The sequence below is a fragment of the Flavobacterium sp. 245 genome, assembly GCF_004362055.1.
GTDB lineage: Bacteria > Bacteroidota > Bacteroidia > Flavobacteriales > Flavobacteriaceae > Flavobacterium.
Genome location: NZ_SNXB01000011.1, coordinates 57,672 through 115,342, shown reverse-complemented (window position 1 = coordinate 115,342; position 57,671 = coordinate 57,672). Strand labels below are relative to the sequence as shown.

Annotated in this window: 40 protein-coding genes and 3 tRNA genes (2 of these 43 cut by a window edge); 23 read left to right on the top strand and 20 right to left on the bottom strand. The window is 33.5% G+C overall.

Features of this window, described 5'->3' with window-relative positions; all coding sequences use genetic code 11:
* The 4 genes from EV145_RS18640 to EV145_RS18625 all read right to left on the bottom strand — a co-directional run.
* On the bottom strand, nucleotides 1-32 hold the 5' end (the start) of the coding sequence (locus EV145_RS18640; RefSeq protein WP_133526705.1) for a TlpA family protein disulfide reductase. 1,321 nt of this gene lie to the left of the window's left edge; 32 of the gene's 1,353 nt are visible here — the first part of the coding sequence; it begins with the start codon at nucleotides 30-32; its stop codon lies beyond the left edge, outside the window.
* 155 nt (nucleotides 33-187) lie between these two features.
* On the bottom strand, nucleotides 188-757 hold the full coding sequence (locus EV145_RS18635) for a hypothetical protein (RefSeq protein ID WP_133526704.1): 570 nt from the start codon (nucleotides 755-757) through the stop codon (nucleotides 188-190).
* Nucleotides 744-1,238, bottom strand: coding sequence for an RNA polymerase sigma factor (locus EV145_RS18630; protein ID WP_133526703.1), 495 nt, complete (start codon nucleotides 1,236-1,238; stop codon nucleotides 744-746). Before EV145_RS18630 ends, EV145_RS18635 begins: the two co-directional genes overlap by 14 nt.
* Nucleotide 1,239: 1 nt before the next feature.
* Nucleotides 1,240-2,076: an alpha/beta fold hydrolase gene (locus tag EV145_RS18625; RefSeq protein ID WP_133526702.1), complete on the bottom strand. Its 837-nt coding sequence runs from the start codon at nucleotides 2,074-2,076 to the stop codon at nucleotides 1,240-1,242.
* Nucleotides 2,077-2,541: 465 nt separating this feature from the next.
* Here EV145_RS18625 and EV145_RS18620 point away from each other — a divergent pair, with 465 nt between their 5' ends.
* The gene (locus EV145_RS18620; protein WP_133526701.1) at nucleotides 2,542-2,901 is read left to right on the top strand and encodes a hypothetical protein; all 360 of its coding nucleotides are present in this window, start codon (nucleotides 2,542-2,544) and stop codon (nucleotides 2,899-2,901) included.
* A 125-nt stretch (nucleotides 2,902-3,026) separates the two neighbouring features.
* On the opposite strand, the gene EV145_RS18615 is transcribed toward EV145_RS18620, so the two are convergent.
* The 3 genes from EV145_RS18615 to EV145_RS18605 all read right to left on the bottom strand — a co-directional run bounded on the left by EV145_RS18615 (nucleotide 3,027) and on the right by EV145_RS18605 (nucleotide 5,280).
* Nucleotides 3,027-3,099: transfer RNA gene (locus tag EV145_RS18615), tRNA-Met, on the bottom strand.
* 126 nt (nucleotides 3,100-3,225) lie between these two features.
* Nucleotides 3,226-3,750, bottom strand: coding sequence for a DUF4269 domain-containing protein (locus EV145_RS18610; protein ID WP_133526700.1), 525 nt, complete (start codon nucleotides 3,748-3,750; stop codon nucleotides 3,226-3,228).
* A gap of 3 nt (nucleotides 3,751-3,753) precedes the next feature.
* Nucleotides 3,754-5,280, bottom strand: a complete 1,527-nt coding sequence (locus EV145_RS18605) for an ArnT family glycosyltransferase (RefSeq protein ID WP_133526699.1) — start codon at nucleotides 5,278-5,280, stop codon at nucleotides 3,754-3,756.
* Between the two features lie 413 nt (nucleotides 5,281-5,693).
* Here EV145_RS18605 and EV145_RS18600 point away from each other — a divergent pair, with 413 nt between their 5' ends.
* Nucleotides 5,694-6,110 (top strand): hypothetical protein, encoded by a 417-nt coding sequence (locus EV145_RS18600; RefSeq protein ID WP_133526698.1) that lies wholly within the window; start codon nucleotides 5,694-5,696, stop codon nucleotides 6,108-6,110.
* 82 nt (nucleotides 6,111-6,192) lie between these two features.
* Here the strand turns inward: EV145_RS18600 and EV145_RS18595 are convergent, their stop codons facing one another.
* The gene (locus EV145_RS18595) at nucleotides 6,193-6,744 is read right to left on the bottom strand and encodes a DUF4494 domain-containing protein (protein ID WP_133526697.1); all 552 of its coding nucleotides are present in this window, start codon (nucleotides 6,742-6,744) and stop codon (nucleotides 6,193-6,195) included.
* 343 nt (nucleotides 6,745-7,087) lie between these two features.
* Between EV145_RS18595 and EV145_RS18590 the strand changes: the two genes are divergently transcribed.
* On the top strand, nucleotides 7,088-8,350 hold the full coding sequence (locus EV145_RS18590) for a MutS-related protein (protein ID WP_133526696.1): 1,263 nt from the start codon (nucleotides 7,088-7,090) through the stop codon (nucleotides 8,348-8,350).
* A 228-nt stretch (nucleotides 8,351-8,578) separates the two neighbouring features.
* Here the strand turns inward: EV145_RS18590 and EV145_RS18585 are convergent, their stop codons facing one another.
* From EV145_RS18585 to EV145_RS18555, 7 genes are all read right to left on the bottom strand, one after another.
* A complete protein-coding gene (locus EV145_RS18585) occupies nucleotides 8,579-9,850 on the bottom strand; it encodes an acyltransferase family protein (RefSeq protein WP_133526695.1) in 1,272 nt (423 codons plus the stop codon).
* Nucleotides 9,851-9,898: 48 nt separating this feature from the next.
* A complete protein-coding gene (locus EV145_RS18580) occupies nucleotides 9,899-12,892 on the bottom strand; it encodes a glycoside hydrolase family 3 N-terminal domain-containing protein (protein ID WP_133526694.1) in 2,994 nt (997 codons plus the stop codon).
* A 77-nt stretch (nucleotides 12,893-12,969) separates the two neighbouring features.
* Entirely contained in the window at nucleotides 12,970-14,475 is a 1,506-nt protein-coding gene (locus tag EV145_RS18575) for a sodium:solute symporter (RefSeq protein ID WP_133526693.1), read from the bottom strand.
* Between the two features lie 180 nt (nucleotides 14,476-14,655).
* Nucleotides 14,656-15,477: an N-acetylmuramic acid 6-phosphate etherase gene (gene murQ / locus EV145_RS18570; protein WP_133526692.1), complete on the bottom strand. Its 822-nt coding sequence runs from the start codon at nucleotides 15,475-15,477 to the stop codon at nucleotides 14,656-14,658.
* Between the two features lie 124 nt (nucleotides 15,478-15,601).
* Nucleotides 15,602-16,801: an exo-beta-N-acetylmuramidase NamZ domain-containing protein gene (locus EV145_RS18565; RefSeq protein ID WP_133526691.1), complete on the bottom strand. Its 1,200-nt coding sequence runs from the start codon at nucleotides 16,799-16,801 to the stop codon at nucleotides 15,602-15,604.
* 253 nt (nucleotides 16,802-17,054) lie between these two features.
* Nucleotides 17,055-18,791: a RagB/SusD family nutrient uptake outer membrane protein gene (locus tag EV145_RS18560; RefSeq protein WP_133526690.1), complete on the bottom strand. Its 1,737-nt coding sequence runs from the start codon at nucleotides 18,789-18,791 to the stop codon at nucleotides 17,055-17,057.
* A gap of 32 nt (nucleotides 18,792-18,823) precedes the next feature.
* Nucleotides 18,824-22,090, bottom strand: coding sequence for a SusC/RagA family TonB-linked outer membrane protein (locus tag EV145_RS18555; protein WP_133526689.1), 3,267 nt, complete (start codon nucleotides 22,088-22,090; stop codon nucleotides 18,824-18,826).
* Nucleotides 22,091-22,336: 246 nt separating this feature from the next.
* On the opposite strand from EV145_RS18555, the gene EV145_RS18550 reads away from it, so the two are divergent.
* From EV145_RS18550 to nagA, 8 genes are all read left to right on the top strand, one after another.
* Nucleotides 22,337-23,086: a DeoR/GlpR family DNA-binding transcription regulator gene (locus tag EV145_RS18550; RefSeq protein WP_133526688.1), complete on the top strand. Its 750-nt coding sequence runs from the start codon at nucleotides 22,337-22,339 to the stop codon at nucleotides 23,084-23,086.
* A 140-nt stretch (nucleotides 23,087-23,226) separates the two neighbouring features.
* Complete coding sequence (nagB, locus tag EV145_RS18545; RefSeq protein WP_133526687.1) at nucleotides 23,227-25,155, top strand: glucosamine-6-phosphate deaminase; 1,929 nt, start codon at nucleotides 23,227-23,229, stop codon at nucleotides 25,153-25,155.
* Nucleotides 25,156-25,237: 82 nt separating this feature from the next.
* A complete protein-coding gene (locus tag EV145_RS18540) occupies nucleotides 25,238-28,153 on the top strand; it encodes an FAD-binding and (Fe-S)-binding domain-containing protein (RefSeq protein WP_133526686.1) in 2,916 nt (971 codons plus the stop codon).
* A 300-nt stretch (nucleotides 28,154-28,453) separates the two neighbouring features.
* On the top strand, nucleotides 28,454-30,289 hold the full coding sequence (locus EV145_RS18535) for a PQQ-binding-like beta-propeller repeat protein (protein ID WP_133526685.1): 1,836 nt from the start codon (nucleotides 28,454-28,456) through the stop codon (nucleotides 30,287-30,289).
* Between the two features lie 152 nt (nucleotides 30,290-30,441).
* Nucleotides 30,442-31,923 (top strand): glycoside hydrolase family 10 protein, encoded by a 1,482-nt coding sequence (locus EV145_RS18530; protein WP_133526684.1) that lies wholly within the window; start codon nucleotides 30,442-30,444, stop codon nucleotides 31,921-31,923.
* A 12-nt stretch (nucleotides 31,924-31,935) separates the two neighbouring features.
* Nucleotides 31,936-34,440, top strand: coding sequence for a beta-N-acetylhexosaminidase (locus tag EV145_RS18525; protein WP_133526683.1), 2,505 nt, complete (start codon nucleotides 31,936-31,938; stop codon nucleotides 34,438-34,440).
* 4 nt (nucleotides 34,441-34,444) lie between these two features.
* Nucleotides 34,445-35,749 (top strand): serine hydrolase domain-containing protein, encoded by a 1,305-nt coding sequence (locus EV145_RS18520; RefSeq protein ID WP_133526682.1) that lies wholly within the window; start codon nucleotides 34,445-34,447, stop codon nucleotides 35,747-35,749.
* A 137-nt stretch (nucleotides 35,750-35,886) separates the two neighbouring features.
* Complete coding sequence (nagA, locus tag EV145_RS18515) at nucleotides 35,887-37,005, top strand: N-acetylglucosamine-6-phosphate deacetylase (protein WP_133526681.1); 1,119 nt, start codon at nucleotides 35,887-35,889, stop codon at nucleotides 37,003-37,005.
* Between the two features lie 77 nt (nucleotides 37,006-37,082).
* Here the strand turns inward: nagA and EV145_RS18510 are convergent, their stop codons facing one another.
* Together EV145_RS18510 and EV145_RS18505 are read right to left on the bottom strand one after the other, a co-directional pair.
* Nucleotides 37,083-38,177 carry an exopolyphosphatase gene (locus EV145_RS18510; protein ID WP_133526680.1) on the bottom strand — a complete coding sequence of 365 codons (1,095 nt, stop codon included), beginning with the start codon at nucleotides 38,175-38,177 and terminating at the stop codon, nucleotides 37,083-37,085.
* A gap of 407 nt (nucleotides 38,178-38,584) precedes the next feature.
* Nucleotides 38,585-38,656, bottom strand: a tRNA-Glu gene (locus EV145_RS18505).
* A gap of 459 nt (nucleotides 38,657-39,115) precedes the next feature.
* Between EV145_RS18505 and EV145_RS18500 the strand changes: the two genes are divergently transcribed.
* The 9 genes from EV145_RS18500 to EV145_RS18460 all read left to right on the top strand — a co-directional run bounded on the left by EV145_RS18500 (nucleotide 39,116) and on the right by EV145_RS18460 (nucleotide 49,091).
* Nucleotides 39,116-39,607, top strand: coding sequence for a hypothetical protein (locus EV145_RS18500; protein ID WP_133526679.1), 492 nt, complete (start codon nucleotides 39,116-39,118; stop codon nucleotides 39,605-39,607).
* 78 nt (nucleotides 39,608-39,685) lie between these two features.
* A complete protein-coding gene (locus tag EV145_RS18495; protein ID WP_133526678.1) occupies nucleotides 39,686-40,144 on the top strand; it encodes an SRPBCC domain-containing protein in 459 nt (152 codons plus the stop codon).
* Between the two features lie 345 nt (nucleotides 40,145-40,489).
* Nucleotides 40,490-41,215, top strand: a complete 726-nt coding sequence (locus tag EV145_RS18490; protein WP_133526677.1) for a hypothetical protein — start codon at nucleotides 40,490-40,492, stop codon at nucleotides 41,213-41,215.
* Nucleotides 41,216-41,455: 240 nt separating this feature from the next.
* Nucleotides 41,456-42,274, top strand: a complete 819-nt coding sequence (locus EV145_RS18485) for a DUF5694 domain-containing protein (RefSeq protein ID WP_133526676.1) — start codon at nucleotides 41,456-41,458, stop codon at nucleotides 42,272-42,274.
* Between the two features lie 41 nt (nucleotides 42,275-42,315).
* Nucleotides 42,316-42,993, top strand: a complete 678-nt coding sequence (locus tag EV145_RS18480) for a hypothetical protein (protein ID WP_133526675.1) — start codon at nucleotides 42,316-42,318, stop codon at nucleotides 42,991-42,993.
* Nucleotides 42,994-43,210: 217 nt separating this feature from the next.
* Entirely contained in the window at nucleotides 43,211-45,223 is a 2,013-nt protein-coding gene (locus tag EV145_RS18475; protein WP_133526674.1) for a M13 family metallopeptidase, read from the top strand.
* 128 nt (nucleotides 45,224-45,351) lie between these two features.
* Complete coding sequence (locus tag EV145_RS18470; RefSeq protein ID WP_133526673.1) at nucleotides 45,352-45,960, top strand: hypothetical protein; 609 nt, start codon at nucleotides 45,352-45,354, stop codon at nucleotides 45,958-45,960.
* Between the two features lie 182 nt (nucleotides 45,961-46,142).
* A complete protein-coding gene (locus EV145_RS18465; RefSeq protein WP_133526672.1) occupies nucleotides 46,143-47,264 on the top strand; it encodes a serine hydrolase domain-containing protein in 1,122 nt (373 codons plus the stop codon).
* Between the two features lie 711 nt (nucleotides 47,265-47,975).
* Entirely contained in the window at nucleotides 47,976-49,091 is a 1,116-nt protein-coding gene (locus EV145_RS18460; protein WP_133526671.1) for a hypothetical protein, read from the top strand.
* A 160-nt stretch (nucleotides 49,092-49,251) separates the two neighbouring features.
* On the opposite strand, the gene EV145_RS18455 is transcribed toward EV145_RS18460, so the two are convergent.
* A tRNA-Met gene (locus tag EV145_RS18455) sits at nucleotides 49,252-49,324 on the bottom strand.
* 116 nt (nucleotides 49,325-49,440) lie between these two features.
* Here EV145_RS18455 and era point away from each other — a divergent pair.
* The 3 genes from era (at nucleotide 49,441) to EV145_RS18440 (ending at nucleotide 54,919) form a co-directional block, all read left to right on the top strand.
* A complete protein-coding gene (era, locus tag EV145_RS18450) occupies nucleotides 49,441-50,322 on the top strand; it encodes a GTPase Era (protein ID WP_133526670.1) in 882 nt (293 codons plus the stop codon).
* A 406-nt stretch (nucleotides 50,323-50,728) separates the two neighbouring features.
* Entirely contained in the window at nucleotides 50,729-52,039 is a 1,311-nt protein-coding gene (gene der / locus EV145_RS18445) for a ribosome biogenesis GTPase Der (protein WP_133526669.1), read from the top strand.
* A gap of 123 nt (nucleotides 52,040-52,162) precedes the next feature.
* On the top strand, nucleotides 52,163-54,919 hold the full coding sequence (locus tag EV145_RS18440; RefSeq protein WP_133526668.1) for an outer membrane beta-barrel protein: 2,757 nt from the start codon (nucleotides 52,163-52,165) through the stop codon (nucleotides 54,917-54,919).
* Nucleotides 54,920-55,143: 224 nt separating this feature from the next.
* Here the strand turns inward: EV145_RS18440 and EV145_RS18435 are convergent, their stop codons facing one another.
* Nucleotides 55,144-55,881 carry a DUF2490 domain-containing protein gene (locus tag EV145_RS18435; RefSeq protein ID WP_133526667.1) on the bottom strand — a complete coding sequence of 246 codons (738 nt, stop codon included), beginning with the start codon at nucleotides 55,879-55,881 and terminating at the stop codon, nucleotides 55,144-55,146.
* A gap of 166 nt (nucleotides 55,882-56,047) precedes the next feature.
* Nucleotides 56,048-57,671: the 3' portion of a TonB-dependent receptor gene (locus tag EV145_RS18430; RefSeq protein WP_133526666.1), read on the bottom strand. It continues 923 nt past the right edge of the window; only the last 1,624 of its 2,547 coding nucleotides appear in the window; its start codon lies beyond the right edge, outside the window — the gene reads right to left on this strand; the stop codon is at nucleotides 56,048-56,050.

Genomic DNA, 57,671 nt, shown 5'->3' with positions numbered 1-57,671 from the left:
ACAATTAGTAATAAAAAAAAGGCTTTTTTCATTTTTTGGTGGTTAAAGAGTTAGATTTTAAACTAAGTTATCTTGTTAAAAATAAGGATTATTTTATTAGAAACAACAAAGCTCCAGATTTCTCTGAAGCTTTTCTCTTAGTAATAGGAAGCATAGAAATATCTATTCGATTCATTAAATATTTCTTTTAAGAAATGTTTTTTAAGAAATTTAAAAGCCTTATTTCTTTTTTGATTATTCTTATCATAAAAAATCCAAAGATTAATAAAAAAGCATACCCGCTTATGAGGATGTAAAGATAAAAACCACTCGAGAAATTGTCTTTAAAAACAGGTAGAAGCAAGGTGAAACCAACGATATAAGTTAGATAAATAATAGGTGTGAAAATGTAATGTATTTTTTTTCGCCATTCATAAAACTGATGAGCCAGTTTGCTATATTCAATTAAGTTAACATCGGTCTTTAAGCTCTCTAGTTTTTTCGTACTGATCCATTCTATGGCTATACGTACTAGAAGCATTGTAATCATGATGCATAATCCAAAACTAAACAGTGTTTGTCTATAAGCGCCTACCCAAATATAATAGGAGATTAGTATTAATGAGGTCAGGCTTAAAATTACTTTGGTCCAAAAATGGCTGCGCTTAATTTTCTTAGTATTTGCCTCTGCTTTTTTAATGATTTCAGTGGCTGTTGGTTTTGTATCAGACTCTGTCTGCTGCTCCCAAATATTTTGTAATTCTTCAAATGTTTTCATTTTGTACACATTGAGTTAAACTTTTTTTGATTCGGTGGATTCTAACACGAAGAGTTTCTTCGGTTATCCCGATTACTTCTGCTATTTCCTGATATTCTACGCCGTCTAATGTCATCAGGATTATCATTTTATTTGTTTCTTCAAGCTTTTGTATGCATTGATACATTTGTCGAAGCTGTTCGTCTTTTTCGCTCGAATAACTTTCTGAAGCAGTCTGAGGCAGAATATCGGTCCTGATTTCTTTTCTTGAAGATGATTTTCTTAAATAAAGAAGGCAGGTGTTTACTGCAATCCGGTAAACCCATGTGCTGATACTCGAGTCGTTTCGGAAAGTGTCTAGTTTCTCCCAGACTTTGATGAAGATTTCCTGTGTCGCATCCGAGGCCAATGCAGTATCTCCACAAAAATAACCTTTGCACAAACGAAACACTTTGTTGTAATGCTTGTAGTAAATCTCGTTGAATTGTTCTTTTCCAGCCACGTTATCTTAATTCTGATTTTACATTTTCTATAAACCACTCCGGCTGATCGTACATTACAAAATGCGCTGCTTTTGATGCATACAGAATTTTAGCGGATGGCAGATTTTCGTACTGGACTTTATAAGTCTTTTGTACAGTAGTAAGATCTGGATTTGTTGCAGCTAAAATTACTACTGGAATTTTGATTTTGGAAATTTCTTTTCTCAGGTCTAAATTAAGCATATCAATATAACCATAAACATAAGTTTTTCTATCGGCACTATTCATCCAATCATTGATTGTTTTTTGTTTTTCTTTGTTCAGGCACATGTAAGAGGTTAATTGTGAATTCATTGCATTAAAAGCATTTTGATCCATAGCCAACATCATTTTACTCTGCGGATTATCATAAGGAATAGCTTCGCCTTTGTAATTAGGAATCATTAAAGCGGCACTTGCGGGTAAAGCATCAACGAGAATTAACTGTTTGAATAAATCAGTTTCTTCGGATGCTAGCCACAAACTTAAAGTTCCTCCGAGACTATGGCCGATCAACACCGCATTTTTTATTTTTTTGCTTTTTACATAAAAAATGACCTGATCTTTTACGGTGGATAGCCAAGGTCCTTCAACTGGGGGAACATTGCCAAATCCTGCAAAAGTAAAAATGTGGCATTCGTAATTTTTAGAAAGTTCGGCTACTGTTTCATTCCATACTTCTCCTGTACAGCCAAAACCAGGGAATAACAAGACAGGAGCTCCTTTTCCTTTAACCTCTACCTTGAAAGCAGTTTGAGAAAAAACAGATTTTGAGACAAGGAGAATAAATGCGATAATTAAAATAGATTTCGTTTTCATGACATTTAATTTTTTAAAGTTTACCTTTTGATGCAGTACTAGTTTAATTGTTACCTCAAAAAAGCATTTTTTTTTAAATATTTTTATGGGTCTCAAAATTTAGGTTTGAAAATCTGCAATTTATCATAGTAAAAAGTCCCCTGCTCTCCGAAGTGTTACCATGAAAACCTGTGCAATCCCGAAAGCCTTCGCGACTGACTTTGCACAATTTTTTTATATCTAAGAAGTTGTAAACCTGATAAAAGTCTTAGATTTTGAGAAGTTTTCGTTTTTCAGATTATATTTGTTTGAAAGGGCGGATAGTCAGTAGCGAAGGTTTTCGGGATTGCGTAGCATGAATGAGGGACACTTCGGAGAGTGTGAGGAAATTACACTAGGAACTGTTAAATCATGCTTTACTATTATCCGCTGGCACGAGCTAATAAAAATAAGTAAATCAGAATATAACCAACACATAAAGTACGAATGAAAAATATTAAACACATTAATCTTGATAAGTATAGTAATGCAGATTACGAATTTATAGAAAGTAATATTTACAGAAATAAAGAGGAAGATATTTATGTTTTTGCATTGAATTTTGATCTAGAAGAAAACGAAAGCTCTCAATATCCACTTGAAGACATACTTGATAAGTTTTATTTACATGTTTCTGATTTTATAGATGAAGATGCATTTAATACAGAAAAAAATGTGAATTTAGAATTGGGAGGAGATTTAGAGGATGTTCAGAAAGCAGTGAAATCAATTATTGGGAAACGAGTATTTAATTCTGAATATATTGGTGAAGACGGAAACACATATTTGAATCTGGTGATAGAATAAAAAACTCCGATCGATCCGATATGTAGACAACGATAGCGTAGATTTGTAATCTGTGCCCGTAAAGAAAATCATAAAGGTAAGTAAACAAAAAAAGCTCCAGATTTCTCTGAAGCTTTTTGTCTTAGTAGCGGGAACAGGACTCGAACCTGTGACCTTCGGGTTATGAGCCCGACGAGCTGCCTACTGCTCTATCCCGCGATGTTTCGGGTGCAAAGATAAGCACTAAATACAGTTTTACAAAGGAATTAGTGAAATATTTTTATTTAAATAAATTAAAATATAACTAATTGATATATAGTGAATTGTGTTTTTTAGGTTTTAAAATTAGATCTTGTAATCAAGTAATTCGGAATAGGGATCATTTTTTAAACCTAATAATTTAGCAAAAGCGGGTTCCGTTTTGTGGCCGTTTTTCTTGAGTTTTATGATTTCCTGGCGAAAGATTTCATCTCTTGACTGCAGAATTTGATGCTCGATAATCATGTGTCTGTAGCCATTTTGATTTTTGGTTGGAATATTTTGCCCAAAAACTTCTATTTCAAAATTATCTAATTTGAAACTGCTGATTATCGATTCTTGCTGATTTATGATTGCTTCCCTGATTTCAAAAGCAGGTTTGTTTTTAAATAGAGAAGTGATTTTTTCAATAAAATGACTTTTATTCTGCCAATAGCAAATAATATCAAGATCACTGTTTTCAATGTCGATATTTATTGGAATTGTGCCAACGAGAATTGGATTAAATTCCGCAAGAACTTCTAAAACCTTGTTTTTAATTAAAGTTTCATAAGCCAGAATTTGCTTTTCATTTCCTGATTTTAAGTAGTCAATTGTACTGAAATCAATCATTTTTTACTTGTCGTAATTTTTTTCTTCTTTAATTTCCTGAGCTAATCTTTGATTGATATTTATTTTAGCATTGGTAAAAACAAAAATTGTGGTTTTGTATTCGCGGGCATATTTGTTTGTTATTTGGCCGCCAATTACAGCTTTTTGAAAAAACGGACTTGTTTCTGCAAATTCAGTGCTGTTTTCTTCAAATTCTTTTACTCTTATGAGGTTTTTGTAATAGATATTCAAATTAAACCAGTTAACATAATCGGCATTAAAAGAAACAGCTTTGATGCCTTTTTTGGTATAATAATTAATAGCTCCCGCCTGACCATAATTGTCGCAAAGCACCAATGTATTTTCGGATTTTGGAAATAAGGCATAAACCGAATCTGTTTTTCGTGCAAGTTCTTTCCATCCGAGCATATCGGCAAAATCCTGAGGCAGTTCATGATCTTTTCCGTCTTCCCAGCGCAGCATTCCAAGTTTTTTGTATTGCTCCGGTTTTGCAATTATTTCCTCCGGTGTTTTATTCGGAAACGCGACGTTGTAAATTGGAATAAAAAGCAAAAGCGGAATCAAAATTAATACCGGCTGTAAAAAACGTTTCCATCCTGCTTTTAATATTTCTCCTAAAAAAACCGCACCAAATGCAATGTAAATTGGATAAAGACCAATCGCATAATAAGCTTTGGCTTTGAAATAAATAAAAACCAAAAGAGTAAAGACAATCGAAAAAAAGAAGAATCTATAATTTGCAAAAGGCTTATAAAAAAGCAATGCATAAAGTGACGAAAGAATAACAATAAAGCCGCCAATAAAAAACAGTAATTGTTCTTTTAAAAATCCAGCTCTGTCAACATTTACCAACTGTGTTTCGGCCAATTCTTTCATGTGATGTACAATCGGGAAATGATTATTATACTGCCATAAAAGATTGGGAAGAATTAAAATCAATCCCAAAATCAAAGCAAAATAAAGATTCTTATCTGCAACGATTTTTCTTTGTTTTGAAACCAAAAGCGCAGGCAAAAGTCCAATTAAAAGAAAAAGAATATTGTATTTATTGAGAAAACCAAAAGCAAATATTATTGCGCCTGCATAAAGCCATTTTGCTTTTTCGGTTTTGATGTATTGAATCACTGCAAAATAAAAAGTGGTCCAGCATAAAACGTCTAAAGAATTGGGCTGAAAAAGCATGTTTAATCGTAAAAGGGCGGATAATAAAATGCAAGTTGCAGCTAGAATCAATGCAAATAAATTTCCTTTTAATACCTCGATTGTTTTCCAAACAACTAAAAGTGTCAAAGCGCCAAAAAGGGCAGGGAAAAACTTAACCCAAAAAATAGAATTTCCGAGCAAATAAATGATATACGAAAACCAGGAAGTTACAGGCGGAACGGATAAATAGCCCCAAGCCAAATGATGCGCCTGATCCAGATGCAGATATTCATCGCGTTGCAAATCATATTCCGGACTTAACAATAGATACTGAAGTGCGAATTTTAAAATGATAAACCCAATTAAAATAAATGTTTTTTTAGTCATGTAGATTTTGGTTTCTTAGGTTTGTTTGGCGTTTGTCTTGTAAGTGGTTTTAAATCAACATTTAATTCTGTACTAAGATAGGATTTATTTTGATTTTTGAATATTGAGATATAACCCGTTGTGTGCAATTATTCAAACACATAGAAACATAAATTTAGCATGCTTAAAAAAGGCGTTTCACTTGTTTTAAACAAACATAGTTGGCTATGTGTTAGAAACTAGTTTCTTTTTTAGCTCTTTTCGACAAATGGAATCTATGTTTCTATGTGTTGAATAAAAAAATAAATTAGACTCAATGGAGTTGTTTTGTTTTGTAAAGCGCAGTTGTTTAGATATTTATGAATTTTAAATGGGAGTTGAATTGACATTTTTACTACCTTTAATATCAAGCAATAACTTTATAAGAAAATACCATGAAAAAAATATGGATTGTGGCAGTCCTTTTAGGGACAATTTCATTTGCAAATGCGCAAAGTGTAGGAGATATTACAAAAGCGGCCAGTAAGGCGTCGACAACAGCAGTTCCTGCTTTTGATGTTGCCAGTATCTCGAATCAGGTTATGGGAGTCTTATCTCCAAAATTGAAATTAACTGATGCTCAAAAACCGGTGGTAAATTCATTGGTAAATGAAACGCTAAATAAAAAGAAGAATATTTTGCCTACAATGGCTACTGATAAGGCGGGTTATACTTCTAAAATGACTGCCAATAGAGAGTCTTTTATAGCCAAAATGAAAAAGAATATAAGTCCAACACAATTTGATGCACTTACATCATTATTGCCAAAATCAGCTTCGGCAGTAACGCCACTGGCAAAAATGCTTTATTAAGATAGTATAAAATAAAAAAAAGCAAAATAGAATTCTATTTTGCTTTTTTTTATTTTCAATTTTATTAGAAAATGTCTTGAATTTAAAGGTTTTCCTCTAAATAAGCAGGATCAAATTCCATTGCATCCTGAACTTCGGCAGTTGCAGGTTTTGAAGCTTTAAGCGCGTTGAATCGTTCCAGCATTTCTGTTTCGCCTTCTTCACCGCTAAAATAAGGAAAAACATCCATAATAGCTGTTTCTGTAATAGCCGGAATAGAATATTCGCCCATTGTATTTTTCATTACGTGAAGTGTGTTGTCAAAAGCTTCGCGAACATCATTTGCCTGAATTAGCATATACATGCTTGTTTTTCTTTCCTTTCCGCTTTCTTCGTCATAAGCAATTAAAGTGATTTTAGATTTAAACCATCTGTCCGCATTTTCAAACGGATGAATTTCGGCATAATTTGCCACTTTGATAGCCGTGATCTTAAATTCTTCACTAGTGTAAGCGGCCATTTCTTCAGTCATTCTTTTTTCAGCTTCTGTATAAGACAAAGCATCAACCAAATAGGGTTCGGTTAAAACTTTTTGTCCGCCCGTTTCATCAGTTTTTCTATATTTTACTTTGCATTCGTACCAAATTGCGCTCATTTTTTTGTAATTTTTAAGGATGCCAAAGATAGATTTTACTGATAAAATACGATTCAAATTTGAAAATAGATATTCACAATTTGAAATAAGTGCTTCTTTTTAATTTTTTGTTTAATGTTTAAGATTAAATGGTTTTTGAGGCTATTTGTAACAACAATTTTTATAATTGTGTATTTGGCCGTTTTTTAATGAAGATGAAGTGTTTTATTTGTTAAAATAATATTATTTTTTAAATTTTACAACTCTGTATTTCATGATTCTGTATATAATTTTCTTACTTTAGCTTAAACAAGTATTAAATGCCGGCCTAAAAACAATTACGTATAACTCGAAAATAGTAAGTATGAACAATATTCAAGATTTAAACATAAAAGATGAAGTATTGCCTATTTTTGATTTTTCTTTAAATAGCTTTACGAAGAAAAAAATCCTTACTATTTTAGAAACGCCTTTAAAAGCTAAAAATCAAATTATTGAAAGACAAAATATTCTGAAAGGATTTGTCTTAAATAAAGAGGTTTTAAAAAACTATTCCTATACAGTTTTATATGTAAATGAAGTTCACTATTTCTTGAATAATTTTAAAGAAGAGAATTTAAACTGGAAGCGCTTTCTGTTTTTTGGACCAACTGCCGATGAAATCTTGACGCATAATAAAATACATCAGCTGATCTTATTTTTTCGTCGATTAGAGTCGACTTGTTTTTCAAGACTTAATTTAATACACTTTCCAGAACCGTATAGAAAAGATTTGAACAGAATATTGTCTTTTCTTTCTGTTTTTGAACTGAGGAAATATGAGTATATAATTAGAGAAAAACAATTAAAAAGCAAGCACCTAAAAAAAATAGTAGCTAAAATTTCGGCTTTACAGGTAGAAGGAAAAATTGGAACCTTTTGGGATGATTTATTTTTGTTTGAATCTTATCTATCGATTAGCAAAACCATTATTGATCGCGAATTTATTTTTCCTGTTATAACGGATAAAAGTCTTGTGATAGATGATTTTTACCATCCTTTAATTGATAGTCCAATCAAAAATAGTTTTACGGCAATTAATAATGTAATTGTATTAAATGGCCCAAATATGTCTGGAAAATCAACCTTTCTTAAATCAGTCAGTTTGTGTATTTATTTAGGAAATCTCGGATTAGGAATTCCAGCAGGCAACGCGGAAATTCCATTTTGTACTGATTTCTCAATCGGAATTAATAAGCGTGATGATATTTTAAACGGCTATAGTCATTTTATGACCGAAGTTGTGAACCTCAAAGATGTGGTTTTAAAAGCGGCAGACGGGAAAAGATGTTTTGTTGTTTTTGATGAACTTTTTAGCGGTACAAATGTTGAAGATGCTTTAGAAATTTGTACCCGAACTATAAATGGGGTTGGGGCATATTCTAATTCTTATTTTTTAATTTCGACCCATATTCAAGAATTAAAGGATTTAACAAACGAATCGGTTTCAACTTATTATTTGGACTGCGAACTGATCGACAATATTCCAACATTTACTTATAAATTAAAAAAAGGCTGGTCAGATATTAAAGTCGGCCGAATTTTATTTGAAAAAGAAGGACTGAATAAACTTTTGCAGTTTAATTAGTTTTGGATAATTAGAACTAAAAAACGCACTTCAGATTGTTCTGAAGTGCGTTTTTTTTTATTTCGTTTCCACCGCGCATATCCGTAGAGGCGCACAGCAGTGCGTCTACGCAACGTATTTAAAAAAAATAGCCACAAATTTCACAAATTTCCACTGATTAATTTTATAACTAACAAAAAAAACATTCGTGAAAATTCGTGTAATTCGTGGCAAAAAAAGATATTAAAACTAAACTTTAAAAATCAATTTCTTCTTATAAAAAATCCAAAGTATAATGGACCAGAAAGCTGCATAAGCCAAGGCAAAAGCCAATGAAGAATTCAGCGGATTTTCAAAACAAGGTGCAATTCCATGTTTATAAATTGCAGTTTGAAGGCTAATTTCTTCTCCGCCAATTTCTGGATTTTGAACCTTAATAGCAGTAAGAACTCTCGGAATTACACCTGAAAAGAAAAAAACAATCATTGGATTTACTCCCCAGATTAAAAACAATTTGCTCCATTTTTTATACCCTTGAATGTCGATTATATAATACAATAAACTTAAACATAAAGTACCGATTCCGGCAGTGTATAAAACATAAGAGCTTGTCCAAAGCGATTTATTTATTGGGAAAATGATATTCCAAAGCAAACCTCCAATTACTAAAACTACTCCAGTGATTGCCGTCTTTTTTAGAATTTGGGTTTTGCTTGCTTGCGCGTTTAGTAATTGACCAATATACATTCCAAGAATTCCTGTTCCAATGGCAGGCAATGTGCTTAAAATTCCTTCTGGATCCCAAGTTTTAGAAGCAACCCATAAATGTCCGTTTAAAAGTGTATCGTCTAACCAAGCGGCCAGATTAGTGCCTTTTTCAAAATTTGCAGGACCAAATCCAGGAACTGGAACAAAAGCCATCAAAAGCCAATAGCCAATTAAAAGTGTCGCTAAAACTACAAGCTGTGTTTTTAAATTTGTTTTTAGATATAGAATAGCACTAAAGAAATAAACAATTGCAATTCGCTGTAAAACACCTGGAATTCGGGTATCTTCAAAATGTTCTAAACCGCTAAAGGCTAAAGAAAGCAGTATTATAAAAATTCCTACCGCAAGAATGGTTTTGACTTTCATCGAAAAGTTTCCTAAAAGGGCATAAGCTACCGCAAATGCAATAACTAATCTCACTCCTAATAACGGAATTCCTTCTAAACCAAATAAATGGATTCTGCTGAAAACGCTCAAAAACAATCCTAAACAGAAAATTCGTAACGAACGAACCAAGATTTTATTAAAAACAGCTCCGTCAAAATGTTTTACCGGCATTGCAAAAGGTATTGCAGTTCCCATTATAAAAACAAAAAAAGGAAATACTAAATCAGTTGGCGTACAGCCATGCCATTCGGCGTGTTCTAATGGCGGATATATAGAAGACCAGCTTCCCGGATTGTTTACTATCGTCATCAATAAAATAGTAAATCCCCTAAATACATCCAGCGAGGTTAAACGTTCTTTTGTCATTGGTTTTTTTAGATGTTAGATTTTTAGATTTTAGATTTTTAGATTGAATTATTTTATGATTGCGTCCTGAATGATTTGCTGAATTTCTTCTCTGATTTTTCCTTTGGCTAATTTATTTTCGTCATTTACCACTTCTGGATAAGTTCTGTTGGATAGAAATACGTAAACAATTTCGGTTTGAGGATCAACCCAAGCCATGTTTCCGGTAAAACCGGTGTGGCCAAAACTAGCTTCAGAAACACATCCGCAGGTTGGGCCGCCTTTTCCAATTCTTTTATCAAAACCTAAACCTCTTTGAACTCCTTTATCTTTGTAATAACAAGTGTTGAAGGTATCAAAAGTTTGTGGTGAAAAATATTGAATGCCTCCGTAATTTCCTTTTTGCAAAAACAGCTGCATCATTTTGGCAACATCCATTGCATTTGAGAAAATTCCGGCGTGGCCAGCAACTCCGCCTTCCATCGCCGCCGCCATATCGTGAACATATCCCTGAATAGTTTGATGCCTGAAATAATTGTCGATTTCAGTAGGAGCAATGTTGCTTTTTTCGAATTTATTTAGCGGATTATAAAGCGTATAATTCATTCCAAGAGTGTTGTAGAAATTCTCTTTGCTCAAATCTTCCAGTTTTTCATGCGTTTTTCTTTCTAAATATTCTTTTAAAATGATGAAAGTAAAATCGCTGTATTTGTATTCGATTTTTGGAGAAATTGGACTTTTAGCAATGATTTTCATAATCGTATCATGATAGTCGTTTCTTAGATAAAGACTGTCTGCTACTTTTGTTGTAAAACCGTTTTCAGCTATTTTTCGATAATATTTTTCAGAAGGTTTATTGTTGCTGTCTAATGTAGCTTTATAAAACGGAATCCACGCCTGAAGCCCTGCGTAATGGTTTAGCAAATCTTTGAAAATGATATTTTCTTTATTTGTTTTTGCAAACAAAGGCACCATATCCTTCAGTTTGGTGTCTAAAGTAACTTTGTTTTTATCATACAATTGCATAACATTTGGCAGTGTCGAAATCATTTTTGAAATCGAGGCAACATCATACAAATCGGTATTAGTTACTTTTTTTGCGTCATCGTATGTCTGTGATCCGTATGATTTCTGAAAAATTACATTGCCTTTTCTGGCAACCAAAACCTGCATTCCCGGTGCCATTTTTCCGTCAATTGCTTTTTGCGCGACAGCATCAATTTTTGAAAGAATCGCCGGATTCATATTAACATTTTCCGGAGCGTTAAAAGCCAAACGATTTAGTTTTTCAGTCGTCAATCCGTCATTTACTTTGAAAAAATTATTGATTGAAACGGGCAGTTTTCCTTTGGCATCAATGGCTCCAAAAAGTAATTCAGCAGAAACTACCTGACTGATATCTGAATTTTGATAAGAAACCACTAGACCTTCAATATCCTCAAAATCAGAAATTGACAATAATGAATAAGGCTTGGCAAAAACATCTAGAATTACTTTGTTGTGTTTCGCAATTTCTTTCAGCCAAAGCATTTCTGTCAATGTAAATTCTTGTTTTTCCCAAGGTTTATTCACTTTATGAAAGCTGATAATTACCTTGTCAAAATTTTTCAATTCCTGATTCAAACTGTCAAGATTGTTGTCTTTAACTTCTGTGATTTCGGTATATTTTTTTAATGTCGAAATAAAAGTACTATTGGTATCATCGCCCATCTTAATGTAAGCAATTTTTTGATTCAGTTCTTTTATCGGAAGAATTTCGTTTTCATTTTTTAAAACGGTAACGGCATTCTCATATAATTTATAATGCAAAGCGTCATTTTGCGACGGATTAAGATCATTGTAAATATTCGCCATATCAATAGGCTTGTAATGATTTAATCCCGCTTTGTATTTGTAATGCAGAATTTTTTTAACAGAATGCGCTAAACGCTCTTCGGTTATAATATTGTTTGCATAAGCTTCTTCTAACTTTTGAACCGCCACTGGAACATTTTCAGGACATAATAAAATGTCATTTCCAGCCAAAAGAACTGCAATTTCTAATTCCCCAGGACCTTTAAAATTGCTGGCGCCCTTCATGGCTAAACCATCTGTAAAAATTAAGCCTTCAAAGCCTAATTCTTTTTGAAGAAGATTGGTAACTACATTATACGAAGCCGAAGAAGGTAAATTTGGAGTTGGTTCTAAACTTGGAATATTAAGATGTCCAACCATCACAGAAACTAAACCTTCGTCAAATAATTTTTTATAAGGATATAATTCAACCAAATCGATTCTTTCTTTTGAAAAATTAACCAAAGGCAGTGCGTGATGAGAATCAGTAGAGGTGTCGCCATGTCCAGGGAAATGCTTTCCGGTACTGAAGACGCCCTGACTTTGCACGCCTTTCATTAAAGCAGTTGCTTTGTTAGCTACATTAACTTTGTCTTCGCCAAAAGAACGGTTTCCAATAATTGGGTTTTTAGGATTGGTGTTGATGTCCAAAACGGGAGCAAAATTGAAATGAATTCCAATGCGCTTGTTTTCATTGGCCATATTTCGGCCCACTTTTTCGATTAAATTTAAATCCTGAATGGCGCCTAATGTCATATTCCAAGGATAGCGATAAGTAGAGTCTAAACGCATGGCTAATCCCCACTCAGCATCAATTCCTATGAACAAAGGAACTTTTGCCTTAGATTGGTATAGGTTAGTCAATTTTGCCTGACGAACGGGACCGCCTTGAAAAAAGATGACACTTCCTACTTTATATTCTTCAATTAAATTTTTGACTTGATTGACATGAACCGAATCTTTGTTTGAATAAGCCGAAACCATAAAAAGTTGGCCGACTTTTTCGCGAAGTGACATCTTGTTGTAAATGCTGTCAGCCCAAGCAGTTTCTTTATCTGAATCTTTGAAAAAAGTTTTTTTTGCTGCTTTATCAGCGTGATAAACAACGGTATCTTTTAACGGAATGTCTTTTTTTGAATCTGTAACTGCATTGTTTTTTTTGACAGCGCAATTGGTGATTAAAAATAAAAATGAAGCACAAAGGCTGATCTTTATGATGTAATCTTTCATAATACTATTTTTTGAATCAATTGAAGATTGGTTTTAATCTTCAATTAATTTGGTAAATTATTGTGTTTTTAAGCAGGTTAAAAACTTATTTTTTCGCTTGAGCGTGAACTTGTAAGGTATAATCCTAAATAGGTTATTAATCCGTTTAGGACGATTAATTCATTATCGAAAACATATCCTGAAAATAATAGTTTCGAATTTTCATTTATTAAATAGGTTAGAAAAGGAGCGGCCAAACACATTAACGGCACAAGTTTGTCGTTGACATTTCTTGATTTCTGGAACAACCCAAAAGCATATAATCCTAATAAAGGTCCGTAAGTATAAGAAGCGACTTTGAAAATCATCCCAACAACCGAACTGTCATTGATTGTATTGAAAATAATAATGACAAAGAAAATTAATATTGAAAAACTAATATGTACTAAATGTCGGGTTCTAACGGTATTTTTTCGGGTATTTTCGCTTTTGTCCATTCCTAAAAAGTCAACGCAGAAAGAGGTTGTTAAAGCCGTTAAAGCCGAATCTGTTGTAGCAAAAGTCGCCGCGATAATTCCCAGTAAAAATACAATGGCAGGAACTACAGCTAAATGATTTAGGGCAATTTCAGGAAAAAGTAAGTCGGTTCTTGGTTTGCCTGTAACTAAATCAGTTGGAACTGCAATTCCGTTTTTATTTGCATAAATGTATAATAGCGCTCCTACACTTAAAAAGAAAATATTGATCACAACAAAGATTCCTGTAAAAGTGAACATGTTTTTTTGAGCTTCGCCAATGTTTTTACAGCTGAGGTTTTTTTGCATTAAATCCTGATCCAGACCTGTCATGGCGATGGTAACAAACATTCCGCCTAAAATTTGTTTTATGAAATGAAATTTGCTTCCAAAGAAATCATCAAAGAAAAATATTTTAGAATAGTTGCTGTTTTTTACTTCTTCGAATGCACTAACGGCACTTAAATCCATGCGGTCGCAAATGAAATAAATAGTTAGAAAAACAGATGTTACAAGAAAAAATGTTTGTAAAGTATCTGTAATAATAATCGTTTTTAATCCACCTCTGTAGGTATAAGAGAAAATTAAAATTAAAGAAATCAATACCGTAAATGCGAATGGAATATGATAGAAATCAAACACAAAACGCTGCAATACAATAACCACTAAATAAAGTCTGAATGCCGAACTTATGGTTCTGCTGATCAAGAAAATCGAAGCCGCAGTCTTGTAACTGTAAACCCCCATTCTTTGTTCAATATAACCATAAATTGAGGTCAGATTCATTCGGTAATACAATGGCAACAATAGTTTTGTGATTACGATAAATCCTAGTGCATTTCCTAATACAAACTGAAAATATTTAAATTGTTCACCACTTGGTGCGCCAACTTCTCCAGGAACGGATATAAATGTTACTCCAGAAAGTGCGGTTCCAATCATACCAAAAGCAACTAAATACCATTTTGAGTTTTTATTTGCTGTAAAAAAAGCATCATTTCCGCTGTCTTTTCTGCTCACCCGGTGTGAGATATAGAATAATGTTCCGAAATAAACGATAATTAGGAGGAGGATGGTACTTGGTGTCATTTTATAGTTTTGATGGTTTGTCTTTTTTATAAATTACTCAAACAAAATATTTTGCTTTTTTAATTAGGCCTAACAGGTTTTTGAAAGCTGTTAGGCCGCCGTTAAAACTCAAAAATTGAAAAAATGCAGTTTTTGATTTGTATAAATCTATAAAAAGATTTTAATGTGTGGTTTTTAGAATTACAGATTTTTGTTTTGAGCCTGTAAAACCGCTCTTACGCTTTTGTGTTTATGAAGTAATTCTTCGGCTAAATCATATTCAATTCCAAGTTCTTCAATAATCATTTTGATAGCTCGTTTTACCAGCTTTTCGTTAGACAGTTGCATGTCAACCATTTTGTTGCCTTTTACTTTTCCTAGTTTAATCATTACCGAAGTAGAGATCATGTTTAAGGTCAGTTTTTGAGCGGTTCCTGCTTTCATTCTGGTACTTCCAGTTAAGAATTCAGGGCCTACGATTAATTCAATTGGATGATCTGCTTCCTGAGCAATAAGCCCATTGCTGATGCACGAAATACTTCCAGTTTTAATATTGTGTTCTTTAGCTTTTTTTAAAGCTCCCAAAACATAAGGCGTGTTTCCAGAAGCAGCAATTCCGATAATAAAATCTAAGCTTGAAATTTCAAATTTGGCTAAATCTTTCCATGCTTGCTCAGTGTCATCTTCGGCATTTTCAACTGCTTTTCTGATGGCAGTATCTCCACCGGCAATAATTCCGATAATCATATCATGCGGTACGCCAAAAGTAGGTGGACATTCTGATGCATCTAAAATTCCGATTCTTCCAGAAGTTCCAGCTCCAATATAAAATAATCGGCCGCCCAGCTGCATTTTTTTTACGATCGCTTTAACCAGTTTCTCAATTTTAGGAATCTGTTCTTCGATAATATGTGGTACCTTTTTATCTTCTGTATTGATGTTGATAAGAAGTTCTTTCACGCTCATTTGATCCAAATCTTTGTAAAAAGATTCTTGCTCAGTTTCAGGATTTTTATTGCTCATTTTTCTTTTCTTTTTTTTGGTTTTTGAAACAGCAGATTTTGATATTTTTGCTTTCGATAATTTGTATAAGGGGTCTCTATTTTGGTAAAAAATAGTCAATTTGCGGATTAAGAAATAGTTTTATTTAGTAGAGTAAATAGGCTTTTCTCATAATTTGAAAAGCTTCTAAATCTTTTTTCCAGCTTTCTCGAATGTCTTTTTCTGAAACTCCGGATTCAATTTGCTGTTGCAGTTTTTTTGTTCCGGCAAGCTTGGTGAAAAAAGCATTAAAAAATTTCGTTTTGTCGCTGGTATTTTGATAGGCTTTAATAAGCCATTTTAATTCTAATTTGGTTAGTTTAGGATACGAAGTTAAATCTTCTCCAAAACATTCTTTTCCGTTATAAAGCGGATCTTTGGCTCCAAAATTTGGCTTTGGAGTAAAATTGAAATTGGTTTTTGTTAAGTAAGGAGAACCGTAAATTTGAAATTGCTTTTCAGTTCCTCGTCCCATACTTACATTTGTTCCTTCAAAAAGGCATAAACTGGCGTATAGATTTATAGATTGATCGTTTGGCAAATTTGGAGATGGTTTTGCCAATAAACTGTATTTCATTTTTCGATTGTAGTTGAGACATGGAATAACAGTAAGTTTGCATTGTGCGGCATTTTTTAGCCATTTTTCTCCATTTATCATTTGCGCATATTCTCCAATTGTCATTCCGTGAAGAAGCGGAATTGGGTGCATGCCTACAAAACTGGTAAATTCTTTTTCTAAAAGCGGACCGTCAACAATACTTCCGTTAGGGTTTGGGCGGTCAAGGATTATAAGTGGCACATTGTTTTCTGCGCAAGCTTCCATTACATAATGCAAAGAAGAAATATAGGTGTAAAAACGAGCGCCTACGTCCTGTAAATCGAAAATCATAATATCGATTCCGGCTAATTGCTCAGGTTTTGGCTTTTTATTATCTCCATAAAGAGAAATTATTGATAAACCGGTTTTAGGATCTTTTCCGTCAACAACATGTTCCCCAGCATCTGCAGTTCCTCTAAATCCGTGTTCAGGAGCAAAAATGGTTTGTACCGCAACTTTCTTTTCAAGTAAAAAATCTACCAAATGTGTTTTGTTAGACAAAATTCCGGTTTGATTGGTAACGATTCCTATTTTTTTATCTTTTAAAAGCGGTAAGTATTTCTCATAATTATCAGCTCCTGTTTTAATTGCAGGAGGATTAATTGCTGAGGTACTGCTTTTTGTAACCGCTGAAAGCGAATTAGAATAAGAAGACGTGACAATGAAAGAAGTTACAATAAGAACACTTTTTGCTATGAATTTTATCATTGTAATTACAGTTAATAGTTAAGGCAAAAATTGACTAATTAAAATTAGGTTATTATTTGATTGCTATTGATGTTTTTTTGATTGTTGTAGTGTGGTATTGTAGAAATGGTATCTGAGTTTTCAGATTGGGATTTTATTTTGTCTGTCGCTATGTGCTAGAAAAAGACTTTTTAAATACTGCCTCTGGTAAATTTAGGTTCCAGAGGCAGTTATTAATTATTTGAGGGGCAAAATATGTTTTATGAACTTAAAATTACCAACCTGGGTTTTGTTTTAATGTTACACCTTCTGCGGCGTATAAACTGATGTCATTTGTTGGAATCGCACTTAAGTAATTTTTTGGTGATACAAATAATCTTGTAACACCTGCAGCGTAAGGAATTACATATCCTTGTGCATTTACTTTTGTTTTAGAGTTAGTTCCTATCAAGGCAATAATTCTAGCTCCTAGAACAACATCAGGATTAGTATTAGTGTCTAGATAATCTCCTTTTTTCCAACGTATAAGATCTTCTTTTCTCATAGTAGTCCAGCTCATGAACTCAATTCTGCGCTCACGGCGAATTTCCCACGTAATTGGATTAACAGCTCCTGAGATTTGTTCTAATGCAGTTGTTCTTTGTGGGTCATTTATTTGTACTCCTCCAACAGCAGCATTTATACCATCAGTAGTCAAAACAGCAATTCCTGCACGTGTACGTACTTTGTTGATTGACAAGTTAAGGTCATTATTAGTAACTGTACCCAATTCTGCACAAGCTTCGGCATAATTCAAATAAACTTCACTTAGTGTAAAAACTGGAGCATCAATTTGATTTTGTCCAATTGTTGTAACCTCTGTACCTGTTGTAGCAGGATTATTGTATAGTTGAAATACATAACCTGTGATCGATGTTAAACCATTAAAAGGTTTGTCAGAGTAAGCGTAATCTGCTGTACTGAAAGCTTTAGCAAATCTTGGGTCTCTGTTGGCAAAAGTATTAGCGATAGTGTTGTCACCTAAATACTGCGCATTGCCAGCTTGTTTGATAGGCAATCCATTAGTAGTTACATAGCTTTCTGCAGCAAATTTTGTCAATCCGTTTTGAATAGTAGATGTATTTGTATATGCTTGAACTGAATTTCCTAAAACACCTTTGATATATCTTTTTGCCAAAATTACTTCAGTATTTCCTAATAACTCAACAGAATTGTAAAGTGCTTTCCAATCTGCGTTTAGTTTGAAAGAATTATTGTTCATTACAGCTAAAGAAGCATCTTTAGCTTTTTGAAGATACGTATTTCCATTCTGACCCAAGTTGTATTTTCTGTAAGTACCTTCACCTAAACATACGCGGCTTAATAATGCGTAAGCTGTATATTTATTTACAGTAATATTGCTGTCATCAACGTTTAATAACATTGGGATTGCTTCTTCAAGATCTTTAATTACGTTGTCTATAACTTCTGCTCTACTTAAAGCTGGTTTGTATACATTAGCATCGCTTTGTGCTAAATATTGGTCTGTATACGGCACATCACCAAATTGCTGTGCTAAACGAAAATAAGTATGAGCTCTAAAAAACTTTGCAACGCCTATATAGTGGTTTTTCTTCGTCTGATCCATAGGAACATTCGGCACTCTTTCTAACATAAGATTACAACGACGAATCAAAGTGTAATATTCGTTCCAGTTTGCATTTGTTGCATTTGCAGCCGTTGGAAAGTTAGTAAAAACGTTCATAGCTAAGTTGTCATCTATCAATCCCGTAGCGGTAGCATGAAAGTAAAAATCTGCTGTTGTACCAGCATTATTTCCGTATCCGTTAAAGGTGTTATAGTTTAGCCAAGAATATGTTTTTACGTTATTTTCTGAAGTCCAAAAATTGTCATCTGAAAACACATCTTCTGGAGGTGTATCCAAAAAATCTGAACAGCTAACAGCTAAACTTGCAAAAGTAAGCAAGGCAACTGATAGTTTTATCCTAGAGTTTATTATTAATTTTCTCATTTTGATTAATTTTTAATTTTTAAATACCTTTTTTAAAACGCAAGTTGTATACCAAATGATATTGTTTTAGAATAAGGGAAAGTTCTTCCCCATGCCGCTTCAGTTTCATTAATTTCAGGATCTACTGGCAATTTGCTGCTTTTCCAAGTAGCTAGGTTTAAACCTGAAATATACGGTCTAACTTTGTCAATTCCCACTTTTTGGGTAATACTTTTAGGAAGAGTATATCCAATAGTCATCGATTTTAGACGTAAATAGGACATGTCTAATAAATAACGTGATTGTGCGACAAAATTGTTTGATCCAGGCGCATAAGTTCCAAAAGCATTACCAGCATGTCCAGGGTATGGATTAGGGAAATACGCATCTGTATTTTGCGGTGTCCAGTAGTCATTTTGGTTTTCATACATAGCATCTGTTCTGTTGTAGAAAGGCAATACTAAGTCAGAAGTTGCCCAATATTCGCGTTTTCCAACTCCTTGAAAGAAAGCATCAATATCAAAACCGTATAAAGCACCACCAAGACGAACTCCATATTGGTAACGAGGCGTTGTATTACCAATAACTTTTAAATCTCCTGGGTTAGTAGCTGTTCCATCTCCTCTTGAAATTATTCCGTCTCCGTTTATGTCCTTGTACATTACATCTCCAGCACCATATCTAAAAGTACCAGTTCTTATGTTTTTATAATCAACTCCATTTACAATTAATCCTGTTGCGTCAATTTGATCTGTAGATTGAATTAATCGGTCTGTTTCTAATCCCCAGATTTCGCCAATTTTTTGACCTGCATAAAAAGATCCCAAAAGTTTAGAAGTATTGTTCCATTCAGTTACTTCTGTAGTATTGTCTGAAAGGGTAAGATCTGCATAAACACTTATGTTTTGGTTTATGTTTTTGTTAAAGTTAAGCGCTAGTTCCCAACCAGTTGTTCTTAAATTTCCTGAGTTTGTATTGGCAGCAGCCTGACCAAATGAACCTGGAAGCGTTTTTCCTGGAGCTAGCATTCCTTTTGTATCACGTTGGTAATAATCAAAAGTCAAACCTAACATATTAAAAATTCTAATATCAATACCTACGTCTTGAGTAGTTACTTTTTCCCAAGTTAAATCAGGATCAACATTTGATGGCTGATTAACAGAAGGAGGTACAGTTGCACCACTACCTAGCCAAAATGGGTTAGAGTTAGTCATAGTTGGTAAAAAGGCATTTGCAGCAATGTTTTGATTTCCAATTGAACCAACAGATCCACGGATTTTCAAATCATTTAACCAGCTTTTTGTGCTTTCCATGAAACCTTCTTCAGAAATTCTATATCCAACAGAAGCAGAAGGGAAGAACCCCCATTGCTCATCTGTAGGGAATTTTGATGAACCGTCATAACGTCCGTTGATTTCCAACAAATATTTTCCTTTGTAATCATAATTCACACGTGCAAAAAATCCGGCAATTGCATATCTTGACAAGCCTGGGTTTAAAATTGCAGTAGAAACAAGAGGTGAAGTAAATTGATCTCCAATAGCTAAATTAAATTCTGGTTTGTTTTTATCCAAAAGTGTATTTCTACGAGCATATGTTCTTTCGAAATCATACCATTCTGAGTTCAAACCGCCTAATACTTTAAAGTTATGGTTGTCACCTAATGTTTTAGTATAGTTTCCAAAGATATTTGCTACATTTCTTGTATAAGATGATTTGGCTTGCGCAACAAAATCATTTGCACTTTCCATTATTGTAGGTTTTCCTGCAACTAAGTCAGCAGCACTTGTCCACCAGTCCCAAAGAGGTATTTGGCCACCGTTCATTTTAAGGCTTGAAAAATTGTTGTTTACACTATATTCTCCAACGATATTAAAATCTTTCGTAATTTGAGCAGTAAGTCTTCCACTTATCCTCATATCATTTGACTTATTTTCATTTCGAGATGCGTTTGACATGTAACCTGGTGCATGTCTAAAATAAGTACCATTATAAGTACCATAAGGGAAATAAGAACCCCAACGCATGTAATATCCAAAATATCCGTTACCTTCTGTATCAAGACCACTGTTATAGTAGTTGAAAGGAGAATCATATTCTTGGAAAGTTCCTAATACTTTAAAATCTCCGGTAAGCCAGCTTGCTAACTGTGTAGTCATGCCAAGGTTAAGGTTGAATCTTTTGTTGGTTTCAGTATTGATTTTCATTACACCTTCTTGATTAGCAAGACCTAACGACACAATAAACGAACTTTTTTCACCTAAAGAACCTTGAGCTGATAAATTATGAAGCGTTTGTATTGCATTCTTTTTTAACATTTCATCATGCGGATTCCAAATTCTGTAGAAATATTCTTTTCCGCCAATAACGTCAAAATCTTCACCCAAAATCATCGTTTTATCATTAGGGTTTCTTGTTGCAGCATATTTTTCTTTCCAGTTAATGATACCTGGCAATAATGTTTTGTAGTTCATACCAAAAGATTCTGGATTTGCATTACCAGCTCTGGCTTGTGCCTCGATCATTGCCGGAAGCTCTACAGTAGGGTCGTTAAAGTTAACCAAAGAAATTGGGTTGCTTACTCCTGTATTGTTGCTATATGCGAAGCGTACTTTTCCTTTAGCATTTTTACCACTTTTAGTAGTAATTAATATAACTCCAAATGCAGCACGTGCACCATAAATAGAAGCAGAAGCGGCATCTTTAAGTACAGACATCGATTCTACGTCTTCTGCATTTAGTAATGACAGATCTCCTGGAACACCATCAACTAAAATAAGTGGTGATCCTGTAGCTACTCCATTTACAATAGTTCCAGCTCCACGAATATTAACATTTGATTGTTTGCTGATATTACCTGAATTATAAGTAATATTAAGTCCAGGAGTAGTTCCTTGTAAACCTTTTGTGATATCTGTAATAGGAATACTTCCTAAAGCTTTTTTAACATCTACCTTAGCAACTGCTCCTGTAAGATTTGCTTTTTTCTGAGAAGAGAATCCCACTACAACTACTTCGTCTAATTTTGCAGTGCTTGACGATAGTTCAATATTTACTGTCTGTTGCCCTTCAATTTTTACTACTTGAGTTTCAAATCCCATGTAGCTAAAAGCTAGAGCTCGACCCGGCGCTACACTGATGCTGAATTTTCCGTCAAAATCAGTAGTAGCTCCATTGGATGTTCCTTGGATCATTACGCTGACTCCGGGTATCGGAAATCCATCTGCTTTGTTTTTTACAGTTCCAGTGATTGTTTTTGTTTGCCCAAAACTTGCTTGAATGAACAAAACCAACAATGAAATAAGAAATAGTTTTTTCATAATTATCTGGTTTTTTTATGGTTGTTGAGCAAATATATTTATTTATTGCATACAAATGCATTATTTTGTACTTTTTTTCAAAAATTAACTAAAATAACGCAAAATAACGCATTTTATGAATATTTATTTTTTTTAGTTTTTGCTTTTTAAGGCAAAAAACGCAAACTATTGCAGTTTTTTCTTAATCCTACACATTCAATAGAATTATTTGATATATTTGCTCTGAATTTTTAACTTTTTAAAAGCATGCTGAAAGCCGAAAGACATAAATATATAATGACTAAGCTTGTTGAAGAACAGAAGGTTGTGACAACTGATTTGGCTTTGGCTTTGGATTTGTCAGAAGACACAATTAGACGAGATTTAAACGAACTCGATAGCAAGAAACTGCTGGAGAAGGTGTATGGCGGGGCAGTACAGGTTAAAGAAAAATCTGCAAATGTTTTTGATATACACATTTCAGATGAAGAGGAAAAAAAGCAGATTGTAACAAAAGCATTGTCTTTATTGCATGATGACCAAGTTATTATAATGAGTGGAGGAAGTACAAATTTAGTATTTGCAAAACTTATTCCTTCCGATTTAAAAGCTACAATATATACGTATAGTCTTCCAATTGCCATGCAGTTATCGCAGCATCCAAATATAGATTTAATATTTATTGGGGGAAAAATGCAAAAAAACGCAATGGTTACCATTGGTATAGATGTGATGCAGGTGGTGTCTAAAATTAAGGCCGATATCTGTTTTATTGGAGCGAGCAGCATTAATATAAAACAAGGACTTACGGAGATTGGATATGAAGTCTCAATGGTTAAAAAGGCAATGATAGAAGCTTCTGATAGAGTCGTTTCAATGTTTTCTTCAGAAAAATTAAATACAAAAATGCCTCATGTTGTCTGTGATTTGAACCAGTTGGATACGATTGTGACGAATTTAAATCCTGAAGATGCAAGGCTGGAAGAATACCGAAAATCTGGCGTTTTCATATTGTAATCTAAAATATCAGTCAAACATTTATGCGTTTTTTTGCGTTATTTTAATTTTATTTTGTTAAATAACGCAAAATAATGTAGTCGTTTTGTTTTTTGTATCTATATTTGTTAAAACTAAATTTTAACTACAATAGATATATTATGAAAACCACTACTTCTTTGGCTTACGACATACCTGGAAAATTTGAAGAAACCCGATTTGAAAAAAATCACAATGTGATCTTTGAGAATTCTGCAGACGCTTCAAAAAATGTCGCTCAAGAAATAGCTGCATTAATACGTTCCAAACAATCTAATAACGAATCATGTGTACTTGGTCTGGCAACAGGATCTTCGCCAATAAAAGTATACGAAGAATTGGTTCGAATGCACAAAGAAGATGGTCTAAGCTTTGCCAACGTAATCACTTTCAATTTGGATGAATATTATCCAATGAATAGAGAGAATCGTCAAAGCTATCATTACTTCATGCACCAGCATCTTTTTAACCATATCGACATTAAGCCTGAGAATGTAAATATTCCTGATGGTACAGTTGCAATCGATGAATTAAATCAATACTGCATCGATTACGAATTTAAAATTAAACAAGCCGGCGGACTTGATTTTCAGTTGTTAGGAATCGGGCGTACGGGACACGTTGGTTTCAACGAACCTGGATCGCATATCAATTCAGGAACAAGAATTATTACTTTAGATCATATCACCAGAGTCGATGCCTCATCTGATTTCAATGGTATTGACAATGTTCCCAAACGTGCGATCACAATGGGAGTTTCAACCATTATGAGATCAAAGCGAATTGTATTGATGGCTTGGGGACAAAATAAAGCCTCAATTATTAAGCGAACAATTCAAGGCGAAATAAGTTCTGATGTTCCGGCAACGTTTTTACAAAATCACCCAAACGCAACTTTTGTATTGGATCAGTCGGCAGCTTCAGAGTTGACGCGTTTCAAAACACCTTGGCTTGTTGGAGAATGTATTTGGACAGAAGAATTAAAAAGCAAGGCGATTGTTTGGCTTTGTAAAAAAACAAAACAATCTATCTTGAAATTGACAGACCGTGACTACAACAACAACGGAATGTCTGATTTATTAGCACTTGGAGGTTCTGCTTATGATTTGAACATCAATATGTTCAACATTCTGCAGCATACCATTACAGGATGGCCTGGAGGAAAACCGAATACAGATGATTCGCATCGTCCAGAAAGAGCCAATCCGGCAAAAAAACGAGTGATCCTTTTCAGTCCGCATCCAGATGATGACGTGATTTCGATGGGAGGAACTTTTTCAAAATTGATCAAACAAGGACATGATGTACATGTTGTATATCAAACCTCTGGAAATATTGCCGTTACAGACGATGAAGCACTGAAATTTGCTGAAGTGTGCAACGATTTTGTTGGAGATAATCTTCCAAAAGACATCAACTTCAAATCGGTAATCGAGTTTTTGAACAGCAAATCTGAAAATCAGATCGATTCTCTTGAAGTGAGAAAACTGAAAGGATTGATCAGAAGAAGAGAATCGTATGCCGCAACAAGATACATCGGACTGAAAGATGAGAATACGCACTTTTTGGATCTTCCGTTTTATGAAACAGGACAGGTCAAAAAGAATCCGTTGGGACCAGAAGATGTTGCGATTGTAAAAGATATTATTGCCAAAATAAAACCGCATCAGGTTTTTGCGGCCGGAGATCTGGCAGATCCGCATGGAACGCATGAAGTATGTCTGAACGCGATTTTTGCAGCAATGAAGGAATTGAAGCCAGAAAAATACATGGATGACTGCTGGTTATGGCTTTACCGAGGCGCTTGGCACGAATGGGATATCCACGAAATTGATATGGCCGTTCCGCTTTCTCCGTCAGAAGTATTGCTGAAACGCCATGCAATCTTGTATCACCAGTCTCAAAAAGACCGCGTTATGTTCCAAGGAAATGATTCAAGAGAATTCTGGGTTAGAGCCGAAGACCGAAATAAAAATACAGCCATCTTATACGATGAATTAGGTTTGGCAGAATATGAAGCAATCGAAGCTTTTAAACGTTTTGATTACTAGTAATTCAATTCAGACGTAACAGGTTTTTAAAACCTGTTAGGTCTTTATATAACAGATTAACAAAATAACAATTACCAAATAAATGCCCGATTCTCGTCAATTACAACAACTATCTGATTCCTTAGAAGGAACTCTTTTTTATGATGATCTTCATAAAAAACTGTACGCTACAGATGCTTCAGCATATAGAATTATGCCGAAAGCCGTTGCGATTCCTAAAACCGAAGATGATATTGTAAAAATCATTCGCTTTGCTTCAGAAAATAATATTTCAATAACGCCCAGAACGGCAGGAACTTCTCTGGCGGGTCAAACTGTTGGAAACGGAATTATTGTAGATGTTTCGAAACATTTTACCAAAATTGTTGCTTTTGATGCCGAAAAGAAAACCATTACCGTTCAGCCTGGGGTAATTCGCGATGAACTGAATTTGTATTTAAAGCCACATGGTTTATTTTTCAGTCCGACTACTTCAACCACAAATCGTTGTATGATTGGTGGAATGGTTGGAAACAATTCATCTGGAACAACTTCGATACGTTATGGTGTTACCCGAGATAAAATTGTGGAAATAAAAGCGGTTTTGAGTGACGGAAGTATTGCAGTTTTTAAGGATTTGTCTTCAGACGAGTTTATTGAGAAGACAAAGGGCGATTCTTTAGAAAGTAAAATTTATAAAACGATTTACGAGGAACTTTCAAATAAAGAAAATCAGGAAGAAATTACGAGGGAATTTCCAAAACCAGAAATTCACAGACGAAATACAGGTTATGCCATTGATGCATTGTTAAAATCAGAACTTTTTTCGGGAACTGAAAGCACCATTAATTTAGGGAAATTGCTTTGCGGAAGTGAGGGAACTCTGGCGTTTACCACAGAGATTACCTTGAAAGTAGATGATTTGCCACCAACAAACAATATCATGGTTGTGGCGCATTTTCATACCATTCAGGAAAGTTTAGAAGCAGTGGTTACGGCAATGAAACATCATTTGTATACATGCGAAATGATGGACGATACCATTTTAGATTGTACCAAAACCAACAGGGAACAATCTAAAAACCGATTTTTTATTGTGGGAGAACCTAAAGCTGTTATTATGCTTGAAGTTGGATCGCATATTAGTATGGAAGATGCCGAATTACAAGCCGATGCTCTGATTAAGGAGCTGACGGATAATAATTTTGGATATGCGCTGCCTAAAATTTACGGAGCTGATATTGATAAAGTAAATGAGGTTCGAAAAGCAGGTCTGGGACTTTTAGGAAGCATTGTTGGCGATGATAAAGCTGCCGATTCTATTGAAGATACCGCAGTTGAACTCAGCGATCTTCCAAATTATATTGCTGATTTTGCCGCCATGATGGAAAGACATGGACAAAGTGCGATTTATTACGCACATGCCGGTGCCGGAGAATTACACTTACGTCCGAAGATAAATTTAAAAACAAAAGAAGGATTACATCAGTTTAGAAATATATCCACGGAAGTGGCTCATTTGGTAAAAAGATATAGAGGTTCGTTAAGCGGCGAACATGGCGACGGAATTTTGCGAGGAGAATTTCTGCCTTTTATGATTGGTGACAAAAATTATGAACTGCTCAAACGAATAAAAAAAGCATTTGATCCTAATACCATTTTGAACGTTGGGAAAATTGTAAATGCTTCTAAAATGGATGAAAATCTTCGTTTCGAAGCAGGAAGGGTAGAACCGGAAATTAAAACGATTCATGATTTCTCTGATAGTTTAGGAATTTTGCGTGCTGCAGAAAAATGCAACGGTTCAGGTGACTGTCGCAAACTGCCTTCAGCAGGGGGAACGTTATGTCCGAGTTACCGCGCTACCCGAAACGAAAAAGATACAACTCGTGCCAGAGCTAATGCGCTAAGAGAATATTTAACCAATTCTGAAAAAGAAAACAAATTCGACCACGAAGAATTATATAAAGTATTTGAATTATGCGTGAGTTGCAAAGCCTGCGCCAGCGAATGTCCAAGTAATGTAGATGTGGCGACTTTAAAAGCAGAATTTTTGTACCAGTACCAAAAAGCAAATGGATTTTCTGTTCGCAACAAAATATTTGCTTTTAATTCGAAATTGAACGAATTAGGAAGTATTACACCTTCAATAACTAATTTTATTGCCAATTTATCTTTCGTTAAAAAAGGTATGGGAATTGCTTCGGAAAGGCAAGTTCCTTTATTAGCACCAAAGACCTTTAAAAAATGGTACGCAAAAAATAGAAAATCAGCAGTAAATAATTCTTTTAAAAATGGAAAAGTATATCTTTTTTGTGATGAGTTTACCAATTATTATGATGTCTCTGTCGGAATTGACGCATATGAATTGTTAACTGCTTTAGGTTATGAAGTAATTATTACAGATCATGAAGAAAGCGGAAGAGCTTTTCTTTCAAAAGGTTTTCTGGAAGAAGCACAGGAAATCGCCAATAAAAATGTGACTATTTTCAAAGATTTAATTTCTGAAAATACGCCATTAATCGGAATCGAACCATCAGCAATATTGACTTTTAGAGATGAGTATCTACGACTGGCAAAAGATAAAGAAAGCGCAGAAAAGTTGTCAAAAAATGTTTTTACAGTCGAAGAGTTTTTTAAAAGAGAAATTACAGCAGGAAAAATTCATTCTGGACAATTTTCAGATGTGGCGAAAACAATAAAGATCCACGGACATTGTCATCAAAAATCATTAAGCACTGTTGAAGCTTCTTTTGCAATGTTGAATGTTCCTAAAAACAGCACAGTTACGATTTATAATTCGGGCTGTTGCGGTATGGCGGGTTCATTTGGGTATGAAAAAGAGCATTACGAAATCAGTATGCAAATGGGTGAAGATACTTTGTTTCCAAAAATTCGTGCAACGGAGCCTTCAACGGCAATTGCAGCTGCAGGAACAAGTTGCCGCCACCAGATTTTTGATGGTACAAATAGAAAAGCAATGCATCCGGTGACAATTTTAAGAGATTGTTTGAAATGATTTTTCAAAGGTTCAAAGATTCAGAGATTCATAGGGACAAAGGTTTTCGTAGAGGCGCACAGTAGTTTTTTATCTAAAAATGAAAATAAAATATAGAAAGAGATTGTGTGTTGCGATTTACATCAAGTAACGCATAAAATTAGGTTGGTTACCTATCCTAACAGGTTTTCAAAACCTGTTAGGTATTTTTTAAAAGGACTTTTTCAGAAATACGTATCGTAGAGAGATACAGCAGTGCATCTTACACAACGTAACCACAATATAATTTAAAAGACGATTCAATAAATAAAAAAAATACACATGAAAAATCTAGTTTTAAGAATATTATTGCTTTTTATAGTCGTTTCCGGATTTTCTCAGAATGCAGAAAAATCAGGAAATATCAAGTTTGTACAGCTTACTGACCTGCATGTTTCAGTAGGAAATGACAATGACTTTTTATTACAAAATATTGTAAAAGAAATCAATGATTCAGATTTTGAATTTGTGGTTGTAACCGGAGATTTAACCAATCGTGGTGCCGATGATGAACTAAAACAAGTACATTCAATACTTTCTAAATTGAAAAAGCCTTATTATGTGGTTTCAGGAAATCACGAAACGAACTGGAGTGAAAGCGCTGGTTTAACTTATAAAAAAATATTTGGTGAAGATAAATTTGTATTTTCAAAAGGCGATTATGTTTTCATAGGATTTCCGTGTGGACCTTATATGAAAATGGGAGATGGTTTTGTAAAACACGAAGATGTACTTTGGCTAGATAAAACCCTAAAAGACAGTCTTAAGAATACCAATAAAAAGGTTTTGAATTTTGCACATTATCCGTTAGATAACAGTGTCAGCAATTATAAAGAAGTACTTTCTGTTTTAGAAAAATATCCAACAGTTGCTACTTTTTGTGGTCACGGACACACTTTAAGAAAATATGATTTCTCAGGTTTGAGCGGTTTAATGGGAACATCAATTACTTCGCTTGACGGAAAAACGAAAAGTTATAATCAAGTAATTATAAGCAACGACAGTATTAGTATCTATCAAAAAGAACTTGATAAACCGGGAGTTTTTAAATTTTCAGTTCCGTCAAAACCTTCTAAAATTGAAATACCAAAAGATGATTTGGTAATGCAATCTCCTTTTATAAAAGATATTGCCTCGATTTACTCTCTTCCTGCATTTGATAAAAAGAATCTTTATTTTACAAATTCTATAGGCGAAATAAAATCTATAAATCTGAAAAATAAAGCGCTGAATTGGAAAACGGAAACAGGAAATTCAATTTATTTTTCACCAATAATTGTAAAAAATAATTTAGTAATAGGTACTATTGAAGGAAATCTGGAAGGTTTTGACACTCAATCAGGAAAACAAAAATGGACAATTCCTGTTGGTGGCGTTTTGGTCGGTTCGCCAATTGCAGAAAACAATAGAGTTTATACAGCGAGTTCTACAGCGTTTATTTGTGCAGATGCTGTAAGCGGAAAAGTAATCTGGCAAAATAATTTACCAACGTCGTATTCACAGGGAATTCCGTTGATTCAAGGCGATAAAATAATTTTTGGAGTTTGGGATTCGTATGTATATTGTTTGGATAAAAATACAGGAAAATTGATTTGGAAATGGAATAATGGAAATGATAAACAAATCCTATATTCTGCTGGAAATGTCAATATGGTTTCAACCACAAAAAGACTTTATTTTGTTACGCCTCAACGCTTCTTAACCGTTTTAGATATTGAAACGGGTAAAACGCTTTTAAGAACTCAGAAATGGAAAATTAGAGAATCAATGGGTAAAAGCCAGGATGGAAAATGGTTTTATGGCAAAACAATGGATGGTGAACTTGTGAGAGTTCCGCTTAACGATGATATTGAATTGACCGAAGAAAGTTTTGTGAACCAAACTAAAGTTTTAGATTTAAAATGGGGTTATGAACACAACCCTGCAGGAATATTAGAAAAGAACAATAAGATATATGTAGGAAGCCGAAAAGGAGAAGTGGTAATTGTAGATGCTGTTAAATTTGAAATTATAAAACAAATTAATCTCGGAAGTTCAAGCATTAATGGTTTTACATTAGATGGAAAAGGACAAGTTTGGGCATCGCTTATAGAAGGCGGGATTTTTTTACTGGAATAAATATTGGTTATCCTAACAGGTTTTCAAAACCTGTTAGGTATTATAGAAGGATCAAATTCAAGTCTTATTATAATTTTTAGAAATCAATTAGAAACCTAACAGGTTTTAAAAAACCTGTTAGGATCATCAAAAACGAACCAAAAATAGTACTTATGAAAAGCCTAAAAATCATAATCCTGATAATGCTGTTTCAAACGAGACTTTTCAGTCAGGAATCTCCAAAAAGAGAAATGCGTGGTGCATGGATTTCGACTGTAGACAATATTGATTGGCCTTCAAAACCAGGATTATCAGACAAGCAGATGAAAGCTGAAATGATCACGATTTTGGATAATTTGCGATCGAACAATCTAAACACTGTAATTTTTCAAATTCGCCCAACGGCTGATGCTTATTACAAATCAACAAAAGAACCGGCATCACATTGGATAACCGGAACTCAAGGCGTTGCTCCGGGATTTGATCCATTACAAATGATGATTGATGAAGCAGGAAAAAGAGGAATGAATGTTCATGTTTGGCTGAATCCGTATCGTGTACAAAAAGACACTTTAAAAGATGCATTGACTAAAACGCATTTATTTTTTAAGAAACCGGAATTGTTTTTAACATACGGAAAATCAAGATATTTTAATCCGGGTTATAAAGAAACCAGAGATTTTGTTGCTTCTGTAGTAGGTGAAATAGTTCGAAATTATGACATTCAGGCCGTTCACATGGATGATTATTTTTATCCATATAAAATTGAAGGACAGGAGTTTCCCGATGAAAAAGCTTTCGCTAAAGAACCACGTCAGTTTAAAGACAAAGACGATTGGAGAAGAGACAATGTCGATTTGATTATCAAACAAATCAGAGATACAATAATTGCCAATAAACCAGAAGTCGAATTCGGAATTTCACCTTTTGGCGTTTGGCGAAATATTGCTAAAGATTCACAAGGTTCTAACACCAGAGCAGGAGCAACCAATTATGACGATTTGTATGCCAATATTTTAAAATGGCAAAAAGAAAACTGGATTGATTATGTTAGCCCGCAATTGTATTGGCACATTGGTTTTGACAGAGCCAATTTTGAAGTTTTGGCAAAATGGTGGGCCGAACACAAATATGGAGCAAATGTTTACGTGGGCCACGGTGATTATAAGATTTCGAATACGGCCAAAGAGCCAGAGTGGAGAAATCCTGATCAAATTGTAAAGCAGATTGAAATGATTCGAAAAATCCCTCAAATAGATGGTTCGATGCATTTTACAGCAAATTCATTCTTTAAGAAAGGAGATACATTGCGAAATCCTCTTATTCAAAAACCATATAAATACATTGCCTTAACGCCCGAAGCGAGCAGAATTACAAGAATAAAACCACAACCGCCAACAAATGCGGTAATGGCAAAAAAAGGCAATAATGCATCATTGACTTGGAAGGCAGGAATTAGTGATAAGAAATTTGTTATTTATAAATTCCAAAAAGGAAAAATAACCGATTTCTCAAATCCAGTCAATATTTATTATGTAACAACTGAAACAAAATTAGAAATTCCAAACGCTGATTTGGAGCAGTATATCTACGCCGTTTCCGCTTTAAGTCAGACACAGACAGAAAGTACTCCTATAGAATTTACAATAAAATAAAAGATAAAAAGCATGAAAAAAAGTGTATTGCTGATAGCCATTTTTCTGAGTTCTTTAAGTTGTCTGCAAGCACAGAAACTTGATATAATTCCGAAACCGGTAAAAGTGGAACAAAAAGAAGGAGCATTTGTTATTCCGTCATCGGTACAAATTATTGTAGACAAAAAAGCAGAAAAAAGTGCCGATTATATAAAGGCTTCTTTTTCAAAATATACAGGAATTAGCCCAGTTGTTTCTATCGGAAATAAACATAAAAAAAATACTGTTGCATTTTTGGTTGATGAAAAAATGAATCTTCCAAATGATGGTTATAAATTGACTATCAACAAAAAAGGAATTCTGGTAAAAGGAAAATCTTCGAACGGAGTCTTAAACGGATTGCAGACTTTATTACAAATTTCTTCTGCAAAAGACGTTAAAAAAGGAAGTATCCCATTTGTAAAAATAGAAGATTATCCCCGTTTTGAATGGCGTGGTATGATGCTCGATTGTTCAAGACAGTTTTTTGACAAACAAACCGTTAAAAATTATATCGACTGGCTTGCAGCGCACAAAATGAATATTTTTCATTGGCATTTAACAGATGATAATGGCTGGAGAGCCGAAATCAAATCAATGCCAGATTTAACTTTAAAAGGAGCCTGGAGAGGACCGGGAGAAGTTTTATTGCCATCTTACGGATCTGGAGACAAACGTTACGGCGGTTTTTATACACAAGCCGATATGAAAGAAGTAGTGGCGTATGCATCGGCTCGAGGAATTTCGGTAATGCCAGAAATTGAAATTCCGGGACATTCGCGTGCGGTAACAGCTTCGTATCCAGAAATTGGATGTGCTATAAGTCAGGAACTCAAAAGTGTTCAAGGAGAAGTAAAAAATGTTTGGTGTGTAGGACGTGAAGAAAATTACCAAATTTTAGATTCTATTATAAGAGAATTTTCAGAAATGTTTCCTTTCGAATATATTCATGTTGCGGGAGACGAGGTAAACAGAGCCAATTGGGAACACTGCCCAAAATGCCGTGCTTTAATGGAAAAAGAAGGTTTTACAGACAGTTTTCAGCTTCAGAATTATTTCTTTAGAAGAGTTCAAGCAATTGTAGATAAATACCATAAAAAAACGGATGGTTGGAATGAAATCTTAAAAGGCGGAGAAATAAATCCGAATACGTTAATTTCTGCGTGGCAGGGAATAAGCTACGGAATTGAATCGGCGAAAAGAGGATATGAAACCATTATGATGCCGGGACAATATGCCTATTTTGACATGGCACAGTCTGAAAACGAACGCGGTCATCGCTGGGCCGCGATTACAGATACCAAAAGAGCCTATTCATTTGAGCCAATTCCAAATGATGATTTGACGCCAGAACAGCAGAAATTGATAAAAGGAGTTCAGGGCGCTTTGTGGAGCGAATATTTAGATCGCCCAACACGATTTGTAGAATACCAAAGTTATCCGAGAATCAGTGCTTTATCTGAAATTGGATGGTCTAAAAAAGAAGATAAAAACTGGGAGGATTTTTACGGAAGATTAACACACAGTCATTTACAGCGTTTGGCGAATATGGGAATTGCTTTTAGAGATTTTCCTCCAACAGCAATTTATCAAAACGGAACGATTACCGTAACGCCACCTTATGAAGGTGCGATTGTACGTTATGATGCGCAAGGAAACGAGCCAACAAGACAATCGGCTTTATATACAAAACCAATTCAAACAAAGGATTACGAAGACTATATGTTCCGTACTTTTTTTAATGAAGATGTGGCCAGCCCGGCAATAAAAGCAGAAAAACTGTCTGTTGCTAATTGGAATACTTCAAAAGTAGAAGTTTTGAATATTTCAGAGAATATTTCGGAACACGTTGATAAAAATGGCATTTGGTATTTAGCCTTTAATCCAACAACAGATGGAAGTGCCAACGGCGTTGTGAGAACGGTTTCACTTTTTGAAAATGATCAATTAATACAGAGTTTCCCAGAAGAAAAAACGCTGAAATCAAAACCTCGTTTGCGATTTGTAATTGAGAATTATAATGAAAAAAACACGTATCGTTTAGATTTTACGGTTGAAAATAAAGAGGCTACAGCATCAGCTGCAAAAGTAAATTTCAATTGTTCGCCTTATTTAGAGCCGGAAGTAAAAGTGACGTCGTCGATGGCCGAAAATCCTAAATTTGCAATTAAAAATTTAGAAGATTATAATATCGAAAGTTATCTGCGTACCGATGTTCCCTGTGCAAATGGCGACTGGATTTTATATACTTTTAATAATCCTGTAACTTCTTCTAAAATTGATGTGTTAACTGGGATTCCGCATCACCCAAGATTCATCATTAATAATGGTTATGTTGAATACTCTTATAACGGAATTGATTTTATAAAAGGAGATGATTTTGATTACGGAAACGCGTCAATCTATCCAAAACAACCAGTAAAAGCAGTGAAAATTGTCATTACGGGAACAAACAACGAACCGCTGATGGCAAGTCAGGACTTAAGAATTAATCCATAGAAATATGAAAAATATTAGTGCCAAAATTATAATTGCTTCTTTGATTTTTTTCGGAACAAATAGTTATTCGCAGAAAAATTCGAAGCAATCTTTTGATGTAAAACGAAATGAAGTTTACATCGATTCGATGATGACGAATGCGCTTGAAAAAGGTTTTTTTCCGGGAGCTGAGATTATTGTCGGCAGTAAGGATGCTGTTTTTATTTCGAAAAATTATGGCTTTCATGATTACTCGAAAAAACAGCCTGTAAAATCAGATGATGTTTACGATCTGGCTTCTATGTCTAAAGTTTTGGGAGCAACTCTTGTAACGATGCGTTTAGTTGGGGAAGATAAAATAAAGCTTACCGACAAAGTAGGAGATTTGGTTGCGGTTTATAAAAACACGCCAATTGCCGATTTGACGTTGTTTGAATTGTTAACGCACACTTCAGGATTAAAAGCCAGTATCACTTTTTATCAAAGTCTGCTTTCAACGCCCGATGGTTCGCCTTTGTTAAGCAAAGATAAATCAGACAATTATCCTGATTTGTTTGACACGATGTATGTAAACAAGAACATTGTTTACGATGCCAATTATCTTTCTTTTGTGCCGAAAGAAAATTGGGTTCAGATTTATAAAAATATGTGGTTAAATCCAGAATTTTATAAAACAGTTTATGATCAAATTGCTAGTGCAAATACCAATGTACGAGGAAAGTATGTTTACAGCGATCTGAATTTGCTTTTAGTAAAACAAATGATCGAAGCTAAAACAGGTTTGAAATTAGATCAACTAACAAAAGAAATTTATACAGAATTAGGAATCACAAAAATTGGATATAATCCTTTAAAATGGACTTCGGAAGAAAATGTAATGCCAACAGAATTGGATAATTTCTTTAGAAAAGACACCATTAAAGGTTATGTTCATGATGAGGCAGCGGCGATTTTTGGTGGCGTTTCTGGTAATGCAGGTTTATTTGCGAATGCACAATCGATCTCAGTTATTTGCCAAATGTTGTTGAATAATGGAAAGTATAAGGGAAAACAAATTCTAAAAGCTAAAGTGGTAAAAGAGTTTAGAGATTCACCGCTCGCCAAAGAGGGAATCTACCGCGGACTTGGTTTTGACAAACGAAAACCGGATGAGTTTTTTAGAGAAAATGATTTTGGACACACCGGTTTTACAGGAACTTTTTTCTTTATGAATCCAGACAACAACAGGTTTCTAATTATTCTGACCAATCGCGTTAATCCAACCCGCACAAACAGATTAATGTATAAAGATGATTTTAGTGCCAAAATTTGGAAACAAATCAATAATTAGAAAAAAGCTTAGCCACAGATTAAAAGGATTAAATTGATTTTTTTCCACGAACCGAGTGATAGTGAACAGGCGAAGCAAATTAGTGGCGGGAAAACTTTAGCAATATCTGATTCATAAATAGTAAAAAAATATAAAAAATGAAGCAAGCAATAATTAATGCAGTTATACATACCGGTGATGAAATCATTACTGATAATGCCGTTATTATTGAAAATGGAAAGATTCTTTCAATTCAAAGGGAAATTCCAAATGGTATTGAAACAATTGATTTGCAGGGAAAACACATTGCGGCAGGTTTTATAGATATTCAAATAAATGGTGGAGAAAAGCTTTATTTTAGTCAGACTCCTACCGAAGAAGCAATTGAGGATATTTACAATGCGAGCCTTAAATACGGCACGACTCAAGTACTTCCTTGTTTAATATCATCTTCTCACGAAACAATTCTTCAAGGAATTGAGGCTGTTCGCAATTACAGAAAAAAACATAATAACGGCGTAATAGGAATGCATTTAGAAGGCCCGTTTTTAAATCCTTTAAAGCGTGGTGCGCATAGTATAAATCAGGTTCGTAAGCCCACAAATGCAGAGCTTGAAGAAATTATTCGGTTAGGGAAAGATGTTATAAAAGTAATCACAATTGCACCAGAATGTTTTAGCGATGAACAATTGGATATGCTATTGGAAAGTGGCATTGTGATATCGGCAGGCCATTCGACAATGACCTATGTAGAAGCACAGTATTATTTTTCAAAAGGAATAAAATTAGTTACGCACCTGTTTAATGCAATGACCCAATTTGGGCATCGTGAGCCAGGTTTGGTTGGGGCGGTATTTGAAAATGAGAATGTTTACGCGCCAATTATTTTAGACGGAGCACATTGTGATTATGCAGCAGCAAAAGTGGCATACAAATTAAAACAGGATAAATTGTTTTTAATTAGTGACGCTGCCTTTTTAGGACGCAAAGTCGAAAGCTTTAAATGGGACAATTTTGATGCGCATTTACAAGATGGTTTTTACAGAAATAATGAAGGTAATTTAGCAGGCGCCTCCATATCAATGCAGGAAGCAGTTCAAAATGCTTATAAATATTTAAATGTTTCGACGGATGAAGCTATAAAAATGGCAACTTCCCGAGTGGCAAGCGCAATAGGTTTACAAGATCAATTAGGGAAAATAAAAAAGGGATTTCCAGCGACTTTTGTAAAATTTGATGTTGATTTATCTGAAATTGAAACACTGAATTTTATTTAAAATAAAAGGATTTCAATAAATAAAAAAAGCTTCAGAGAAATCTGAAGCTTTTTTGTAATTATTTTAGAGTAAGATGCTTAGAAATTAGTATTTACTTTTTTAGAACGATCTGCAATATGCGAGATAAGCCAGATTACTTGTCCTTCTTTTACAAAATAGATCTTCTTTGTTTCTAAATTCGGAATACTTTCAAGACAAGTCAGTAAAATGTTGTTTGCCGAAATAAGATATTGCTGGTCATAAGTACTCAACACTCTTGCCGCTTCTTTATTGGTTTTTGCCATAGTAGTAAACTTGATAAAATTATTTTTCAAGATTGCATCATAATTAACAACATCTTCAAGTGTTAAAGAAATATAATGATCTTTTACATTTTCATCATAATATAATGTCGAAAAAGCCCATACAGCACCACCAGATAAATACATTTTGTCTTTTTTCAATAAAAGCGGATTTTCATCAAGCATAGCTTTTACCTTCTTGCGTAAAACAGGATTAAAGTCAAAAGACTTTTCCTGATACGTTGACATATCATTTGCTTGGTTAGGATTTGCAACTGTCTTTTTTACGGCGTCAGTAAGTGTCATTGTTCCAAAATCAAGTTCTAAAGGTATAAACGCAAGTTTATCGTCTTCAAGCTCATCAATATAACCACCTTTAGTAGTTTGAGCGCCAATATCAAGTAAAAAAGCAGTAGCGTAATCAACAGCAGGCATAGCACCTTTAACAAGTGTTTTAGCTTCTTCCTCAACATTTAATACGTCAAGCTTTTTGTTAGTAAGAGTAGCGATTTTGGTTTTTAAAACATCAACATTTCGTGCAGATGCAAAAACTGGCGCTGCTACGATAAAGATGTTTTCTTCAAGAAGTTTAAAATCGGTTTTTATTTTCTTCAATTGATCAACAACGGTAACGCTGATTTTGTTGATGTCTTCCTGCGGAAGTTCACCTTTCTCAGCAATATGTGCAGCAAAATCAAGTCTTTCAGTAGCGAAATACAAAATTTTATAATCAGCTTTTCTGATGTTGTTTACATCGATAACTGAAACTTTGATTGCTCTTCTTCCAATTTCAATTCCGGCGTAAACGCTTTTTTGAGAGAAGGTGTTAATAGTAAATAATAAATTTAAAAGAATAAAAAATAAAATTTGGGGTTTGTTTTTTTTAATCATTGGATTTAATTGTTGTGTTGTAATATAGTTTTGAAAAATGATGTACGAGAATGATTTAATTGTCTAAATTGTGCAGCACTGCAATCGAGATTTTTTAGCACTAAAAAGCACTTAAAAATCGAAAGAGTTTATTGTAGGTTATTAGGATTATGGTATTTGGGTTTTAATTAATTTTTGCAAAAATCCGACAATTTGTTTGAAGAAAAAAGAACTTACCTGTTTTTTTAATGTTATTATTTGAAGGATTATTGAGTTTGATGAAATTTTTTGATCAATGTCATAAATTGCCTTATTTTTTCTTCTGAATTTTCAGTATAATACTTAACGAATAAAGTCTGCCAATATTTTCCGAGTAATATAAAAACAAAAAAAGCTCCAGATTTCTCTGAAGCTTTTACCTTAGTAAGTAGTCCGTGGGGGAATCGAACCCCCCTTACCAGGATGAAAACCTGGCGTCCTAACCGATAGACGAACGGACCTGTTTTGCTAATGCGGGTGCAAAAGTGCAAATAATTTTGAAATACGCAAAACGTTTTCTAAAAAAACTTTTCTTAGTTATTCTAAAAATTCAAAATTTATAAGCAGTAAATTTTAAATTATTAAATCGTATTTATTTGATTCGTAATTGATTGTTTCGTGCAAGAAGCGAAGATAAGGAGCTGTTTTTTGCAAATAAAATTTTCAACGAAATTAAAAGTTTTAAGGCTAATTTTTTATTTTGAAAGAATATTCTTTTGATTTAGTAGCCTTCTAATGCTAGCGCGACCATTTTATTTGTGACTATAAAGAGGTCTGACAATGGTAAATCCGCTATCAACTTCAGTTAAATTGGCCTACTTAAAAAAATAAAAACTAAATTTACTAGAATATTGCATGAAAGAGATTTCTGTAAATCATTATGTAATTCAAAATTTCTAAAACATAATTTGATACAAAAAATGGATAATGAACTTACACTTAAAAACTTCACTTTTAAAAATATTTTTAATTTAGGAGGGCCATTAATATTTGTGTTTTTTGTAGGCTGGTGTGCTTTTAAAATTGGATTAGGAGAAGGTGTATTAAGGAATTTGTTGCTTTTTTTATATACATCAGGCACTATTTTAGCGATGACTTTACTGAATTATTTTTCTACAGTAATCACGGTAAATAAAAGGGGCATATTGAAAAGTAGTTTATTCTTTTCTGAATATGTAGAATGGAATAAGATCAAATCTCTGAATATTCAATTAATAACATCCGATAAGTATGTTAAGACATTGGACAAAAAAGAATATTTTGACGAGTTCTATGTTGGAACAAAGGAGATTTTAATAAGTGATATAGAAAACCAACTTGATCAATCTACATGGATAAAGTGGAAAAAAATTATACGATTGCCTTTTAATGGCAATACAATTGAAATATTAAAGAATAATAAATTGCTATAAATTTAGAATCTCGGAAAGGAAAGAATTTAAGTAAAATAGATATCAAACTGATTTAAAAATTTTAAAATAAAGAAAGCAATGCAAAAATTACAATTTAAAAAAGAAATTAAGGCATCGGCTCAAAAGGTATATGAAACGATGCTTGGCTTAAAGGACAAAGCCACTTACGAATATTGGGTGGCTACTTTTAACCCTTCTTCTACTTATGAGGGTAGTTGGGACAAAGGAAGCAAGATACTTTTTGTAGGAGTAGATGAAAACGGCAAAAAAGGAGGAATGGTTTCTGAAATTGTAGAACACAAACCTGCCAATTTTGTTTCCATTCGTCATTACGGTTTTTTGGACGGTGATACCGAAGTAACGACAGGCGAGGAAGTAGAAAAATGGGCAGGCGGACACGAAAATTATAATTTTCAGGAAAATAACGGCATTACTACCGTGACCGTGGAGATGGATACTATTGATGAATATTTGGATTTTTTTAATAACACGTATCCAAAAGCATTGGATAAATTAGAAGAAATTTCGGTACAGTGAAAAATAAGAGGAATAAAAGTTTTGTGACTATTTAAGTTTTAATAAAAAAAAGCTTCGGAGAAATCTGGAGCTTTTTTTTTATGTGTGTAGCCGGAAGATTTTAATTGTCCTAAATAAAATGGTGTGGTACGGAAACCCGTAAGGATATCTTTAGGTAGTTAAGTACATTTGAAAATGTATAATATTTATCGCGCATATCTGCTGAATTTGGATTGTTTTGTGTGGTTTTGTCACATGTATGAATGAGTTAGTGTTCAGCTCCATTGGAAAGAAAAAAAGACGATTTCCAAGTCAATAAAATTAGAATTAATTATAGCAATTTTTCAATAAACAAAACTCTTCAAAATGTATAATGAAAGTTTCCGGAATTTAGTGAATTTAGCATTCAATAAAAGCAAAGAATTTTATAAAAGCGAAAACAATTTAAACAAACCTAATCCATACTTTGTTGGCTTTGGTAATCCAAATTCCAAAATTTTGATATTAGGAAAAGAGAAAGGTTTTGATGTGAATAATTTGAAACAATTACAATATGAAAGCATAGAAAATCCAAATGAATGGAAAAACTACATTGATAGCGGAGTTACACTTAATAGAACAAAATTTTATGATTCTGAGCATTATATTAATGTATTTTGCCCGTATCTAGCTAAAATGAAAGGAGGACATACTTGGACTAAATATTTTACATTATTGAAGCATATTTATCCTCAAATTGAGAAAAATGAAAATGAATTTTTAGACTATACTTTCTTAAGTGAAATTAATTTTGAGCCTTCGAAATTAAGTAAAATTAAAGCATTCAATAATCCTAACAGAATCGAATTACTAAAAAATAATTACTACAAATCATTTAATGTAATAATTTGTGCGTGTGGAGACTATTTATCAGATAATCAAATTGAAGATTTTTTTGATGTAAAATTTGAATCTGACTTATCAAATCCAAGTGAAAAATTAAAAATATTCAAAAATGAAAATAGAGTATTAATCAATACAAGACAATTAAGTATGAATATTAAAAATGATTATTTAGTTACAATATCGGAAGTAGCAAAAAAGTATTTGTAAAGTATTGTAAATAAAGAGCCGAACCGCTAACAGCCGTTTGGCTAGAGTGAAGTTTTAGGCTAAATGAAAATTGGTTTCGTATTTGGGATGATTTGCTTTGCCTGTTTGCTGGCTCGAGTGGCAAATACGAAAATAGGGCTTTAATTTAATCCCAAACCCGCTGTAGCACCAGAACGTTGGTACAATTTAGAACAACAACAACAACAACAACAACAACAACAATAAAAAATAAACTAAAAAATGACTTTCATTAAAACAATTTCTACATTTTTAATTACGCTTTTATTAGTAACAACAGCTTTTGGACAAGAGTCTAAACATAAAACTAAAATTTTATTAATCGGGACAATTCACTTTGAAACGCCTCATTTAGATACACATGAATTAAAAACAGACGATTTTCTAGCTCCGAAAAGACAGCAGGAATTAGAAGAATTAACAGCAGTTTTAAAGCAAACAAATGCTGATAAAGTGATGATAGAAAAACCATTTAAGCAGCAAAAGCAAATTGATAGTTTGTATAATTCGTATTTAGAAAACAAGTATAAATTAACCGTTTCTGAACGAGAGCAAATTGGTTTTAGATTAGCTAAAAAATTAAATTTAAAACAGATTAATTGTGTTGATGTTTTGTATCTAATGAAACAGGACAGTTTACTAGCTGCAACGGCTAAAGAAAAAAATCAGTTGTATCTATTAAATGAATTAGGTACTACAGCGAAAAACTTTATGGCTGAAATAGATGGTGTCGTAAAACGAAATTCAATAACCGGAATACTAAAATATCTAAATACAAAAGAACTTTTGCAGAAAAATTTATCATTATACTTAAAATATATGGTAAAAGTTGGAGCAGGAGAGAATTATATTGGAGCGGAAGCAGTTTCTGAGTGGTATTTGAGGAATTTAGCGATTTATGCTAATGTAATTACGCAAGTAAATACAAATGATAAATACGTTGTACTAATATTTGGACAAGGACATATTCCTATATTAAAACACTTACTGCAAAATAATGACGATTTTGAAGTCGTTGAATTAAATAGCGTATTAAAATAAACTGCCATCAATAGCTAAATTTAAAATTATAAAACTAAAACATGCAAGAAGAAATTATAAAGCATACCGAAAAAATTGTGAAAACAGCTAAAGGAAGACATACTTTTGGCGAAAAAATTAAAGAAATTCTTCTAGAAATTGGGATTATTGTTTTTGCTGTTTCTATTTCTATTTGGTTTCATAGTATGAGTGAAAAACATCATCAAAGAGAAGAGGCGAAAGAGTTCTTAATAGATTTGAAAACGGATCTGAATCAGGATATTTTGCTTATGGAAACTTATGCAGCAAGGCTGAAATTTTTCAACAAAAACTTAGAAAAATTCAATCAATATAAATCAAATTACGCAGAATTTGAAAAATTAAAAATCAGTTTTTTTCCGCCTTTTATTAATAGGGAAACTTCTACTGGTGATTACGATGGTTTTAAGGCCAGCGGAAAAATTGGCTATATAGAAAATAAGAAATTGAAATCATCAATTCTTAAATACTATCAACAAAATATGCTTAGATTAACTAATGCCGAGAAATTTTTTGATAATTTATCTGTTGAAACATCATTAAGAATCAATGATAAAGGTGTAGAATCTGCGATCGATAACTCAAATATTACCAGATTAAATATGATTGGAGGACTTTCAGCCGAAATTGTACAAATATATGATCAAGAAATAAAAACGGCTAAAGAAATAATCAAAGAAATAGAAAAGGAAACTAAATAAAAACGGCTGTAAATAGTGGTTATCTGTATTGCGGTATTAACAATAAATAACCACTTGTAATTCTGATTTTTTATAAGTAGTAATTCTAGCAAAAACTTTAGAATTAATAATTGAATTCGTATATTGTTCTGCTAAAATTAACTATGCCAAGCATATACATTTTAAAATACTGCTCTCAAACGTTTTTCAATTCATTTTAATAGAAATCATCTAGATTATGAGAAATTCTTTACTGCTCTTCATTGCATTCTTAGCTTTTGCATCGTGTTCAAAACATGAAGGAAAAAAAAATATTGCTATCACTGGAATAGATTCCACGTTGCGACCTGGGAATGATTTTTTTAAATATGTAAATGGCAAATGGTACGATTCTGTATCAATACCTGCATCTCAAGCCGGAGTAGGTGCGTACATGTTTATGAATTACCCACAACGAATGCGCTTGCAAGGAATATTGGACAGTATTTCGAAAAGCCAGAATCCGGCAGGAAGTATAGCACAAAAAGTAGGCGATTTTTATGCATCAGGCATGGATACTGTAACCATTGATAAACGCGGTTTCACGCCTATCAGACCTCTGCTTGCCAAAATTGAAGCTATTAGCGATTTGCCATCCTTAATGAATTTTGTAGGTAATGAAGCAAAAGCAGGCAATTCTTCTATTATAGCTTTTGGCGTGTCAACTGATGATAAAAACAGCAGTATGAACATTGCTCAAATTTATCAAACGGGTATCGGTTTGCCTGACAGAGATTATTATTTTAAAACCGATTCGTCAACTCTTGCCATACAGGAATCATACAAAAAATACCTTACTACATTGTTTCAGCAAACAGGCAGCAATGCTCAAGAAGCTAAAAAGAATGCTAATTTGGTTTACGATATTGACAAGCAAATCGCTGCTTCGCATAGAACAAAAGTGGAACTTCGAGATGTACAAGCAAATTATAATAAAATAGCTGTCGCAGATCTTGTAAAAAGACATCCAAACATAGACTGGGCTACTTTTTTAAATAATTTAGGAGCTAAAACCGATTTCATTAATGTAGGCCAGCCAGCCTATTATGATGCCCTTAATAAACTCTTAAAAACCATCCCTATTGCTAATTGGAAAATTTACTTGAAAGCAAATTCTATAGAAAGATATGCCGATGATTTAAGCAAACCTTTTGTTGATGCCTCATTTGAGTACACCAAAGTACTTTCTGGTCAAGCGGTTCAAAAAACGCGTGGCGAAAAAATGGCTAATGTCGTTGACAATTATTTAGGCGATGCGCTGGGTGAATTGTATGTAAAAAAATATTTTCCAGAAGATGCTAAAAAACGTATGTTAATCCTCGTGAATAATCTGCAAAAAGCGTATGGTAAAAGAATTGATAAATTGGAATGGATGAGTCCTATTACAAAACAAAAAGCGAAAGAAAAATTGTTTGCCATTACCAAGAAAATCGGATATCCAGATAAATGGAGAGACTATAGCAATGTACAGATAGCTAGAAATACCTATTTTGAGAATATGGTTTCGGCCGCTACAGCTGCATATCAATTTCAATTGGCAAAATTGGGCAAACCAGTCGATAAATCAGAATGGTACACTACAACTCCAACCGTTACGGCCTATAATAACCCTACTGCAAACGAAATTGTTTTTCCTGCAGGTATTTTACAAGCCCCATATTTTGATAATAATGCAGATGATGCACTTAACTACGGAGGTATCGGAATGGTTATAGGTCACGAAATAACCCATACTTTTGATGATCAAGGTGCTCAATATGACAAGGATGGAAACCTGAAAAACTGGTGGACAAAAGAGGATTATGCACAGTTTAAGTCAAGAATACAGCAAGTTATCAATTTGTACAGTACCTATACCGTTTTAGGCGATTTGCACATTAATGGCGCAATGACAGTTGGCGAAAATACGGCTGATATTGCTGGAATAGCAGTTGCCTATGATGCTTTTAAAATGACTCAACAAGGGCAAGGAAATGAAAAAATTGACGGTTTTACACCAGACCAACGCTTCTTTATTTCTATAGCCAAAATATGGCGAGTAAAAATGAAAGACGAGTTCCTGCGTTTGTGGATTAACAATAATCCGCATTCTCCACCAAATTGGCGTGTTAATGGTCCTTTAATGAATACTACTCCTTTTTATGAAGCATTTAATGTACAACCTGGAGATAAAATGTTTTTGCCGAAGAAAGAAAGAATAACTATTTGGTAGTACTTACGGATTTAGGCATTAGGCTTAATGGAAGTTTATGCACAGCTGCTAAAAATTAGGTGGCTTTGTGTAGTTTTATCACACGTATAAATAAGTTGTGGGATATATTAATACGAAAGTACGCTAAAATGAAAAACACTATTTATATTATTTTTCTATTAATCTCGAATGTTAATTATTCTCAAGATTACAGATCACCTGAATATCAAAAATTAAGAATTGATGACGCTATAACTTGCATTAAAAATAATGAACTCGAAAGAGCAACGATGATTTTATACTTCGTAAATAATATAAATAGTACGAATGAATTAGGAAAAATGGCATTAAAAAAAGCAGATTCATTACTTCCAATTGTTCAGCAAAAAATAAGAAAAAATTTAGTTGGAACCTGGACGTTATTTGAAAGTGGTTCTAATTGGGGCTTTGAAACTGAAAAAGATACTTTAATTAAGAAAGTATTAATCATAACCGAAAAAGATTTTCAATTTTATGAACGAAATATTAAAACAAAAGAGAACAAGTTAATAAAAAATGAAAAAACAACTTTTACAAAATACAGAGATACGAGTGATGCCTGCTTTGATTTTGTTTTTTCTGATAAATCAATTTGGGCATTTTATATTAATAAAGACACGAATGTTTTAAGACAAATATATACAGGCGAAGAAACTAAAGACGGTAGAACCGAAATGGTCTGTGGCAATACCGAATTAAACTATAAGAAAAGTGATTAAAAATACATCCCACAACAGCTGCTACAGCGGATTTGGGCAATAGGCTTAATGGAAAGTTGGTTTTGTATTTGGCATGAATTCGCAAATCCGAGGAATGGACTTAATTTAATCCCAAACCCGCTGTAGTACCAAGACGTTAGCGGTAAGTTTCCAAAAACAACTAAATTTTAGAAAATAGCATTATGACAAAATTTTCATTTATCTTTTTTGTATTTCTTTCTATTCATGCTTTTGGACAAACAAAATCAAATTCAAACAAAAATAATTTTGATAAATCTGTATACCATTCAATGGATACAGTTGCAGACTCTTTTCTAAAAAAATCAGGAGCTAATTCTGTTTCGATAGCCATTGTCAAAAATAAAAAAACTTATATAAAGCACTACGGCGAATTGGATAAAGGAAAAGGTAATAAAGCGACCAATCAAACACTTTTTGAAATCGGCTCTACCACCAAAGTATTTACAGGAACGCTAATGGCTAATGCAGTGTTAGAAGGTAAAATTGGATTAGAGGAAGACATTAGAAAATATCTGAATGAAGATTTTCCTAACTTAGAATTTCAAGGCAAGCCAATAAAAATAAAGGATTTACTAGTCCATAGAAGTGGCATACAAACACCGTTTCCTGTTACTCAACAAATAAGAGATAAATATCCTGCTGACCTTTTTCTTTATTATAAAAATAGACTCGATAAAGCTTATACTAAAGAACTTTTCTTAGCTGATTTACGAAAAGTAAAAGTAGATTCAATTCCTGGAACTGGCTATAAGTATGGTGCTTTAGCACCAGAATTGTGTGCTTATATTTTAGAAAATACCTATAAAAAAAGTTACGCGGACTTATTAGATGACGAGATTTTTAAAAAAGAAGGAATGAAATCTACAAAACTTAATTTAGGCAATTACGAGATTCTTGCAAATGGTTATAATGCAAAAGGTGATGCTATGGAACCTTTAACTATTAGCATTTGGGGGGCATCAAAATTTTTAAAATCAACAATGGAAGATTTAAGCAAATATATCAAGTTTGAATTAGATCTAAGTAATAAGGTTGTTATAGAATCTCATAGAAAAGTATATTCAAACATAAATATGGGATATTTTTGGGACGTTGTCGTAGATAAAAATGGAAATACAAACTATATAAAAGACGGTGGTTCAAATGGAACTTCCAATATACTTAAAATTTTACCAAAATATGATCTAGGAATCGTAATTATTACAAATCAAAATGATAGGAATACAGGCGCAAACGTTGAAGATGCTTTAAATAAATTAGAAGTAACTTTAAAAGAGAATTAAAAAAAAACTACTGATAACAGCTACTACAACGGTTTTGGACAATAGCCTTAATGGAAAATTGGTTTTATGTTCGAGATGTTTTGACAAATCCGAATAATGAACTTAATTTAGTCCCACAAACCTGCTGTAGTCCGAGAAAGTTATGCGTCAGTTTACTAGAAACCTAAAAGAACATCTAAAAACAAAATGAGAATATTTAAAATTGTAATCAGAATTATTTTGGTGATTTTAATTTTATTATCAGCATTTATGTGGTTGGTTATAAACGCTTCAAGTCATAATGTAGAAACTGAAATGGAAATCGCACCGTTAATTTTTATTGTGTTTTTTTCGCTTCTATATTTTTTAACAAAATATATAAAACAAAAAGAAAATTGAAAAATTCATGAATAAACGCAAACTAATATATTTTTTATTAATTACAATTTCAGTACTCGGAATTTTGGTTTCACCGTATGGAATTATAAACACAATGGTGAGTCTGAAATATGAAACAGAAAACATTCAAGATTGTGTTTCAAATGTTAGTGGTGAAAATCTTTGCGATACAATTAGAAATCTAAAAATAATCTTTGTTTTTTGTCTTGTAATCTTAGTTTCGCTTATCTATTTCAGAAAGAAAATACTAAACTCAAAATCGAATGCAGAACGTTAATAGTTATTTTGCCAAACCAAAAAAATGAAATACAGATTTTTTTCAATATAAAACATATGTTCAAATTAGCACAAAGCCTATTTCTTCTTATAATTTTACTTTTCAGTTGTGGTCAAAAACCAGAGGAACCAACAAATTTCATTTCTCCTTTTGAGAATCTTAAGATTACTAATAGTTCCAAATATATTTTTGAAAGCAACATTTTGCCAGATTCATTAAATGATATAGAAGCCTATACTAGTACAAAAAATGCAAAAATAATTGCTACAAAAAAAAGTATTTCCATATTGGATAATTTCTCCAAGAAACTAAAAAAAAATTATGAATTCAAATTTGATAATTTTAAGGAATTAATTTCCGTTAACTTTTCTACTAATAACGATAAATCAAAACTTTTAGTCATTACAAGCAGCGGACAATCTTCAACGGCATTAGTTTTTCAAATTGACCTTACTTCTTTTCAAATCGATTGGTTAGCTGAATATTCCAGCCAAATTGAAACCGGTTGTTATTCTCATAATTCTAATTTGATTGCATTGGGAACTAGTTATTACCAAAAAAAATCGAAAGCAAACACTTCAGAATATTATTCTTCTTTATTCTTGCTGAATAGTAGTACTGGTAAATTTGTAGACTATTTTAAACAAGGCGAAAGCGTATCTAAAATTAAATTTAGTGAGGATGATCAATTTATATGCGCTGTATTGGACTGGCCACACGTCGATACGTTTGTATGGAACGTAAATAACAAAAACGAAAAACTAAGTGCTTGTGGAAAAGATGATACAAGTTATTATGATGCTTGTTTTATTGACAAAAAAACTTTTGTATCAATTGGTAGCGATGGAATTTATAAATGGAATATATCCGAACCAAAAAATTATGAGATAGTTTATACTAATGAAAGTAAATATTTAAATGGTACTGACAAAATATATAAACTTGATGATATATTTATATTGATAGACTATCCAAATGGTTCAAGCAATCCGCCAATTATTAAATACTTTAATTCAAAATTTAAATTGACAGATTCTATTAAAATGAAAACTACTTTGGATCATATTACGATTTCCGACTTTACACTTGAAGCAATTGGATCTAATAACTCAATAATCAAATTTGACATCAAAAAAAAATCTGTTACTGACACAAACCTAAAATGGAAATAAAAAAACTGTTGCCAACAGCTACTACAACGGATTTGGGCAAATCCCGATCGCTCTGATATGTAGACAAAGATAGCGCAGATTTGTAATCTGTGCCCGCAAAGAGAATAAGAAAGGTATAAATAAAAAAAAGCTCCAGATTTCTCTGAAGCTTTTTATTTAGTAGCGGGAACAGGACTCGAACCTGTGACCTTCGGGTTATGAGCCCGACGAGCTGCCTACTGCTCTATCCCGCGATGTTTCGGGTGCAAAGATACGTCGATTTTTGAGAAATCCAACGAAAATATTAAAAAATGTTTTATTTTCTCTATTGAGTTGATATGACTACCTTTGCACATTAAATATTATGCAAATGTCACATAAAGCAGGTTTTGTAAACATCATCGGGAATCCAAATGTTGGAAAATCGACACTAATGAACGCCTTTGTTGGAGAAAGATTATCCATCATTACATCAAAAGCACAAACAACACGCCATAGAATCTTAGGAATTGTAAATGGCGAAGATTTTCAACTTGTATTATCAGATACCCCTGGAATTATAAAGCCGGCATACGAAATGCAGGAATCGATGATGAATTTCGTAAAATCGGCTTTTGAAGATGCTGATATTTTAATTTACATGGTCGAAATAGGCGAGCAGGACTTAAAAGATGAAGCTTTTTTTAATAAAATCATTCACGCTAAAATTCCGGTTTTACTTCTTTTAAACAAAATCGACAATTCAAATCAGGAACAATTAGAAGAGCAGGTAGCTTTTTGGAAAGAAAAAGTGCCGAATGCAGAAATTTTCCCAATCTCAGCTTTGCAGAATTTCAATGTTCCAGAAGTTTTTGGAAGAATTATCGAATTACTACCAGAATCACCAGCTTATTATCCTAAAGATCAATTAACAGATAAACCGGAACGTTTCTTTGTTAACGAAACGATTCGTGAAAAAATCTTGTTGAATTACAGCAAAGAGATTCCGTACGCAGTTGAAATCGTTACTGAGGAGTTTTTTGAAGATGAAAAAATCATCAGAATCCGTTCGGTAATTATGGTAGAGCGCGAAACGCAAAAAGGAATTATCATAGGACATAAAGGTGCGGCGCTGAAAAAAGTAGGAACCGACGCTAGAGCTGATTTAGAGAAATTCTTCGGAAAACAAATTCACATTGAACTTTACGTAAAAGTGAATAAAAACTGGAGAAGCAACGCTAATATGTTGAAACGATTTGGGTATAATCAGTAATTTTTGTTGAATCGGTTAATCGTTGATTTGTTTAATCGAAAAAAACGAAAAATGTCTTGATACCTTGAAGCCCTAGCCCAGATAGAAACGGCATCCTTTTGTGGTCTCGTTTTTTTTCTAACGAGACCACAAAAGATAGAGTGGACAGCTGGATTAGCTCCTGAAAAAATAAATAGTTTTCAATTTTTTGATTTATACTTTCTGGGTTCTAAACTTGAAACCTGAAATCTCAAACTTGAAACAAAATATGTAAAAAACTTAGGTACTTAGAAACTTAGCATCTCAGCAACTTTTTTTAACTACCTTTGCAAAAAATTTAAATAAAGCATTTTAGGTTTATAATTTATTGTGATTTAATCAAAAACGAAATCTGAAATTGTAAATCTGAAATCTAAAATTCAAAAAAATGAATAACATTGTTGCGATAGTAGGAAGACCTAATGTAGGGAAATCGACCCTTTTTAATAGGCTGATACAAAGAAGAGAAGCTATTGTAGATTCAGTATCTGGGGTTACCCGTGATAGAAACTATGGTAAAAGCGAGTGGAACGGAAAAGAGTTTTCTGTTATTGATACGGGTGGATACATTCGTGGATCTGATGACGTATTTGAAGGTGAAATCCGTAAACAAGTTGAACTTGCTATCGATGAAGCCGATGTTATTATTTTTGTAGTTGATGTAGAGGAAGGAATTACGCCAATGGATGAAACGGTTGCGAAATTGTTGCGTAAAGTAACAAAACCGGTTTTATTGGCTGTAAATAAGGTTGATAACGCAATGCGTGAGAAAGATGCTGTTGAGTTTTACAACCTTGGATTAGGAGAATATTTCACATTTGCAAGTATCTCAGGAAGCGGAACAGGAGATTTATTAGATGCTTTAATTGACTCTTTCCCAGAGAAACCAGAGCCAGTTCAAGAAGAAGTGGTGTTGCCTCGTTTTGCTGTTGTAGGACGTCCAAATGCTGGAAAATCAAGTTTTATCAATGCATTAATTGGTAAAGAACGTTTCATGGTAACGGATATTGCAGGAACTACTCGTGATGCAATTGATACAAAATTTGACCGTTTTGGTTTTGAATTCAACTTGGTTGATACTGCGGGAATTCGTCGTAAAGCTAAGGTGAAGGAAGATTTAGAATTTTATTCTGTAATGCGTTCTGTTAGAGCGATTGAGCATGCAGATATTTGTATATTGGTTATCGATGCAACGCGTGGATTCGAAGGTCAAGATCAGAGTATTTTCTGGCTGGCTGAAAAAAACCGTAAAGGTGTTGTAATCTTGGTAAACAAATGGGATTTGGTTGAAAAAGATACCATGTCAACTCGTGATTACGAAGAGAAAATCAAAAAAGAATTAATGCCTTTTACAGATGTGCCAATTTTATTTGTTTCGGCTTTAACGAAACAACGTTTATTGAAAGCACTAGAAGCTACAGTTCAAGTTTATGAAAATAGACAGCAAAGAATTGCAACTTCAAAGTTCAATGAATATATGCTGAAAGTAATTGAAGCTTATCCACCGCCGGCAACAAAAGGTAAATATGTGAAAATTAAATATTGTATGCAGTTGCCAACACCAACACCTCAGTTTGTGTTTTTTGCAAATATGCCACAATATGTTAAAGAGCCATATAAAAGATATCTTGAAAATAAAATCAGAGAAAATTGGGACTTTTCTGGAGTGCCAATCGATATTTATATCAGAGAAAAATAAAAATGAAATCCCCTGTAAAATGGGGATTTTTTTTTGCTTCTAAACAAAATACGCTTTAATTGTTAAATATTTAATTAAACCTTTGACTTGTTTCTAGGTCTTATTGGTTCTAACTAACCAATTATGACCAGATATTTTTCTTATTTACTGTTTTTTCTTTTTTGCGTCGCTGCCAATGCACAAAATGATATTATCATTAAAGGAACTGTTGTTGATCTTAACACACAGGTGCCGCTTGAAATGGCTACCGTATATTTTACAACCGTAAAGGATTCTGCTGTAATTGAATATGCAACTACCGATAAAAATGGTGTTTTCAGAATAAATACAAAAAAAATCAACAAACCTGTTTTTTTGAAAGTCAACTATATGGGTTACCAAACTTTGGTTGAAGAACAGAAAGAATTGGTAGAAAGCAAGGATTTTGGAAAACTGTATTTAACGGAAAATATAAATGCTTTAGAAAATGTTGTTATTAAAACAGAAGCGCCTCCGGTTGCTGTTAAAAAAGATACTTTAGAATTTAATGCTTCGGCTTTTAAAGTCAGGCCAGATGCAAATGTCGAAAATTTATTAAAGCAATTGCCCGGCGTCGATGTTGATAATGACGGGAAAGTGACTGTAAATGGGAGGGAAGTCACTCAGTTTTTAGTGAACGGAAAAGCATTTTTTGATAAAGATGGACAGATGTTATTGAAAAACATGCCAGCCGAAATAATTAAAAAAGTTCAGGTTTCTGATTTTAAAACCAAGAAAGAAGAATTGGCAAAACAGGAATCAAGCTCAGACAATTCATCTATTAACTTCACGATTGACGAAAAGAAAAATAAAGGTTTCTTCGGAAAAGCGCTTGCCGGCTATGGTTCTGATGATCGCTATGAAAGCAGTTTGATTATGAATTTCTTTAATAATAATCAGAAGATTAGTGTTTTGGCTTCATCAAATAATATTAATTCGACCGGATTCTCGATGGATGATGTTTTTGATAATATGGGAGGCGGAAGAAATAACAGTACAAATCAGCCTAGCAGTACCAGCGGTAAGGGAATTACGCAGTCAAATTTGGCAGGAGTTAATTATTCTGATGATTGGTTTAAAGATTTTGCAACTACGGGAAGTTATAATTTTTCGAATACAATTACCAATAACGACAGCAAGGCAAATCAGTTAAGTTTTTTGCCAACTGGAAATATCTTGACTGCTTCAGATTCTAAAACTAGAAATGAAAATACAGGAAATAAAGCCAATTTTGAATTTGAATACAAATTGGATCCTAAAACGCGAATTGTTTTTACGCCAAAATTCAATCAAACAAGAGTGGATAGTGATTCGGCTTCTTCTAGTTCATCTGAAGATGAAAATGGTCAGCCTTTAAACGAAAGTACTGCAGTTTCTCACCGAGAAAATACGTCAACAAATTTTGCAAACACACTTAATTTTAATAAAGTTTTTGAGAAAAAGAACCGTAATTTGAGTTTTGTTTTTGACAATAATAATACCGATGCAATTACAGACGGAATAAACGTTTCGGAAACTATTTTTTATCAGGACAATAAACCAAATGATGAAAGAAATCAAAAAAGCAGAAACGATAATGTTAACGATGCTTATTCGTTAGATATTGAATATACGGAGCCAATTACAGATTCACTGCGTGTTAGATTTGGTTCTGATTTTGATTGGCAAAAAGAAATAAAAGATCAGAAAACATTTGATTTCGACGGCAATTCGCAATCGTATTCTCAAATAAATGAGTCGCTGACAACTTATACGACTTCGAAGCAAAATTCGGTTAGCCCAAAAGTTGGAATTACGTTGCAAAAGAATAAATACACGATAAATCTGGATACAAAAACGTCAATTATTGATTATGATAACCATGCGTTTTATTTGGGAAAAGCAACAGATTTGAATCAGAAATATGCACTTCCTTATGCTACAGCACAGTTTAGGTATAAGTTTAGCCGTTCAAAGAATTTGACTTTTAAATACGATTATTCCAACACGCTTCCTGCTTCGAGTTTTTTACTGCCAGTCGCTAATTTGAGCAATCCGTTAAATACAATTATCGGAAATCCAAACCTGACTCCAATAGAAAAAAACAGTGCCAATTTCAGTTTTAGAAATTTCGATTTCCGCACGCGTTCTGGCTATAGTTTGTATGCCCGAGGAGATTATTATGCAAATGATATTTATTCTACTTCATTTTATGACGACAGCGGAAAAAGAACGACAACTTATGTGAATTTGTCTGATACTTATACTTTTTCTGTCGGAGGAAACTGGAACCAGTCGGTTAAAAGAGATGCGCACACACTTCGATATGGTCTGCAGCTAAACGGAAGCTACAATTTTGATAAAGGTTATACAAATGCAGTTTTGTACAATGCAAAATCTACTGCTGTAACGCCAAAGGTTTATTTATCATATGAATATGGCGATTTGCTGGTTATTGCACCTTCGTACAGTTTGTCCTATAATGAAACAAAGTACGAAAACTATACACGTGACGCGACTTCAAATGTTGTGCATCGAATTAATTTGCAAACAACGAGTTACTGGCCAGATAAATTGATTTTTGGAAATGACTTTGGATATACTTACAATTCGAATATTTCGAGTGATTTCAAAAAAGATTTTTACCTATGGAACACTAGTTTATCTTATGGTTTTTTCGACAAGAAGCTTTATGCGAAAGTAAAAGTATATGATGTTTTAAATCAGAATCAAAGTGCCACAAGAACAATTTCGGCTACATCAATCCGTGATGAAGAAAATACAGTTTTAAAAAGATATGTAATGTTTTCATTAGCCTACAAAATCGGAAATTTTGCAGGAAATGAAAAAGGCAAGAAAAGAGGCCGAGAAAGAGAGGAGTAGGTTTTGTCTTTCTTTAGAGACGCATGATAGTGCGTCTCTTTAAGGCTTTTTTTTTTAAGGTTCTGAGGTTCTGAGATGCTAAGGTGCTAAGGTTTTGAAAAAGCGTATAAATCAAATTCTAATTTGATTTATACGCTTTTTTATCTCTAAAACTAAAGCCTTAGTATCTTAGAACCTTAGCATCTCAGTATCTTAGAGCCTTAGCATCTCAGTCCCTCAGTCCCTCAGAACCTCTTGTCAATTCGATGATAAACAGTAAAGCGAATTATATCTCGATCATAAAAATCTACACCGCTTGCACGTCTTTGAAAGTTTTTTAAGTAACCTAATTCCAAACCTAGATTGGGATTAAAATGATAGCGAAGTGCAATGTAAAAGCGGTTTTGATCAAAAGTATTTAGTTTGTTATCTTTTCCAAAATTGAACATCACTTCATCTGAAATAGTGCCTTTTAAGCTTCGGTTTTCCTTTTTCCAAAGATCAAAAGTCGATTGTAATCTGTAACGGAAGCGAAGTGCAAATGAAAAAGTATCCAGTAATTCGGTTCTTGAGGCTTTTTCGATAAACCGTTCTTCAAGCTGGAAACGATTGTGAAAAGTGATTTTTGCAATGTCGTTAATCAAAGTAATATCTTGCTGGATTCGATATTCTGGGACTGAAAAATTTGGGTCAATGCCAGGGTTTTGTGTATTTACGCTAAAAAAAGCTAAACCCCCTCCTAAATCGACAAGTTTGCTGGCGCGAAAACGGCCCTGCACTCTAATCACAAAAAGATTTTCGTGCACAGGATTCAAGAAACTCCGATTATCAAATTCAGAGTGAAGCGCCCATTTTTCAGATAAAGGCAAAATGTTATAATAACGTATCCAGCTTAATGTCTGCTGATCTGTTTTTTTTAAGTTTTGTGCCGATAAAAGTGGACTGACTAAGCCCAGTAAAAATAATAATTTGAGAAATTTCATTTAATCTCTATAAATTCAGGTTGCGAATATATAGAAATCGAGATTGATTCAATGCAAATTAAAATTTGGTTTCAGTACTATTTTGTGATTTCAAAATATAAAAAAACGAGGCAAGCTTTTAAACTTACCTCGTTTTTATGATTTTAAACTAACTAACTCAATGGTTTTATAACGAATATTTTAAAGTAACTCCATATGTTCTTTGATCGCCAATTACACCAGCATATTGTCCTGCATTACCTCCGGCAGGCAATAATTGCTCGTAGTAATCTTTATTCAATAAGTTGCGTCCCCAAAAGTGAACAGATAAGCCTTGAGAAGCACGGAAACCTAAACGTGCATTAAAAATAGCATAACCTGGTACAATTAAATATTTTGAAGCCGAAGGACTTGAAGAAAATTCAGAACGTGCATAAGAATCGATCGCTACAAATATTTTTCCTCTGTTTCCAAAGAATGTTGCATTATCTGAAAGTTCACCGCCTAATGATCCTGCCCATCTTGAAGCTCCAGGCAAATCAGTTCCTGAAACATCTTTAAAAGATACCGGAGCACCAGTTTCTTCTAATGGAAGTGGCGCATTTGTAAATTTCACATATTTTCCATCAGTATAAGTAGCAGCAGCATTTACGGTTAAATGTGAACTAAATACGAAACTTGCATCTAATTCTGCACCTCTTACACGTACTTTATCGGCATTAGCAAGATATCCTCGGTTTACACCTAATTCAGCTGCCTGAACGTTTGTTTGGAAATCTTTAATATCTGTATTAAAGAACGTTAGGTTAAAAATTGAATTCTTGAAAGGAGAAGTTTTTACTCCAATTTCGTAATGATTCACTTTTTCAGGTCTGATTACTGCGAGATCAAGTAGTGGATTTCCTTTTGAATCTGTTGGAAGTCCAGCAACGTTCACACCAACTGGTTTGTAACTTTTTGCATAAGTTGCATAAGTATTGATTTTGTCTGAAACTTTATAAGTCAATGTTAAGTTTCCTGAGAAATCAGTATTGTCTGTACTTGAGTCAAATGCCTGATCAGAATAAACAGATTTTTTCAAAGCTAGCAATGCTGGATCATTAGTTTGTAAACCTCCATAAGTTTTACGGGCATAGTGGGCATCTTTTTTATCAAAGTTGTATCTCAAACCTGGTAAAATATGCAAACGTTCTGTTATTGCCCAGTCAATTTGACCAAATACCGCAGCACTTGAAGCTCTAATTCTTGCATCAGTTTTTATTCCGTATCCTTCAAAAAGACCTGGAGTTTTCCATAATGGACTTGTAGTACTTTGTGAGAATCTCCATTGTGCATTTCCAGATTCTTCTGTACCATCAGTCTGAGAAGTTTGATCGATAAAGAACGCTCCAACAACACCGCTTACTTTTGTAGAAAGCTGACCTGCGTAACGAACCTCTTGAGTTATCTGAGTTTGTCTCGTTGGATTTTGAGATTTTGCCAATACTTGCAGTCCTGTAAAATCCCTGTCATTTGATGGATCCCAGTTCCAGAATCTCCAAGCTGTAGTTGAAGTTAATGTTCCTGGTCCAACTTTCGTGTCGATATTAAGTGAAATACCTCCCATATCTTGGCCTGAACGCCATGGCGTATCTTGGTCAATTTTACGGTCAAAAGCATTTAAGCTTGGCAACTGATAATTTAAATCTTTAATTATGGCATCAAATTGGCGGTAAGCAGCTCTTTGCGTAGGAGCAACGCCTGCAACAACTTGTGCATATCCATCAGGACGTTGTGTAGTGATATCGGCAGCCAAAATAATATTGGTATTT

Bases quoted from the DNA above. Each gene is read 5' to 3' on its own strand.
- EV145_RS18635 (WP_133526704.1), bottom strand. From the start codon at position 757: ATGAAAACATTTGAAGAATTACAAAATATTTGGGAGCAGCAGACAGAG.
- EV145_RS18625 (WP_133526702.1), bottom strand. From the start codon at position 2,076: ATGAAAACGAAATCTATTTTAATTATCGCATTTATTCTCCTTGTCTCA.
- EV145_RS18620 (WP_133526701.1), top strand. From the start codon at position 2,542: ATGAAAAATATTAAACACATTAATCTTGATAAGTATAGTAATGCAGAT.
- EV145_RS18610 (WP_133526700.1), bottom strand. From the start codon at position 3,750: ATGATTGATTTCAGTACAATTGACTACTTAAAATCAGGAAATGAAAAG.
- EV145_RS18605 (WP_133526699.1), bottom strand. From the start codon at position 5,280: ATGACTAAAAAAACATTTATTTTAATTGGGTTTATCATTTTAAAATTC.
- EV145_RS18600 (WP_133526698.1), top strand. From the start codon at position 5,694: ATGAAAAAAATATGGATTGTGGCAGTCCTTTTAGGGACAATTTCATTT.
- EV145_RS18595 (WP_133526697.1), bottom strand. From the start codon at position 6,744: ATGAGCGCAATTTGGTACGAATGCAAAGTAAAATATAGAAAAACTGAT.
- EV145_RS18590 (WP_133526696.1), top strand. From the start codon at position 7,088: ATGAACAATATTCAAGATTTAAACATAAAAGATGAAGTATTGCCTATT.
- EV145_RS18585 (WP_133526695.1), bottom strand. From the start codon at position 9,850: ATGACAAAAGAACGTTTAACCTCGCTGGATGTATTTAGGGGATTTACT.
- EV145_RS18580 (WP_133526694.1), bottom strand. From the start codon at position 12,892: ATGAAAGATTACATCATAAAGATCAGCCTTTGTGCTTCATTTTTATTT.
- EV145_RS18575 (WP_133526693.1), bottom strand. From the start codon at position 14,475: ATGACACCAAGTACCATCCTCCTCCTAATTATCGTTTATTTCGGAACA.
- murQ (WP_133526692.1), bottom strand. From the start codon at position 15,477: ATGAGCAATAAAAATCCTGAAACTGAGCAAGAATCTTTTTACAAAGAT.
- EV145_RS18565 (WP_133526691.1), bottom strand. From the start codon at position 16,801: ATGATAAAATTCATAGCAAAAAGTGTTCTTATTGTAACTTCTTTCATT.
- EV145_RS18560 (WP_133526690.1), bottom strand. From the start codon at position 18,791: ATGAGAAAATTAATAATAAACTCTAGGATAAAACTATCAGTTGCCTTG.
- EV145_RS18555 (WP_133526689.1), bottom strand. From the start codon at position 22,090: ATGAAAAAACTATTTCTTATTTCATTGTTGGTTTTGTTCATTCAAGCA.
- EV145_RS18550 (WP_133526688.1), top strand. From the start codon at position 22,337: ATGCTGAAAGCCGAAAGACATAAATATATAATGACTAAGCTTGTTGAA.
- nagB (WP_133526687.1), top strand. From the start codon at position 23,227: ATGAAAACCACTACTTCTTTGGCTTACGACATACCTGGAAAATTTGAA.
- EV145_RS18540 (WP_133526686.1), top strand. From the start codon at position 25,238: ATGCCCGATTCTCGTCAATTACAACAACTATCTGATTCCTTAGAAGGA.
- EV145_RS18535 (WP_133526685.1), top strand. From the start codon at position 28,454: ATGAAAAATCTAGTTTTAAGAATATTATTGCTTTTTATAGTCGTTTCC.
- EV145_RS18530 (WP_133526684.1), top strand. From the start codon at position 30,442: ATGAAAAGCCTAAAAATCATAATCCTGATAATGCTGTTTCAAACGAGA.
- EV145_RS18525 (WP_133526683.1), top strand. From the start codon at position 31,936: ATGAAAAAAAGTGTATTGCTGATAGCCATTTTTCTGAGTTCTTTAAGT.
- EV145_RS18520 (WP_133526682.1), top strand. From the start codon at position 34,445: ATGAAAAATATTAGTGCCAAAATTATAATTGCTTCTTTGATTTTTTTC.
- nagA (WP_133526681.1), top strand. From the start codon at position 35,887: ATGAAGCAAGCAATAATTAATGCAGTTATACATACCGGTGATGAAATC.
- EV145_RS18510 (WP_133526680.1), bottom strand. From the start codon at position 38,177: ATGATTAAAAAAAACAAACCCCAAATTTTATTTTTTATTCTTTTAAAT.
- EV145_RS18500 (WP_133526679.1), top strand. From the start codon at position 39,116: ATGGATAATGAACTTACACTTAAAAACTTCACTTTTAAAAATATTTTT.
- EV145_RS18495 (WP_133526678.1), top strand. From the start codon at position 39,686: ATGCAAAAATTACAATTTAAAAAAGAAATTAAGGCATCGGCTCAAAAG.
- EV145_RS18490 (WP_133526677.1), top strand. From the start codon at position 40,490: ATGTATAATGAAAGTTTCCGGAATTTAGTGAATTTAGCATTCAATAAA.
- EV145_RS18485 (WP_133526676.1), top strand. From the start codon at position 41,456: ATGACTTTCATTAAAACAATTTCTACATTTTTAATTACGCTTTTATTA.
- EV145_RS18480 (WP_133526675.1), top strand. From the start codon at position 42,316: ATGCAAGAAGAAATTATAAAGCATACCGAAAAAATTGTGAAAACAGCT.
- EV145_RS18475 (WP_133526674.1), top strand. From the start codon at position 43,211: ATGAGAAATTCTTTACTGCTCTTCATTGCATTCTTAGCTTTTGCATCG.
- EV145_RS18470 (WP_133526673.1), top strand. From the start codon at position 45,352: ATGAAAAACACTATTTATATTATTTTTCTATTAATCTCGAATGTTAAT.
- EV145_RS18465 (WP_133526672.1), top strand. From the start codon at position 46,143: ATGACAAAATTTTCATTTATCTTTTTTGTATTTCTTTCTATTCATGCT.
- EV145_RS18460 (WP_133526671.1), top strand. From the start codon at position 47,976: ATGTTCAAATTAGCACAAAGCCTATTTCTTCTTATAATTTTACTTTTC.
- era (WP_133526670.1), top strand. From the start codon at position 49,441: ATGTCACATAAAGCAGGTTTTGTAAACATCATCGGGAATCCAAATGTT.
- der (WP_133526669.1), top strand. From the start codon at position 50,729: ATGAATAACATTGTTGCGATAGTAGGAAGACCTAATGTAGGGAAATCG.
- EV145_RS18440 (WP_133526668.1), top strand. From the start codon at position 52,163: ATGACCAGATATTTTTCTTATTTACTGTTTTTTCTTTTTTGCGTCGCT.
- EV145_RS18435 (WP_133526667.1), bottom strand. From the start codon at position 55,881: ATGAAATTTCTCAAATTATTATTTTTACTGGGCTTAGTCAGTCCACTT.